The sequence below is a fragment of the Pseudomonas sp. BCA17 genome, from assembly GCF_004519405.1.
GTDB lineage: Bacteria > Pseudomonadota > Gammaproteobacteria > Pseudomonadales > Pseudomonadaceae > Aquipseudomonas.
In genome coordinates, this window is record NZ_SGWI01000002.1 from 688,106 (window position 1) to 743,984 (window position 55,879).

At 59.8% G+C, this 55,879-nt stretch carries 61 protein-coding genes and 2 tRNA genes (2 of these 63 cut by a window edge); 40 read left to right on the forward strand and 23 right to left on the reverse strand.

Annotated elements, in window-relative coordinates; translation table 11 throughout:
• The 11 genes from EXW71_RS12090 to EXW71_RS12140 form a co-directional block, all read left to right on the forward strand.
• Positions 1-19: the end of an NAD(P)/FAD-dependent oxidoreductase gene (locus EXW71_RS12090; protein WP_134658805.1), read on the forward strand. Its footprint begins 968 nt before the window's first position; 19 of the gene's 987 nt are visible here — the last part of the coding sequence; its start codon lies beyond the left edge, outside the window; the stop codon is at positions 17-19.
• Positions 20-131: 112 nt separating this feature from the next.
• The gene (locus tag EXW71_RS12095; RefSeq protein WP_123714482.1) at positions 132-1,091 is read left to right on the forward strand and encodes a DUF523 and DUF1722 domain-containing protein; all 960 of its coding nucleotides are present in this window, start codon (positions 132-134) and stop codon (positions 1,089-1,091) included.
• Between the two features lie 3 nt (positions 1,092-1,094).
• Entirely contained in the window at positions 1,095-2,024 is a 930-nt protein-coding gene (locus EXW71_RS12100) for a MerR family transcriptional regulator (protein WP_123714481.1), read from the forward strand.
• On the forward strand, positions 2,025-3,467 hold the full coding sequence (phrB, locus tag EXW71_RS12105; RefSeq protein WP_134658807.1) for a deoxyribodipyrimidine photo-lyase: 1,443 nt from the start codon (positions 2,025-2,027) through the stop codon (positions 3,465-3,467).
• On the forward strand, positions 3,460-3,882 hold the full coding sequence (locus EXW71_RS12110; RefSeq protein WP_134658809.1) for a nuclear transport factor 2 family protein: 423 nt from the start codon (positions 3,460-3,462) through the stop codon (positions 3,880-3,882). The genes phrB and EXW71_RS12110 overlap by 8 nt, the downstream gene beginning before the upstream one ends.
• On the forward strand, positions 3,879-4,661 hold the full coding sequence (locus EXW71_RS12115; RefSeq protein WP_123714478.1) for an SDR family oxidoreductase: 783 nt from the start codon (positions 3,879-3,881) through the stop codon (positions 4,659-4,661). Before EXW71_RS12110 ends, EXW71_RS12115 begins: the two co-directional genes overlap by 4 nt.
• Positions 4,658-5,905, forward strand: coding sequence for an NAD(P)/FAD-dependent oxidoreductase (locus tag EXW71_RS12120; protein ID WP_134658811.1), 1,248 nt, complete (start codon positions 4,658-4,660; stop codon positions 5,903-5,905). The genes EXW71_RS12115 and EXW71_RS12120 overlap by 4 nt, the downstream gene beginning before the upstream one ends.
• A complete protein-coding gene (locus EXW71_RS12125) occupies positions 5,902-6,711 on the forward strand; it encodes a DUF1365 domain-containing protein (RefSeq protein WP_134658813.1) in 810 nt (269 codons plus the stop codon). Before EXW71_RS12120 ends, EXW71_RS12125 begins: the two co-directional genes overlap by 4 nt.
• Complete coding sequence (locus tag EXW71_RS12130) at positions 6,698-7,969, forward strand: cyclopropane-fatty-acyl-phospholipid synthase family protein (RefSeq protein WP_134658815.1); 1,272 nt, start codon at positions 6,698-6,700, stop codon at positions 7,967-7,969. Before EXW71_RS12125 ends, EXW71_RS12130 begins: the two co-directional genes overlap by 14 nt.
• A complete protein-coding gene (locus EXW71_RS12135; protein ID WP_123714474.1) occupies positions 7,962-8,453 on the forward strand; it encodes a DUF2878 domain-containing protein in 492 nt (163 codons plus the stop codon). Before EXW71_RS12130 ends, EXW71_RS12135 begins: the two co-directional genes overlap by 8 nt.
• Positions 8,454-8,507: 54 nt before the next feature.
• A complete protein-coding gene (locus tag EXW71_RS12140; protein WP_123714473.1) occupies positions 8,508-8,813 on the forward strand; it encodes a YkgJ family cysteine cluster protein in 306 nt (101 codons plus the stop codon).
• A 136-nt stretch (positions 8,814-8,949) separates the two neighbouring features.
• Here EXW71_RS12140 and EXW71_RS12145 read toward each other — a convergent pair whose 3' ends face one another.
• The 6 genes from EXW71_RS12145 to hemA form a co-directional block, all read right to left on the reverse strand.
• Positions 8,950-9,468 carry an acyloxyacyl hydrolase gene (locus EXW71_RS12145; protein ID WP_123714472.1) on the reverse strand — a complete coding sequence of 173 codons (519 nt, stop codon included), beginning with the start codon at positions 9,466-9,468 and terminating at the stop codon, positions 8,950-8,952.
• A gap of 103 nt (positions 9,469-9,571) precedes the next feature.
• Positions 9,572-10,378, reverse strand: a complete 807-nt coding sequence (gene murI, locus EXW71_RS12150; protein ID WP_134658817.1) for a glutamate racemase — start codon at positions 10,376-10,378, stop codon at positions 9,572-9,574.
• Positions 10,371-11,126 (reverse strand): molybdopterin-synthase adenylyltransferase MoeB, encoded by a 756-nt coding sequence (gene moeB, locus EXW71_RS12155; RefSeq protein WP_134658819.1) that lies wholly within the window; start codon positions 11,124-11,126, stop codon positions 10,371-10,373. Before moeB ends, murI begins: the two co-directional genes overlap by 8 nt.
• Positions 11,120-11,950: a peptide chain release factor N(5)-glutamine methyltransferase gene (gene prmC, locus EXW71_RS12160; RefSeq protein ID WP_134658821.1), complete on the reverse strand. Its 831-nt coding sequence runs from the start codon at positions 11,948-11,950 to the stop codon at positions 11,120-11,122. The genes moeB and prmC overlap by 7 nt, the downstream gene beginning before the upstream one ends.
• An 11-nt stretch (positions 11,951-11,961) precedes the next feature.
• Complete coding sequence (prfA, locus tag EXW71_RS12165) at positions 11,962-13,044, reverse strand: peptide chain release factor 1 (RefSeq protein ID WP_134658823.1); 1,083 nt, start codon at positions 13,042-13,044, stop codon at positions 11,962-11,964.
• Positions 13,041-14,330, reverse strand: coding sequence for a glutamyl-tRNA reductase (gene hemA, locus EXW71_RS12170; protein ID WP_134658825.1), 1,290 nt, complete (start codon positions 14,328-14,330; stop codon positions 13,041-13,043). The genes prfA and hemA overlap by 4 nt, the downstream gene beginning before the upstream one ends.
• A 182-nt stretch (positions 14,331-14,512) precedes the next feature.
• On the opposite strand from hemA, the gene EXW71_RS12175 reads away from it, so the two are divergent.
• The 19 genes from EXW71_RS12175 to EXW71_RS12265 all read left to right on the forward strand — a co-directional run bounded on the left by EXW71_RS12175 (position 14,513) and on the right by EXW71_RS12265 (position 28,852).
• Positions 14,513-16,237, forward strand: coding sequence for a tetratricopeptide repeat protein (locus tag EXW71_RS12175; protein WP_134658827.1), 1,725 nt, complete (start codon positions 14,513-14,515; stop codon positions 16,235-16,237).
• A 4-nt stretch (positions 16,238-16,241) separates the two neighbouring features.
• A complete protein-coding gene (lolB, locus tag EXW71_RS12180; protein WP_123714466.1) occupies positions 16,242-16,859 on the forward strand; it encodes a lipoprotein insertase outer membrane protein LolB in 618 nt (205 codons plus the stop codon).
• Between the two features lie 49 nt (positions 16,860-16,908).
• The gene (ispE, locus tag EXW71_RS12185; protein ID WP_248733135.1) at positions 16,909-17,712 is read left to right on the forward strand and encodes a 4-(cytidine 5'-diphospho)-2-C-methyl-D-erythritol kinase; all 804 of its coding nucleotides are present in this window, start codon (positions 16,909-16,911) and stop codon (positions 17,710-17,712) included.
• Between the two features lie 37 nt (positions 17,713-17,749).
• Positions 17,750-17,824, forward strand: a tRNA-Gln gene (locus tag EXW71_RS12190).
• Between the two features lie 46 nt (positions 17,825-17,870).
• Complete coding sequence (locus tag EXW71_RS12195) at positions 17,871-18,812, forward strand: ribose-phosphate pyrophosphokinase (RefSeq protein WP_003171603.1); 942 nt, start codon at positions 17,871-17,873, stop codon at positions 18,810-18,812.
• A 137-nt stretch (positions 18,813-18,949) separates the two neighbouring features.
• Positions 18,950-19,546 (forward strand): 50S ribosomal protein L25/general stress protein Ctc, encoded by a 597-nt coding sequence (locus tag EXW71_RS12200; RefSeq protein WP_134658831.1) that lies wholly within the window; start codon positions 18,950-18,952, stop codon positions 19,544-19,546.
• Positions 19,547-19,713: 167 nt separating this feature from the next.
• Positions 19,714-20,298 (forward strand): aminoacyl-tRNA hydrolase, encoded by a 585-nt coding sequence (pth, locus tag EXW71_RS12205; RefSeq protein ID WP_010213318.1) that lies wholly within the window; start codon positions 19,714-19,716, stop codon positions 20,296-20,298.
• Positions 20,299-20,319: 21 nt separating this feature from the next.
• Positions 20,320-21,420 carry a redox-regulated ATPase YchF gene (ychF, locus tag EXW71_RS12210; RefSeq protein ID WP_134658834.1) on the forward strand — a complete coding sequence of 367 codons (1,101 nt, stop codon included), beginning with the start codon at positions 20,320-20,322 and terminating at the stop codon, positions 21,418-21,420.
• A gap of 337 nt (positions 21,421-21,757) precedes the next feature.
• Positions 21,758-22,672: a sigma 54-interacting transcriptional regulator gene (locus tag EXW71_RS12215; protein WP_134658836.1), complete on the forward strand. Its 915-nt coding sequence runs from the start codon at positions 21,758-21,760 to the stop codon at positions 22,670-22,672.
• 172 nt (positions 22,673-22,844) lie between these two features.
• Positions 22,845-23,030, forward strand: a complete 186-nt coding sequence (locus EXW71_RS12220; protein ID WP_134658838.1) for a hypothetical protein — start codon at positions 22,845-22,847, stop codon at positions 23,028-23,030.
• Between the two features lie 78 nt (positions 23,031-23,108).
• Positions 23,109-23,471, forward strand: a complete 363-nt coding sequence (locus EXW71_RS12225; protein WP_134658840.1) for a hypothetical protein — start codon at positions 23,109-23,111, stop codon at positions 23,469-23,471.
• A 7-nt stretch (positions 23,472-23,478) separates the two neighbouring features.
• Positions 23,479-24,282 (forward strand): type III secretion system inner membrane ring lipoprotein SctJ, encoded by an 804-nt coding sequence (gene sctJ / locus EXW71_RS12230; RefSeq protein WP_134658842.1) that lies wholly within the window; start codon positions 23,479-23,481, stop codon positions 24,280-24,282.
• A complete protein-coding gene (locus EXW71_RS12235) occupies positions 24,275-24,853 on the forward strand; it encodes a type III secretion protein (RefSeq protein ID WP_256657112.1) in 579 nt (192 codons plus the stop codon). Before sctJ ends, EXW71_RS12235 begins: the two co-directional genes overlap by 8 nt.
• Entirely contained in the window at positions 24,831-25,421 is a 591-nt protein-coding gene (gene sctL, locus EXW71_RS12240; protein ID WP_134658844.1) for a type III secretion system stator protein SctL, read from the forward strand. Before EXW71_RS12235 ends, sctL begins: the two co-directional genes overlap by 23 nt.
• A 103-nt stretch (positions 25,422-25,524) precedes the next feature.
• Positions 25,525-25,761 (forward strand): hypothetical protein, encoded by a 237-nt coding sequence (locus tag EXW71_RS12245; RefSeq protein ID WP_134658846.1) that lies wholly within the window; start codon positions 25,525-25,527, stop codon positions 25,759-25,761.
• Positions 25,748-26,155, forward strand: coding sequence for a type III secretion protein (locus EXW71_RS12250; RefSeq protein WP_134658848.1), 408 nt, complete (start codon positions 25,748-25,750; stop codon positions 26,153-26,155). Before EXW71_RS12245 ends, EXW71_RS12250 begins: the two co-directional genes overlap by 14 nt.
• Before the next feature lie 14 nt (positions 26,156-26,169).
• Entirely contained in the window at positions 26,170-28,302 is a 2,133-nt protein-coding gene (gene sctC / locus EXW71_RS12255) for a type III secretion system outer membrane ring subunit SctC (RefSeq protein WP_134658850.1), read from the forward strand.
• Entirely contained in the window at positions 28,299-28,502 is a 204-nt protein-coding gene (gene hrpT, locus EXW71_RS12260) for an HrpT family type III secretion system protein (protein ID WP_123714455.1), read from the forward strand. The genes sctC and hrpT overlap by 4 nt, the downstream gene beginning before the upstream one ends.
• Positions 28,499-28,852, forward strand: coding sequence for a transcriptional regulator (locus tag EXW71_RS12265; RefSeq protein WP_134658852.1), 354 nt, complete (start codon positions 28,499-28,501; stop codon positions 28,850-28,852). Before hrpT ends, EXW71_RS12265 begins: the two co-directional genes overlap by 4 nt.
• A gap of 1 nt (position 28,853) precedes the next feature.
• On the opposite strand, the gene sctU is transcribed toward EXW71_RS12265, so the two are convergent.
• The 11 genes from sctU to sctW are packed head-to-tail and all read right to left on the reverse strand — an operon-like array spanning position 28,854 to position 38,994.
• Positions 28,854-29,951 carry a type III secretion system export apparatus subunit SctU gene (sctU, locus tag EXW71_RS12270; RefSeq protein ID WP_134658854.1) on the reverse strand — a complete coding sequence of 366 codons (1,098 nt, stop codon included), beginning with the start codon at positions 29,949-29,951 and terminating at the stop codon, positions 28,854-28,856.
• Positions 29,948-30,736 (reverse strand): type III secretion system export apparatus subunit SctT, encoded by a 789-nt coding sequence (gene sctT, locus EXW71_RS12275; protein WP_123714453.1) that lies wholly within the window; start codon positions 30,734-30,736, stop codon positions 29,948-29,950. Before sctT ends, sctU begins: the two co-directional genes overlap by 4 nt.
• 10 nt (positions 30,737-30,746) lie before the next feature.
• The gene (gene sctS / locus EXW71_RS12280) at positions 30,747-31,010 is read right to left on the reverse strand and encodes a type III secretion system export apparatus subunit SctS (protein WP_134658856.1); all 264 of its coding nucleotides are present in this window, start codon (positions 31,008-31,010) and stop codon (positions 30,747-30,749) included.
• A 7-nt stretch (positions 31,011-31,017) separates the two neighbouring features.
• Positions 31,018-31,671 (reverse strand): type III secretion system export apparatus subunit SctR, encoded by a 654-nt coding sequence (gene sctR, locus EXW71_RS12285; RefSeq protein WP_123714451.1) that lies wholly within the window; start codon positions 31,669-31,671, stop codon positions 31,018-31,020.
• Positions 31,668-32,681 carry a FliM/FliN family flagellar motor switch protein gene (locus tag EXW71_RS12290; protein WP_134658858.1) on the reverse strand — a complete coding sequence of 338 codons (1,014 nt, stop codon included), beginning with the start codon at positions 32,679-32,681 and terminating at the stop codon, positions 31,668-31,670. The genes sctR and EXW71_RS12290 overlap by 4 nt, the downstream gene beginning before the upstream one ends.
• The gene (locus tag EXW71_RS12295) at positions 32,678-33,139 is read right to left on the reverse strand and encodes a type III secretion system HrpP C-terminal domain-containing protein (RefSeq protein ID WP_134658860.1); all 462 of its coding nucleotides are present in this window, start codon (positions 33,137-33,139) and stop codon (positions 32,678-32,680) included. The genes EXW71_RS12290 and EXW71_RS12295 overlap by 4 nt, the downstream gene beginning before the upstream one ends.
• Complete coding sequence (locus EXW71_RS12300; protein ID WP_134658862.1) at positions 33,136-33,564, reverse strand: YscO family type III secretion system apparatus protein; 429 nt, start codon at positions 33,562-33,564, stop codon at positions 33,136-33,138. Before EXW71_RS12300 ends, EXW71_RS12295 begins: the two co-directional genes overlap by 4 nt.
• On the reverse strand, positions 33,551-34,909 hold the full coding sequence (locus EXW71_RS12305; protein ID WP_134658864.1) for a FliI/YscN family ATPase: 1,359 nt from the start codon (positions 34,907-34,909) through the stop codon (positions 33,551-33,553). Before EXW71_RS12305 ends, EXW71_RS12300 begins: the two co-directional genes overlap by 14 nt.
• The gene (locus EXW71_RS12310) at positions 34,906-35,805 is read right to left on the reverse strand and encodes an FHA domain-containing protein (RefSeq protein WP_177421587.1); all 900 of its coding nucleotides are present in this window, start codon (positions 35,803-35,805) and stop codon (positions 34,906-34,908) included. Before EXW71_RS12310 ends, EXW71_RS12305 begins: the two co-directional genes overlap by 4 nt.
• A 34-nt stretch (positions 35,806-35,839) precedes the next feature.
• Positions 35,840-37,933, reverse strand: a complete 2,094-nt coding sequence (gene sctV, locus EXW71_RS12315; protein WP_134658868.1) for a type III secretion system export apparatus subunit SctV — start codon at positions 37,931-37,933, stop codon at positions 35,840-35,842.
• Positions 37,930-38,994, reverse strand: a complete 1,065-nt coding sequence (gene sctW, locus EXW71_RS12320) for a type III secretion system gatekeeper subunit SctW (RefSeq protein ID WP_134658870.1) — start codon at positions 38,992-38,994, stop codon at positions 37,930-37,932. Before sctW ends, sctV begins: the two co-directional genes overlap by 4 nt.
• Before the next feature lie 264 nt (positions 38,995-39,258).
• On the opposite strand from sctW, the gene EXW71_RS12325 reads away from it, so the two are divergent.
• The 6 genes from EXW71_RS12325 (at position 39,259) to pgeF (ending at position 44,687) form a co-directional block, all read left to right on the forward strand.
• Complete coding sequence (locus EXW71_RS12325) at positions 39,259-39,810, forward strand: RNA polymerase sigma factor (RefSeq protein ID WP_123714444.1); 552 nt, start codon at positions 39,259-39,261, stop codon at positions 39,808-39,810.
• A gap of 356 nt (positions 39,811-40,166) precedes the next feature.
• Positions 40,167-40,243: transfer RNA gene (locus EXW71_RS12330), tRNA-Met, on the forward strand.
• A gap of 122 nt (positions 40,244-40,365) precedes the next feature.
• A complete protein-coding gene (locus tag EXW71_RS12335) occupies positions 40,366-41,199 on the forward strand; it encodes a DMT family transporter (protein WP_134658872.1) in 834 nt (277 codons plus the stop codon).
• A 96-nt stretch (positions 41,200-41,295) separates the two neighbouring features.
• Entirely contained in the window at positions 41,296-42,075 is a 780-nt protein-coding gene (locus EXW71_RS12340) for a PhzF family phenazine biosynthesis protein (RefSeq protein WP_134658874.1), read from the forward strand.
• Between the two features lie 35 nt (positions 42,076-42,110).
• The gene (gene ggt / locus EXW71_RS12345) at positions 42,111-43,940 is read left to right on the forward strand and encodes a gamma-glutamyltransferase (RefSeq protein ID WP_134658876.1); all 1,830 of its coding nucleotides are present in this window, start codon (positions 42,111-42,113) and stop codon (positions 43,938-43,940) included.
• A gap of 21 nt (positions 43,941-43,961) precedes the next feature.
• Positions 43,962-44,687: a peptidoglycan editing factor PgeF gene (pgeF, locus tag EXW71_RS12350; protein WP_134658878.1), complete on the forward strand. Its 726-nt coding sequence runs from the start codon at positions 43,962-43,964 to the stop codon at positions 44,685-44,687.
• A gap of 171 nt (positions 44,688-44,858) precedes the next feature.
• On the opposite strand, the gene ddlA is transcribed toward pgeF, so the two are convergent.
• Both ddlA and EXW71_RS12360 read right to left on the reverse strand, forming a co-directional pair.
• Positions 44,859-45,953, reverse strand: a complete 1,095-nt coding sequence (gene ddlA, locus EXW71_RS12355; RefSeq protein ID WP_134658880.1) for a D-alanine--D-alanine ligase — start codon at positions 45,951-45,953, stop codon at positions 44,859-44,861.
• A 44-nt stretch (positions 45,954-45,997) separates the two neighbouring features.
• Positions 45,998-46,636, reverse strand: a complete 639-nt coding sequence (locus tag EXW71_RS12360) for a LysE family translocator (RefSeq protein ID WP_123714438.1) — start codon at positions 46,634-46,636, stop codon at positions 45,998-46,000.
• Between the two features lie 137 nt (positions 46,637-46,773).
• On the opposite strand from EXW71_RS12360, the gene EXW71_RS12365 reads away from it, so the two are divergent.
• On the forward strand, positions 46,774-47,583 hold the full coding sequence (locus EXW71_RS12365) for an AraC family transcriptional regulator (RefSeq protein ID WP_134658882.1): 810 nt from the start codon (positions 46,774-46,776) through the stop codon (positions 47,581-47,583).
• 58 nt (positions 47,584-47,641) lie between these two features.
• Here EXW71_RS12365 and EXW71_RS12370 read toward each other — a convergent pair whose 3' ends face one another.
• From EXW71_RS12370 to EXW71_RS12380, 3 genes are all read right to left on the reverse strand, one after another.
• Positions 47,642-48,223, reverse strand: a complete 582-nt coding sequence (locus EXW71_RS12370; RefSeq protein ID WP_134658884.1) for a flavin reductase family protein — start codon at positions 48,221-48,223, stop codon at positions 47,642-47,644.
• Positions 48,224-48,274: 51 nt separating this feature from the next.
• Positions 48,275-49,591 carry a PAS domain-containing methyl-accepting chemotaxis protein gene (locus tag EXW71_RS12375; RefSeq protein ID WP_134658886.1) on the reverse strand — a complete coding sequence of 439 codons (1,317 nt, stop codon included), beginning with the start codon at positions 49,589-49,591 and terminating at the stop codon, positions 48,275-48,277.
• A gap of 104 nt (positions 49,592-49,695) precedes the next feature.
• Positions 49,696-50,028, reverse strand: a complete 333-nt coding sequence (locus EXW71_RS12380) for a DUF2790 domain-containing protein (protein ID WP_123714434.1) — start codon at positions 50,026-50,028, stop codon at positions 49,696-49,698.
• 225 nt (positions 50,029-50,253) lie between these two features.
• On the opposite strand from EXW71_RS12380, the gene EXW71_RS12385 reads away from it, so the two are divergent.
• The 3 genes from EXW71_RS12385 to EXW71_RS12395 all read left to right on the forward strand — a co-directional run bounded on the left by EXW71_RS12385 (position 50,254) and on the right by EXW71_RS12395 (position 54,025).
• Positions 50,254-51,573: an OprD family porin gene (locus EXW71_RS12385; RefSeq protein ID WP_134658888.1), complete on the forward strand. Its 1,320-nt coding sequence runs from the start codon at positions 50,254-50,256 to the stop codon at positions 51,571-51,573.
• 335 nt (positions 51,574-51,908) lie between these two features.
• Positions 51,909-52,583, forward strand: coding sequence for a heavy metal response regulator transcription factor (locus EXW71_RS12390; protein WP_123714432.1), 675 nt, complete (start codon positions 51,909-51,911; stop codon positions 52,581-52,583).
• Positions 52,580-54,025: a heavy metal sensor histidine kinase gene (locus tag EXW71_RS12395; protein WP_134658890.1), complete on the forward strand. Its 1,446-nt coding sequence runs from the start codon at positions 52,580-52,582 to the stop codon at positions 54,023-54,025. The genes EXW71_RS12390 and EXW71_RS12395 overlap by 4 nt, the downstream gene beginning before the upstream one ends.
• Here EXW71_RS12395 and EXW71_RS12400 read toward each other — a convergent pair.
• On the reverse strand, positions 53,931-55,879 hold the 3' portion of the coding sequence (locus EXW71_RS12400) for a CusA/CzcA family heavy metal efflux RND transporter (RefSeq protein ID WP_134658892.1). 1,207 nt of this gene lie beyond the right edge of the window; the window shows 1,949 of its 3,156 coding nt (coding positions 1,208-3,156); its start codon lies off the right edge, out of view; its stop codon occupies positions 53,931-53,933. The two genes, EXW71_RS12395 and EXW71_RS12400, sit on opposite strands and share 95 nt — an antisense overlap.

Below are 55,879 nucleotides of genomic sequence, written 5' to 3' on the forward strand. Positions count from 1 at the left end.
GATCGAACACATGTCCTAGGCTGCGCCAAAAAATATTGTACAAAATATTTGATTTGTACAATATTAAACCTATGATGAAGATAGTTGTACAAGCCACGCTGCTTGTACAGGAATTTCACAGAGGTTTGGCCATGTCCCGCACCGCAAAACCGAAGATCGCCATCAGTGCCTGCCTGCTCGGCGAGAACGTGCGCTTCAACGGCGGACACAAACAATCCCTGTTGTGCTGCCAAACCCTCGCCGACCATTTCGATTTTGTGCCGCTATGCCCCGAAGTCGCTATCGGCATGGGCATCCCCCGCGAACCGATTCGCCTGGTGGGCGACCCGGCCCAGCCGCAGGCCGTCGGCACCGTGAATCGCGAACTCAACGTCACGCAGCCGCTGGGCGACTACGGCCGGCAAATGGCCGAGGAACATACCGACCTGTGCGGCTACATCTTTATGCAGAAGTCCCCGTCATGCGGCCTGGAGCGGGTCAAGGTCTACCGCGACAATGGCACGCCCATCGACGGCGGCGGTCGAGGCATTTATGCCCAGGCGTTTTGCGCACGCCATCCCAACCTGCCGGTTGAAGAAGACGGTCGCCTGAATGACCCCGTGCTGCGGGAAAACTTCCTGACCCGTGTGTTCGTCTACGCCAGTTGGCAACAGCTTTTGGCTGACGGCCTCACCCGCCACCGCCTGCTGGCTTTCCACTCGCGTTACAAATACCTGCTGATGGCCCATAGCCCGGCGCATTACAAGAGTGTCGGCCACCTTTTGGGCAGCATGACCAGAGACGTCATCCTCGAAGACTTGGCTGCCAGCTATTTCAGCGAGCTGATGACCGGCCTGAAAAAGTGCGCCACGCGTGGCACCCATACCAACGTGCTGCAACACATCAGCGGCTATCTCAAACAGGCCATCAGCGCCGACGATAAGCAAGAAATGCAAACGGTCATCGGCCAATATCGTCACGGCATCGTGCCGCTGGTGGTACCGCTGACCTTGCTCAAGCATCACTTTCGCCAACACCCGGACCGCTATATCGCGCAGCAGGCTTATCTGCAACCGCACCCGGAAAACCTCAGCCTGCGAAACGCGATCTAACTCATGAAAGCTGCCCTGCTAGACGAACCCGGCGAGGACATCGCCCAAGCCCTGGAAAATGGCTGGCTGCCGATCCGGGAAGTGGCGCGCCAGACCGGCGTCAACCCTGTCACGTTGCGTGCCTGGGAGCGCCGCTATGGCCTGATAGTGCCCCAGCGCACGCCCAAGGGCCATCGGCTGTTCAGCGCCGAGCATGTTCAGCGTATCCACACCATTCTGACCTGGCTCAATCGCGGCGTGCCGGTCAGCCAAGTGAAGAACTTGATTGACTCTGCCCAAGCCCTGCCAGACAGCGTGGAAAACGAATGGCACGCCCTGCGCCAGACCCTGGTGCAGGCCATCGGTGAGCTGGCGGAGCGCCGGGTCGACGATGCTTTCAACCAGGCCATGGCGTTGTACCCGCCACGCACCCTGTGTGAGCAATTGATGCTGCCGCTGCTCAACGAGCTTGAACAAAAGTGGCAAGGCCAGCTCGGCGCGCAAATGGAACGGGTGTTTTTCCTGTCATGGCTGCGTAGCAAGTTCGGCGCACGTATCTATCACAACAATCGCCAACTCCATGGCGCCCCGTTGCTGCTGATCAACCATTCCGATTTGCCCGTGGAGCCGCACCTGTGGCTGTGCGCCTGGTTGGCCAGCAGCGCCGACTGCCCGGTGGAAGTCTTCGACTGGCCACTGCCGGCCGGCGAGCTGGCCCTGGCGGTGGCTCATCTGAAACCTCGCGCCGTGGTGCTGTACTCGAGCAAAGCGCTCCAGTTGCCGGCATTGCCCAAGCACCTGAGCGGCGTCGCTTGCCCCTTGCTGATTGCCGGCCCTGCGGTATGCATCCACCAAGCCGAATTGGCCGCGTTGGCCCGTGATACCGCGCAATTGTTCGTGGCCGAAGATCCACTGTCGGCTCACCAGATACTGATCCAGCGTGGAATTGTTTAAATGCACTTGATCTGGCTGCGCACCGACCTGCGCCTACACGACAACACTGCCCTGGCCGCCGCGTGCCAGCGAGGCCCGACGGCAGCTGTTTACCTGATCACACCTGAACAATGGCTGGCCCATGATGATGCACCGTGCAAAGTCGACTTCTGGCTGCGCAACCTGCAGCACTTGAGTCAGGCACTGGGCACGCTGAATATTCCATTACTGATCCGTACAACCGCGACCTGGGCACAGGTGCCGGGCGTGTTGAGCACACTGTGCCGGGAAATGTCGGTTGAATCGGTGCACGTCAACGAGGAATACGGTATCCACGAAAGCCGCCGCGATGCAGCGGTGGCCAAGGCCCTTGAAGCTGATGGCGTGACCTTCCACAGCCACCTCGACCAGCTGTTTTTCCAGCCTGGCAGCGTGCTGACCAAGACCGGCACTTACTTTCAGGTATTCAGCCAGTTCCGCAAAGTCTGCTACACCCGCCTGCACACCGCCTTGCCGTTCATCGTGGCTACGCCGAAAGCCCAGGCGCCACTCAAGCTCGACAGCGACGCCGTGCCGACCAGCGTTGAAGGATTCGAGCCGCCCAGCGAAACCTTGCGCGCCCTCTGGCCTGCGGGTGAAGAGGAGGCGCGCCGCCGTCTCGATGTTTTCGCCGATCAACAGATCAGCTACTACAAGGACGAACGCGACTACCCGGCCAAGCCCGGCACCAGCCAGCTTTCCGCCTACCTTGCCGCCGGGGTGGTCTCACCGCGCCAATGCCTGCATGCCGCGCTGCAAACCAACCAGGGAGAATTCGAAAGCGGGGACATGGGCGCCATCACCTGGATCAACGAGTTGTTGTGGCGCGAGTTCTACAAACACATCCTCGTCGGCTACCCACGGGTTTCCCGCCACCGCGCGTTCCGCCCCGAAACCGAAGCCGTGGCCTGGCGCCAGGCACCCAAGGAGCTGGCTGCGTGGCAGCAAGCTCGCACCGGCCTGCCGATTATCGACGCCGCCATGCGCCAACTGCTGGAAACCGGCTGGATGCACAACCGCCTGCGCATGGTGGTGGCGATGTTCCTGACCAAGAACCTGCTGATCGACTGGCGTGAAGGCGAGCGCTTCTTCATGCGTCACCTGATCGACGGCGACCTTGCCGCCAACAACGGTGGATGGCAGTGGAGCGCCTCCACCGGCACCGACTCGGCGCCGTACTTCCGGATTTTCAGCCCATTGAGCCAATCGGAAAAATTCGACGCAGAGGGTGTGTTCATCAAGCGCTGGCTGCCGGAACTGGCCACGCTGAATAAAAAACAAGTGCACAACCCCGAGTCGGTAGGCGGCCTGTTCGGCGTGGCCGATTACCCGCGCCCGATGGTCGACCTGAAACACTCCCGCGAACGCGCACTGGCTGCGTTCCGCAGCCTGCCACCACGCCAGGAGGTTGCCGGACATGAGTGACTTCCTGCCACGATTCGCCCAGGCCTTTGCCGCGCTGGACAAGCACAACCTGTACCTGCTCGACAGCCTGTACAGCCCAGACATCGTCTTTGCCGACCCGCTGCACGAAGTTCACGGGCTGCCCGCGATGCATCGTTATTTCACGCAGTTGTACAGCCAAGTCAGCCAATTGCGTTTTGACTTCCAGGGTTTTGACCAGGTAGCCGAAGGCGAGGGATACCTGCGCTGGAACATGAGCTTTCGCCACCCGCGCCTGAACCACGGCGACGAGATCAACGTGCAAGGCTGCTCACACCTGATGTGGCACGACAAGGTCTACCGCCATCGCGATTATTTCGATGCCGGCGCCCTGCTCTATGAACACCTGCCGGTATTCGGCCGATTGATCCGTTGGCTGAAGAGGAGAATAGGATGAGCCCTACACCCCCCCGCCGTTATTGGCTGACCGGCGCCAGCAGCGGCATTGGTGCCGCACTTGCCGTGGAGTTGCTCAACAGCGGTGCCCACGTGGCGCTCAGCTCGCGAACAAAAGGCCCGCTGGAAGCACTCGCCCAACGTTATTCGGGGCAGGTGCTGGTGGTGGCCGGCGACCTGACCAACAGCCAGACCGTGCGCGAGATCGGCGAAAAAATCGACGCGGCCTGGGGCTCGCTGGACACGGTGATTCTCAACGCCGGCACCTGTGAATATGTCGACGCCAAACAGTTCGACTCGTCGATCGTCGAGTACGTGATACGTACCAACCTGCTGGCCAGCAGTTATTGCATCGAGGCCGCGTTGCCCTTATTGCGTAAAGGCCAGCATCCGCACCTGGTGGGGGTTGCCAGCGCGGTGACCTACCTGCCGATGCCGCGTGCCGAAGCCTATGGCGCGTCCAAGGCCGGGTTGCGTTACCTGTTCGAGGCGCTGCGCATCAGCCTGTCACCGGAGAATATCGACGTGACGGTGATCAGCCCGGGCTTTGTCGATACGCCGTTGACCGAACGCAATGATTTCCCTATGCCCTTGAGCTGGCCCGCCGACAAGGCGGCGAAGCATATCTTCACCCAGCTTGCAAAACGGCCGCTGGAAATCGCCTTCCCGGCGCTGTTCATCGCCACTTTGTGGCCGTTGTCGAAACTGCCCAACCGTGCGCAACTGATCATCGGCAAACGCATGCTACGCAGCCCACCGCCGCAGAAGGACGACCTGTGAAAATCGCCATTATCGGCAGCGGCATCGCCGGGCTGACCAGCGCCTATCTGCTCAGCCGCCGCCACGACATTACCCTGTTCGAGGCCGGCGACCGTATTGGCGGGCATACCCACACGGCCGACGTAACGGTCGAGGGCAAACACTATGCGGTGGACACGGGTTTCATCGTGTTCAACGACTGGACTTATCCCAACTTCATTCGTCTGCTGGGGCAGATAGGGGTGACGTTCAAACCCACTGAGATGAGCTTCTCGGTGTGCGATCCGCATGCAGGGTTCGAGTACAACGGCAACAACCTCAACAGTCTCTTCGCCCAGCGCCGCAACATTCTATCGCCAGGATTCTGGGGCATGCTGCGCGACATCCTGCGCTTCAACCGCCAGGCGCCGTTGGACCTGCAACAACAGCGCATCAGTGCCGAGATGACCCTGGGTGACTACCTTGAAGCGGGCGGCTACGGCCAACGCTTTATCCGGCATTACATCGTGCCGATGGGCGCGGCGATCTGGTCGATGTCCCTGGCTGATATGCTCGGGTTTCCCCTGCAGTTCTTTGTGCGCTTCTTCAAGAACCACGGCTTGCTGTCGGTCAACAATCGGCCGCAGTGGTGCGTGATCGAAGGCGGCTCCAGCCGTTATATCGAACCGTTGACCCGCAGCTTTCGCGAGCAGATCCGCCTCAATTGTCCTGTGCATAAGGTCGAACGCACGGCAGAAGGCGTGGTTATCCACAGCCCTGCCGGCAGCGATGCCTTCGACCGGGTGGTGTTTGCCTGTCACAGCGATCAAGCCCTGGCGTTGCTCGCCGACCCAAGCCAGGCCGAACAGGAGATTCTCGGCGCGCTGCCCTACGCCGACAACGATGTGGTGCTGCACACCGACACACGCCTGTTGCCCGACCGCAAGCTGGCCTGGGCCAGTTGGAACTACCGACTGGCCGGCAACGCCCAGGCGCAGGCGGCCGTGACCTATGACATGAACATCCTGCAAGGCATCGACAGCGAGACCACCTTCTGCGTCAGCCTCAATCAGACGCCGATGATCAACCCGCTGAAGATCCTCGCGCGCTACACCTACGCCCATCCGCAATACAGCCTCGCTGCGGTGGCCGCGCAAGATCGCTGGGAAGAGTTGCACGGCGCTCGTCACACTTTCTATTGCGGCGCTTACTGGGCCAACGGCTTTCACGAAGACGGTGTCGTCAGCGCCCTGCGCGTGGCGCAAGCCTTTGGAGAAAGCCTGTGAACAGCGCCTTGTACAGCGGCTGGATCACCCATCGCCGCTTTGCGCCCAAGGGCCACGCCTTTCGTTACCGCATCGGCCTGCTGTACCTGGATTTGAGCGAAGAACATCAAGTACTGGGGCTGTCCCCCTTGGCCGGCACAGGTCGCCTGGCGCCCTTTGGCTTTCGTCAGCAGGATTACCTGCGCGAATTCACCCGCCATGGCATGAGTTTGAGCGATGCCGTGCGCCAGCAGGTCGCTAAGGCCCTGGGGCGAGCGCCACAAGGCAATATCTGCCTGCTGACCCAGGCCCGCAGTTGGGGGTTGGCGTTCAACCCGGTGAGCTTCTTCTATTGCTATGAGGCCGACGGAACACTGGCCGCCATCCTGTGTGAAGTGACCAACACCCCGTGGCGCGAGCGCTACCACTACGTGTTGCCGGCCCAAGCCCTGGGCGCCGATGAGCACCAGCACTTCGCCGTGGCCAAGGCGTTTCATGTGTCGCCGTTTTTGCCGCGGGACCTGGAATATCGCATGAGCTTCAGCCCACCCGGCGCCAGGCTCGGCGTGCATATGGCTGACTGGCACGGTGCGCAAAAAGTCTTCGACGCCACCTTGAGCCTGCAAAAGGAAGCATTGGATCGCGCCAGCCTGCATCGCTACCTGTGGCGCTTTCCGTGGATGACCGCCAAGACCTGCCTGGCGATTTACTGGCAGGCGTTGCGCCTGCTGCTCAAACGCACACCGATTTTTTCCCATCAGGCCGCCGACGGCGCCTCTCGCACTGCAGTCGGGTATACCAAGGATCACCGCCATGAAATCCCCTAGCCTATCGGTCAAGACCCATCGCGTGAACGTCAACGGCATAACCGGCGCCCTGCTGCGCAAAGGGGTGCTGCGCCAACTCAGCCAGTTGCGCCACGGCCAGCTGGTCGTGATCGAGGACGGCGAACGGCAGGTATTCGGCGCACGGGAAGCGCATTTGCTGGGGGAAATCCAGATCCTCGATTCCGCCGTGTGGGGCCTGGTGGCGGCTAACGGATCCATCGGTGCCGGTGAGGCATACATTCATGGTTACTGGAGCAGCCCGGACCTGACCGCCGTGGTACGGGTGATGGTCAGCAACCTGGACGTGCTCGACGCCATGGAAGGCGGACTGGCGCGGCTGACACGGCCATTCACTCAGGCTTTGCACTGGCTGAACCGCAACACCCGCAAGGGCTCGCAGAAAAACATCGCGGCTCACTACGACCTGGGCAATGACCTGTTCGAAGAGTTCCTCGACCCGACCATGATGTATTCCGCAGCGCAATTCCTGACGCCCGATGACAGCCTGGAGCAAGCGCAACTGAACAAGCTCGCGCGCATTTGCCAGAAACTGGCGCTCAAACCCAGCGACCACTTGCTCGAAATCGGCACCGGCTGGGGCAGCATGGCGCTGTACGCGGCGCAGCATTACGGCTGCAAGGTCACCACCACGACACTGTCCAAAGAGCAGTTCGCCTACACCGAAAAACGCATCGAGACCTTAGGCCTGCAGGACCGGGTCACCCTGTTGTTGCAAGATTACCGTGACCTGACCGGCCAATACGACAAACTGGTGTCCATCGAAATGATTGAAGCCGTGGGCCATCGGTTCCTGCCCACCTACTTCAAGCAATGCGCGCACCTGCTCAAGCCGCAGGGCCTGATGCTGCTGCAAGCCATCACCATTCGTGAACAACGGTACGAACAGGCCAAGCGCAGTGTCGACTTTATCCAACGTTACATATTCCCCGGCGGCGCCCTGCCTTGTGTGCAGAATATGTTGCAGATCGTCAGCCGCGACACCGATATGAACCTGCTGCACATGGAAGACTTCGGCCTGCATTACGCACGCACTCTGCGCCTGTGGCATGAGAACTTCCGTCGCGCGCATGGGCGGCTCGCCGAGCTGGGCTACGATGAGTACTTCCTGCGCTTGTGGGAGTTCTACTTGTGCTACTGCGAAGGGGGCTTCATGGAACGAACGATCGGCACCGCGCAGTTGCTGCTGGCCAAACCGGCGGCAATCACCCCGCCCTTGCTCGGACGCTTCAGTGCTTAAACCGTTGGCAAACGCCGCGCTGTTCCAGTGCGGCTGGTTTGCCTGTGTGCTCGGCGGTGACAGTCGGTGGTTACTGGTGGGGGCCGCAGTGCTGGCCATCCACTTGCTGTGGATAAGTTCATGGTCCCAGGAAGGCCAGGCGATCCTTGCCGTAGCCTTGCTGGGCATCGTCATCGATACGTTCTTGCGTACATTTGGGGTGTTTCATTTCGTCTATCCAGGGCCGCTGATTCCCTTTTGGCTGATGCTGTTGTGGGCGTTGCTGGCGACCACACTGCGTCATTGCCTGGCCTGGAGCGCTCAGCCATGGTGGCGGGCGAGCCTGTTGGGTGCGATCGGCGGACCGCTGTCTTATTACGCCGGCAGCCAGTTGGCCGGCGTGCGTTTCGGCTATGGCACGCCGCTCACCCTTATCGGCCTGGCGCTGCTCTGGGCCGCGCTATTGCCCACGCTGCACTGGATCGCACGGCAATTGGAGCACTGACGTCTGTCAGAGCATTCATACGCATATCACGCGCTTGCCTTACACTGCGTGCCTATGACCAACATCCCCCATACCCAGATCACCGAACCCGCCGTCACCTGCTCGACATGCGCAGCCTGCTGTTGCCAGCTGGAAGTCATGCTGATCACCGATACCGGTGTGCCGGAGCGCTATATCGATACCGATGATTGGGGCGGCGAAGTGATGTTGCGCCTTGACGACGGTTGGTGCGCGGCACTGGATCGGGACACGATGATGTGCACGATTTACGAAAAACGACCGCTGATTTGTCGGGAGTTCGAGATGGGAGCGCCGGAGTGTTTGGCCGAGCGTGAAGGGATTGCGACGGCTTACCGCTGATGTTGAGAGAGGTGCAGGTCCCGATACGGAAGAGGTCTTGCTATCGATGGCGGTGTGTCAGTGAAGGATGCATGACTGACCCAATGCCATCGATAGCAAGCCCCCTCCCCCAGGGGGTTTGCAGTATTGCGAAGAATTACAGCGGCATGGTGTAGTGCAACGAGTAGCTTTCTACCCCATCGTTATTGCTGCTGATGCCTGCGTTGGAATAATGCGTGGCACGAATGCCCACTTCATGCCCGCCGGCAAAGCGCAGGCCGAAGCCCAAACGGTCTTCGAACTGAAAGGACTGGCCGATGTTGTTGTCCTCGACCCGCGTGCGCGAGAACAGCGCCACACCAACCCCCGCTTCGATGTAGGGCTTGACCGATTCCCCGGCAAACTCATACACAAACACCGGCGAGAACGACAGGCTGCTCACACTGGCGCGCTTATCACCGTCCCAATAGGTATAGGCGCCGCTCCAGTAGCCGGTCAGTCGACCGGTGTCGCTCTGCCACCAGCTCTTATCCCAGTCAGAAGTCAGGCCCAGGCGATAGGTCATCGTCGAATCACTCGTACCCCCCACCCCAAATTCAAGGCCAGCGGCTTGGGCCGAAACAGAGTGTCCTACCACAGCGGCCACAATCGTGGCCAAAGCGAACAAGCGCTTCATAAGAAACAGTCCTTTTAAGAACGTAGTTGGAGTGTGATATACGGGCTAACTCGGTATAGAAGCTTGCGTGGTGTCAGAAGTTCAGCGTCTAACCGAGGTTTTTTCACGAATTTTTCACGAAGCCAAAACTACTCACAACTCCAGGATATTTCCATAGCATCGGTAGGATATTTCTTAAATGGTCGACATCACCGCTGGTCCAGAACTGCGCCTGTTCAGGACTGCCAGTGCCTATCAGGTCGCGCTCGCTCAGTAACCGCTTGAGCTGACGAGCCACGGCGGCACCGGTGTCGATCAGCGTGATGCTCGGCGGGAGCATCTGCTCCAACAACGGTTTGAGGAACGGGTAGTGGGTGCAGCCGAGAATAATCGTGTCGCAGCCGGCGCTGAGCAGCGGTTCGACATACCCCTGCAACAGGGTGTGCAGCGCAGGGCTGGCGAGGTCACCGGTTTCAATCAACTCCACCAGCCCCGGGCAAGGCTGGGTAATCACACGCACGTCGGTGGCGAAGCGGTCCAGCAAGGCGGCGAACTTGGCACTTTGCAAGGTGCCGGTGGTGGCAAGTACACCGACTACGCCGCTGCGAGTCGCGGCAGCCGCAGGCTTGACCGCCGGCTCCATCCCCACCAAAGGCCAGTCGGGGTAGTCCTGGCGCAAGTCGGCAACGGCGGCGACGGTAGCGGTGTTGCAGGCAATCACAAACGCCTTGGCGCCACGCTCGCGGAAAAACTCGGCGACTAACCGGGAGCGCTCAAGAATGAACGCCGGGCTTTTCTCGCCGTAGGGGATATGCCCGCAGTCCGCGACATACAGCAGCGACTCATGGGGCAACAACCGCTGAATTTCATCCAGCACCGACAAGCCACCGACGCCGGAGTCGAACACACCGATGGGCGCGCCCTTACCCATGCCGAGTCCCGCATACGCTGCAACCCGGGTCGCGCTTGACCCGCAGCTCGCGAAAACGCGTGGTCAAGGCATCGATCAGCAACAACCGACCCACCAACGGTTCACCGAAACCGGCGAGCAACTTCAACGCCTCCAAGGCTTGCAGGCTACCGACCACCCCCACCAAAGGCCCGACGACGCCGGCCTCGCTGCAGGTCAGGTCGGTGTCGCTGCCGTGCCCGTATAAACAGTGATAGCACGGGCTGTCGGCTCGACGCGGATCGAACACCGACAATTGCCCCTCAAGCCGAATCGCCGCGCCGCTGATCAATGGCTTGGCAGCGACCACGCAGGCAGCGTTAACAGCCTCGCGGGTGGAGAAGTTATCGCTGCAATCGAGCACCACGTCCACATTCGCCACCGCCGCCGCCAGTGAATCCGCGTCCAGCGCCGTACGATGGGCAAGCAAGGTAATGTCAGGGTTGATTGCCGTCAGCCGGCGGATGGCCGAATCGACCTTGGTCTGCCCGACGCTGTCGGTGTCATGGATGATCTGACGTTGCAGGTTCGTCAGGTCGACCGTATCGAAATCCGCCAGATGCAGTTGGCCCAGACCTGCCGCCGCCAAATACAACGCGACCGGCGCGCCCAGACCGCCGAGGCCGACGATCAGGGCACGGCTGTTTTTCAGGCGCAACTGGCCTTCGATGTCGACATGCTGCAACAGAATCTGTCGGCTGTAGCGCAACAACTCCTGATCGGTCAGCACGGCCGGCGCCCCAGGGTGATGCGTTCGTGATCGCCAAGGTCGATGCGGCTGTGCACCGCTTCAAAACCTTGGGTCAGCAACAGGTCACGCACGGCGGCGGCCTGATCGTAACCGTGCTCGAGCAACAACCAACCACCGGCATTCAGGTGAGCGGGTGCCTCTGCGCTGATCAGCCGCAAGTCGTCCAGACCATCGTGGCCCGCCACCAGCGCGCTGGCCGGCTCAAAGCGTACATCGCCGGCGACCAGGTGTGGATCGTTATCGGCGATATACGGCGGGTTGCTGATGATCAGGTCGTAGGTCTGGCCTTGCAGGGCGCTGAACCAATGGCTGTTCAACACCGTGGCGTTCTTCAGGTGCAGGCGCTGGCGATTACGCTCGGCCAGGGCCACGGCTTCCACTACCCGGTCGACGGCGGTGACATGCCAGGCCGGACGCTCGCTGGCCAGGGCCAGGGCAATGGCGCCGCTGCCGGTGCCCAGGTCGAGGACCTTGGCGGGCGTTGCGGGCAACAATTCCAGGGCGGCTTCCACCAGCAGTTCAGTTTCCGGACGCGGGATCAGCGTGTGGGGCGCGACCTCCAGGTCCAGCTTCCAGAAGCCCTGCTGGCCGAGGATATACGCCACCGGCTCGCCGCTGCGGCGGCGCTGCAGGTAACCGGCGAAGGTCAGCGCGTCTTCGCTGCTGACGATTTTCTCCGGCCAGGTGTGCAGGTAACTGCGCGACTTGCCCAGGGCAGCCGCCAGCAACAGCTCCACATCCAAGCGCGCAGTGGATGAGTCGGGCAGGTCGGCGGCGCGCAGCAGGCTGGCGATGATAGTCATTTATTCACCTGTTATTCACCGATCGCCGCTAATTGATCGGCCTGGTACTCAGCGAGCAACGGCTCGATCACCGCTTCAACGCCACCGGCGAGAATTTCGTCGAGGGAATAAAGGGTCAGGTTGACGCGATGGTCAGTGACCCGGCCCTGGGCAAAGTTGTAGGTACGGATGCGTTCGGAACGGTCACCCGATCCCACCAGCAATTTACGTTCGCTGGCAATCGCGTTGGCGGCAGCGCTGGTCTGCTGGTCGTTGAGTTTGGCCGACAGCCACGACATGGCCCGCGCACGGTTCTTGTGCTGGGAGCGCTCTTCCTGGCATTCCACCACGATGCCCGACGGCAAGTGGGTGATACGGATCGCCGAGTCGGTCTTGTTCACGTGCTGACCGCCGGCGCCCGACGAGCGGTAGGTGTCGATGCGCAAGTCCGCCGGGTTGATCTCGATGGCTTCCTGCTCATCCGGCTCAGGCAACACCGCCACGGTACACGCCGAGGTGTGGATGCGGCCTTGGGACTCTGTCGCAGGAACCCGCTGTACGCGGTGGGCGCCGGACTCGAACTTGAGTTTGCCGTAGACGTTTTCGCCTTCAACCCGAGCAATGACTTCTTTATAGCCGCCGTGTTCGCCTTCGTTCTCGGACAGGATCTCCACGCGCCAGCCACGGCGCTCGGCATAACGCGAGTACATGCGAAACAGATCGCCGGAGAAGATCGCCGCCTCGTCACCACCGGTGCCGGCGCGGATTTCGAGAAACACGTTTCGGCCATCGTTAGGGTCTTTGGGCAGCAGCATGCGTTGCAGGTCGCCTTCCAGCTCGGCCAGCTTATCCTTGGCCTCGCGGACTTCTTCCACGGCCATTTCACGCATGTCCGGATCGCTGTCCTTGAGCAGCGCCTGGGCGCCCTCGAGGTCGGCCTGCACCTTCAACAAGTTCTTGTAAGTGGCAACGACCGGCTCGACTTCGGCGTACTCCTTGGAATAGGCGCGGAATTTGGTCTGATCGGAGATGACCTCACCATCGCCGAGCAAGGCGGTCAGTTCTTCGAAACGGTCCTGGAGCACATCCAGTTTATTGAGCAGTGACGCTTTCATTGCGGTTTTTTATCCGAAGAGCTATCTGACGCGCCCTCACCGAGGGCAAAGAGTTCCTGGGCCATGGCCAGCGCATCGAGGCGGCCTTCGGCGGTAAGCTTTTTCAACTGCACGCTGGGTGCATGCAGCAATTTGTTGGTCAGGCCACGGGCCAGTTGCATCAGCACCTCTTCGGCGCTGCTGCCGTTGGCCAGCAATCGCTGGGCCTTAGCCAATTCCTCGTCGCGCAGGCGTTCGCTCTGCTGACGATACGCCTTGAGCACATCCACGGCTGCCAATTCACGCAGGCGCACCATGAAATCTTCGGCGCCGGTGCTGACCATCTCCTCCGCAACCTGGGCAGCGCCCTGGCGGCTCTTGAGGTTTTCGGCGACCACTTCATGCAAGTCGTCGACGCTGTAAAGGTAAACGTCGTCCAACTCGCCGACTTCGGGTTCGATATCGCGGGGAACAGCGATATCTACCATGAAGATCGGCTTGTGCTTGCGCAGCTTCAATGCGCTTTCTACCGCGCCCTTGCCCAGGATCGGCAATTGACTGGCGGTTGAACTGATCACGATATCGCTGCGCACCAACTCGGCGGGAATGTCCGACAACAGGACGGCATGTGCGCCGAACTGCTCGGCGAGGATGCTCGCGCGCTCAAGCGTACGGTTGGCCACCACGATACGCTTCACGCCCAGCTCGTGCAGGTGACGGGCGACCAGGGTGATGGTTTCGCCGGCGCCGATCAGCAGCGCCTGGCTGCGCTGCAGGTCACTGAAAATCTGCTTGGCCAGGCTGACGGCGGCAAAAGCCACGGATACCGGGTTTTCGCCGATCGCCGTGTCGGTGCGCACTTGTTTGGCGGAATTGAACGTGGCCTGGAACAGGCGCCCCAGCAGCGGCCCCACGGTTCCCGCCTCGCGAGCCACGGCGTAGGCGGATTTCATCTGGCCGAGAATTTGGGGTTCGCCCAACACCAGCGAGTCGAGCCCTGCGGCGACGCGCATCATGTGACGAACTGCCGCATCCTCTTCGTGCACATAGGCGCTGGCCCGCAGGTCGTCGAGGCTCAAATGGTGGTAATCGGCCAGCCAGCGCAGCACCCCATCCGCTGAAAGATGTTCCTGCTCTATATAAAGCTCGCTGCGATTGCAGGTCGAAAGGATTGCAGCTTCGCGGCTGTCGGTGAGCCGGCAGAGCTGCTGCAAGGCCTCAACCAACTGCTCTGGCGTGAACGCCACGCGCTCACGCACGTCTACGGTAGCAGTCTTGTGGTTAATACCGAGTGCGAGGAAGGCCATTCAATATCGCTGATGATGTCGGGAAGCCGACAATTGTCCTACTTCGTATGATTCAGAACAACCACCGTAGGCTATTGTCCTAATGCCTTGTGTCTATAAAGGCATCAACTGAGACTCGGTTATGTTTGGCCGAAGGCTTGTGTCATGATGATCCGACCGCAGGTTAGTCGTCCTCTTCCTATATGAATAGATCTTCCGCGTTGCTCCTTGCTTTTGTCTTCCTCAGCGGCTGCCAGGCCATGGCACCCGTGTCGCCGGACGGTACGCCGCCGGTCGAAGACAGCGCCCCCGCCCCTGAAAAACCCAAGGTTTACTCCTCGTTCAGTGAAGAGACGGTCTACAGCCTGCTGACGGCAGAGTTGGCCGGCCAGCGTAATCGTTTCGATATTGCGCTGGATAACTACGTGACCCAGGCGATCAACACGCAGGATCCTGGCATTTCCGAGCGTGCGTTTCGCATCGCCGAATACCTGGGGGCTGACCAGGCTGCGCTCGACACCTCGCTGATCTGGGCAAAAAACGCCCCGGACGACCTGGAAGCCCAGCGAGCCGCGGCCGTTCAACTGGCACGTGCGGGGCGCTATGACGACTCCATGGTCTATATGGAGAAAGTCCTCCAGGGCAAGGGCGACACCCATTTCGACTTCCTCGCGCTGTCGGCCGCCGACACCGACCAGGACACGCGTAATGGCCTGATGAAGAGTTTCGACCGCCTGCTGCAAAAACATCCGAAGAACAGTCAGCTGATTTTCGGCAAGGCGTTGCTGTTGCAACAGGATGACGAAGCCGAAGCGGCCTTGAAGCTGCTGGAGCAGAACCCTCCCGAAGATGGCGAGATCGCGCCGATCCTGCTGCGCGCACGCCTGCTGCAGAACCTCAGCCGCGGCAAGGAAGCGATTCCCCTGCTGGAAAAAAGCATCAAGAAGTACCCGGACGACAAGCGCCTGCGCCTGACCTATGCGCGAATGCTGGTCGAGCAGGATCGTATGGAAGACGCCAAGGTGCAATTCGCCAACCTGGTCCAGCAATACCCGGATGACGACGAACTGCGCTATTCCCTGGCGCTGGTGTGCCTGGAAGCCAAGGCCTGGGACGAAGCCAAGGGGTATCTGGAAGAGCTGATCGAGCGGGAAAGCCATGTGGATTCGGCGCACCTGAACCTCGGCCGCATTGCGGAAGAGCGCAATGACCCACAAGCCGCCCTGCTCGAATACGCCCAGGTCGGCCCAGGTAACGACTACCTGCCCGCCCAGCTGCGCCAGGCTGACATCCTGATGAGCAACGGCCGCACCGATGAAGCGGAAAAACGCCTGGCCGCAGCCCGCGACGCCGAACCGGACTACGCGATCCAGCTCTACCTGATCCAGGCCGAAACCTTGTCTGCCAACAATCAGGGCGAGCGTGCCTGGAAAGTGCTGCAGCAAGCGTTGCTGCAATATCCCGACGATTTGAACCTGCTGTATACCCGCGCCATGCAGGCGGAAAAACGCAATGACCTGGCGCAGATGGAAAAAGACCTGCGCCTGATCATCAAGCGCGATCCCGAAAATGCCATGGCGCTCAACGCCCTGGGTTACACCTTGTCTGATCGCACCACGCGTTACGACGAAGCCAAGGTGCTGATCGAGCAAGCGCACAAGATCAACCCGGAAGACCCGGCCGTACTCGACAGCCTGGGCTGGGTGAATTACCGCCTGGGCAACCTGGACGAGGCGGAACGCCTGCTGCGCCAGGCGCTCGAACGCTTCCCCGACCAGGAAGTCGCCGCCCACTTGGGTGAAGTGTTGTGGGCCAACGGCAAGCAGCGCGAAGCGCGACAAATCTGGGAAAAATTCCTCAAGGAACAACCCGAAAGCCCCATCCTGCGCGGCACCATCAAGCGCCTGACCGGATCCGAGACCCTTTAAGCTTATGTTCTTGCGCCACATTGTAGTGTTCAGTCTTATCGCCCTGCTCGCCGGTTGCGCGGGCATAGGCAGCCGCGAATCCGTTGAAGGCCAGGGCAATCCCGGGCAATGGAAGCAACACAAGGACCAGCTCAGCAGCATTGATGGCTGGCAGATCGAGGGCAAGGTCGGAGTGCGCGCCCCGAAAGATTCGGGGAGCGGCACGCTGTTCTGGCTGCAACGCCAGGACTACTACGATATTCGCCTGTCCGGCCCGCTGGGTCGTGGCGCGGCTCGCCTGACCGGTCGTCCCGGCCAAGTGAGCCTCGAAGTGGCCAACCAGGGGCGCTATGAAGCGGCATCGCCGGAAGCACTGCTGGAAGAACAGATCGGTTGGAAACTGCCGGTATCCCATCTCGTCTGGTGGGTGCGTGGCTTACCGGCACCGGACAGCAAGAGTCGCCTGAGCCTCAACGGCGACAGCCGCCTGGCCACCCTCGAGCAGGATGGTTGGCAGGTCGAGTATTTGAGCTACGTCCAACAGAGCGGTTATTGGCTGCCCGAGCGCATCAAGCTGCATGGCACCGACCTTGATGTCACGCTGGTGATCAAGGACTGGCAACCACGCAAGTTGGGGCAATGACGTGATTGTGGAAAAACTGACGCTCCCCTCTCCCGCCAAACTCAATTTGATGCTGCACATTCTCGGGCGCCGTGAAGACGGCTACCACGAGCTGCAGACGCTGTTTCAATTCCTCGACTACGGCGATGAACTGACCTTCGCTGTTCGCGACGATGGCGTGATCAAACTGCACACCGAATTCGACGGTGTACCCCACGACAGCAACCTGATTGTGAGGGCCGCAAAAAAACTTCAGGAACAATCCGGTTGCCCGCTGGGTATCGACATCTGGATCGATAAAATCTTGCCCATGGGCGGTGGAATCGGTGGTGGCAGTTCAAATGCCGCCACTACGCTGCTGGGCCTCAATCACTTGTGGCAGCTGGGTTGGAACCATGATCGCCTGGCTACCCTGGGCCTGACGCTAGGCGCCGACGTCCCGGTTTTCGTGCATGGGCACGCGGCTTTCGCCGAAGGCGTGGGGGAAAAACTTACCCCTGAATACCCCGAGGAGCCTTGGTATGTCGTGCTTGTCCCGCAAGTATCTGTAAGTACAGCAGAAATTTTTTCAGATCCGTTGTTGACACGTAACTCTTCTCCCATTAAAGTGCGCCCCGTTCCCAAGGGAAACAGTCGAAATGACTGCTTACCGGTTGTAGCAAGGCGTTATCCAGAGGTACGTAACGCTTTGAATTTGTTAGGTAAATTTACCGAAGCAAAATTAACCGGAACTGGAAGTTGTGTGTTTGGGGGCTTCCCAAGCAAAGCTGAAGCTGATAAAGTCTCGGCCCTTCTTACAGAGACCCTTACAGGGTTTGTAGCAAAGGGAAGCAACGTTTCGATGTTGCATCGCAAGCTGCAAAGTCTGCTCTAAAAGGAATCGAGTGTTAGGCACTCGTTGCAACAGATACAGGGGCGTCGCCAAGCGGTAAGGCAGCAGGTTTTGATCCTGCCATGCGTTGGTTCGAATCCAGCCGCCCCTGCCATTTTCTAATACTCATCCAGGTTACCCTCAGCCTCTAGGTACTGCGCGTGTCCAAGATGATGGTCTTTACGGGGAACGCTAACCCCGATCTGGCTCGACGTGTCGTACGTCAGCTGCATATCCCTCTCGGTGACATCTCTGTCGGCAAGTTTTCCGACGGCGAAATTACAGCCGAGATCAATGAAAACGTTCGCGGTAAAGACGTCTTCATTATTCAGCCGACTTGCGCTCCGACCAACGATAACCTGATGGAACTCGTCGTGATGGCTGATGCCTTCCGCCGCTCCTCAGCGACTCGAATCACAGCTGTAATCCCTTACTTTGGTTATGCCCGTCAGGATCGCCGTCCGCGCTCCGCACGTGTGGCCATCAGCGCGAAAGTCGTTGCTGACATGCTGACCGTGGTAGGTATCGACCGTGTTCTCACGGTTGACCTGCACGCTGACCAAATCCAGGGGTTCTTCGATATTCCGGTAGATAACATCTACGGCTCCCCAGTATTGGTGGATGACATCGAAGACCAGCGCTTTGAAAACCTGATGATCGTGTCCCCGGACATTGGTGGCGTCGTGCGTGCACGGGCTGTTGCCAAATCCCTGGGCGTGGACCTCGGGATCATCGACAAACGCCGTGAAAAAGCCAATCACTCTGAAGTGATGCATATCATCGGTGATGTCGAAGGGCGTACCTGTATTCTGGTTGATGACATGGTCGACACCGCCGGCACCCTGTGCCATGCGGCGAAAGCCTTGAAAGAGCACGGTGCGGCCAAAGTCTTCGCCTACTGCACACACCCTGTGCTGTCGGGCCGAGCGATCGAGAACATCGAGAATTCCGTACTGGATGAACTGGTGGTGACCAACACCATCCCGTTGTCCGCTGCAGCTCAAGCCTGTGCACGTATCCGTCAATTGGATATTGCACCGGTCGTTGCCGAGGCGGTTCGCCGCATCAGCAATGAAGAATCGATCAGCGCGATGTTCCGTTAAGGGTCAAACCTACGGAGCACCCCACTGACGAAAAGCGCCCCGCCCCAGCATTCTGCTGGGGCGGGGCTTTTTTGCCCATATCGAGTACGGCGCTGGTCGCAAACGCCCCTCGATGATGGCTATTTTGGAGATACAAAATGACTGACTTTACTCTGAACGCCCAAGCGCGTACTGACCTGGGGAAAGGTGCGAGCCGCCGCCTGCGTCACGCCGCCAACATCCCTGCTGTTGTTTACGGTGGCAACAAGCCTGCTGAATCCGTAACCATCCTGGCCAAAGAAATCGCCAAACTGTTCGAAAACGAAGCTGCCTACAGCCACGTTATCGAGCTGAACGTCGATGGCGCCAAGCAGAACGTAATCGTTAAAGCGATGCAGCGTCACCCGTCCAAGCAATTCATCATGCACGCTGACTTCGTTCGCGTTGTTGCTGGCCAGAAACTGACCGCAATCGTTCCTGTACACTTCATCGGTGAAGAAGCACCGATCAAGAAAGGCGGCGAGATTTCTCACGTTGTGAACGAAATCGAAGTAACTTGCCTGCCGAAAGACCTGCCTGAGTTCATCGAAGTCGACCTGTCGGCTGCTGAAATTGGCGCCATCATCCACCTGTCCGACCTCAAAGCGCCTAAAGGCGTTGAGTTTGTCGCACTGGCTCACGGTGATGACAAAGCTGTTGCCAACGTTCACGCCCCACGCGTTGCTCCAGAAGCTGAAGAAGGCGCTGCAGAGTAATTCACTCTGTATTGCCGGAGCTTGAGGAAACATCGCGGACCGAAACGTAGCGAGAAAGCGGGCGATAACGCGGCGTTTACTCTTGAGTAAATGATGTAATGTCGTCCACTTTCGCCGCACTCCGGTCTGGCGATCTTATCCACAACTCCAAAGGAAGGGCCCCTGTCGTGACTGCCATCAAACTGATCGTTGGCCTGGGAAATCCAGGCGCCGAATACGAACAGACCCGGCATAACGCAGGGGCCCTTTTTGTTGAGCGTATCGCCCACGCACAGGGTGTGAACCTTGTGGCCGATCGCAAATATTTTGGCCTGACCGGACGCTTCTCGCATCAAGGTCAGGATGTTCGTCTACTGATTCCCACCACCTACATGAACCGCAGCGGCCAGGCTGTCGCGGCGCTTGCAGGCTTCTTCCGGATCAAACCCGAAGAAATCCTGGTGGCCCATGACGAGCTGGACCTGCCTCCCGGAGTAGCCAAGCTCAAGCTCGGCGGCGGGCATGGTGGGCATAACGGTCTGCGCGACATCATTGCGCAGCTGGGTAATCAGAATAATTTCTACCGCTTGCGGCTCGGCATTGGCCACCCAGGCGTTGCCAGTATGGTTTCAAATTTCGTCCTGGGTCGTGCGCCACGCGCCGAACAGGAAAAACTCGATGCAAGCATCGACTTTGCCCTCGGCGTGCTGCCGGATATCTTCGCCGGTGAATGGAACCGTGCGATGAAAAACCTGCACAGCCAGAAGGCCTGACTCTTACCGAGGGGAAACACCATGGGATTCAATTGCGGCATCGTCGGCCTGCCCAACGTCGGCAAATCCACCCTGTTCAACGCGCTGACCAAGTCCGGTATTGCGGCGGAGAACTTCCCCTTCTGCACCATCGAGCCCAACAGCGGCATCGTGCCGATGCCGGACCCACGGCTGGACGCACTGGCGGCCATCGTCAATCCAAAGCGCATCCTGCCGACCACCATGGAATTCGTCGACATCGCGGGCCTGGTGGCCGGTGCTTCGAAAGGTGAGGGTCTGGGCAACAAGTTCCTGGCCAACATCCGCGAGACCGATGCTATCGCCCACGTGGTCCGCTGCTTTGAAGACGAGAACGTGATTCACGTTTCCAACAGCGTCGACCCGAAACGCGATATCGAGATCATCGATCTGGAACTGATCTTTGCCGACCTCGACAGCTGCGAGAAGCAACTGCAGAAAGTCGCACGCAACGCCAAAGGGGGTGACAAGGATGCCGTCGTCCAGAAGGGCCTGTTGGAGCAACTGATCGCTCACTTCACCGAAGGCAAGCCGGCACGCAGCCTCATGAAGAACATGGGTGCTGATGAGAAGGCCGTGATCAAAGGCTTCCACCTGCTGACCACCAAGCCGGTGATGTACATCGCCAACGTCGCGGAAGATGGCTTCGAGAACAACCCGCTGCTCGATGTGGTCATGGCCATCGCCGAGGAAGAAGGCGCACTGGTTGTTCCTGTGTGCAACAAGATCGAAGCGGAAATCGCCGAGCTCGACGACGGCGAAGAGAAAGACATGTTCCTTGAGGCCCTGGGCCTGGAAGAGCCTGGCCTGAACCGCGTGATTCGCGCCGGATACGAAATGCTCAACCTGCAGACCTACTTCACCGCCGGTGTTGAAGAAGTCCGTGCCTGGACCGTGAAGGTCGGTGCTACCGCGCCACAGGCCGCGGGTGTGATCCACACCGACTTTGAAAAAGGCTTCATCCGCGCCGAGGTTATCGCCTACAACGACTTTATCCAGTACAAGGGTGAAGCCGGTGCCAAGGAAGCAGGCAAGTGGCGTTTGGAAGGCAAGGAATACATCGTCAAGGATGGCGACGTGATGCACTTCCGTTTCAACGTCTAAGCATTAGCTGCTGGACTTCTCGACAAAAAAGCCGATGCCATGCATCGGCTTTTTTATAGGTGTTGTGTTTAACATCTCACTCAAGCCATCACCCTCCCAGCTCACACCCTATAACTTCTCACAACTTTAAGATTATTCTTACTTACCGTGCGGCGTTAAATACAAAAAAACACTTGCACAACTTAAGCGCGCATTTAATTCAACTTTTCCCACCCACTTTCTTGCGATTGCCTATTGAACACCTCATGACATTCTTAGCAATTTAAGCTCTACTGAGTGGCCTTTATAATCCACGCCACCCGCAGTGAAATGAACGTGAGAGTAGAGCATCCACCTTATGTCGGCCGCCTTTCAAAAAAAAAACGAAACAGACCCCGCACTCACTGAAAGTTCCGATATCGAGCATACGATCAACAGCACTGCAACCCTAAACGTTGACATTCTATTACTGGGTGAGACCGGTACAGGCAAAGACACACTGGCCCAACGCGTTCATCGTTTATCCGGGCGTAGGGGAAACTTCGTTCCCGTGAACTGTGCGGCGATCCCGGAAAGTCTGGCGGAAAGCCAATTGTTCGGCGTGAACAGCGGTGCCTATACCGGCGCGGTCCAGTCACGTGCGGGGTTTATCGAAGCGGCGCACTTAGGCACTTTGTATCTGGATGAAATCGACAGCATGCCCCTCTCGCTGCAAGCCAAGCTGTTACGTGCACTGGAGTCTCGCGGGGTGGAGCGCCTGGGGTCGACCCGCTTCATCCCGGTAGATATGCGGGTAATCGCCTCTGCCCAGCAATCACTGAATGACATGGTTGAGCAAGGTACCTTCCGGCGCGATCTGTTTTTCCGCCTCAATGTCGTCAACATCCGCCTGGCACCGCTGCGGACCCGCCAGGAGCAAATCATTCCGTTGTTCCTGAACATGGTCCAACAGGAAGCCGAGCACTTCCAATGCGCCGCGCCAACGCCTTCCAATACGTTGTTCCAACAATTGCTGTGTCACAGCTGGCTCGGCAACATCCGAGAACTGCGCTCAGCGGCAAAGCGCTTTGTGTTGGGCCTGCCACCCCTTTGCGAGCCCATGGTCGAGCATCCCGTGCAACCGTTTAAAGAAAAGCTGCAACAAATCGAGAAGTCGCTGATTGAGGCGGCGCTCAAACGTCACGCCGACTGCGTGGAAAGTGTGGCGTTGGAGCTGGGAATCCCCAAGCGCACGCTTTACTACCGATTGAAACACTTGAATATATTCAACTAGTCGAGCCTCCAGGCAGTACATACGAAACATCTGGAAACCACTAGGCAGCGCCAATCCGGAACCAATAAAAACGTTTCTGCCACCCACTACATGAGCATTAGCTCGCCAGTGCTTGCGTAAGCACATTTTGTGAAACGCTTAGAAACTTCCAATCCTAAAACAGGTACTGCATATGTCCATCAACAACGTATCTCAACTGGCTTCTGGTATCGGCGGAGTCTCAAACGACGAGTTGAAAGAGGCAACAGATTTACTGCAAAAAGAAAAAAACGCACAAAATATCAAGCAAACCATTGATGGCATTCGTATCGATTATGGCAACAAAGTAATGCAGCAGATAGGCATAGCCAGAGCCTGACCTTATTGCCTCCTTTGTTTGGTTTGCAAGGGAGGCAGCTCTCTTTGTTATCAACCTCCTGCAATGGGTGGAGATTAAATGCTATCAAAAACCGAGTGGGCCTCACCGTCGTCCACGCTTGCTCCAAGCGCCGAAATGACGGCCGCCCCTGACGGCACGCTCGACAGCCATTTTTTTGCGTCAGCCCTGGCAAACAATGACAGCGTCAAAACACCGGGCCCTGCCATTGGCACTCACTTTCTGGCCGAGCAGTCGAACTATTTGAAAACACGCGCCAATGACGTGTCCAAAGGCTTGAGCGACCTGGTGAAAAACAAGAACTCCATAAAATCAGCCGAGGTCCCGCAGGCGTTGGTTGAAAGCAAAGAGATCCTGACCGTGTCGGTGAAAATCATTAAGCACTGCGTTTCGATGGTAGAAAAAACCACCAACCTGCAGTAGGCCGCTTATGCGCACGCGTCGAGTCATCTATTTATTACTTACGCTGATGGTGGTGTTGAGCGGCTGTGGCGAACGCCTTGACCTTCACCGCCAACTGTCCGAGCAGGAAGCCAACGATGTGATCGCCGAACTGGCGGACAAGCACATCCGTGCCCAGAAGGTACTGGAGAAAGACGGTGTAGTGGTGCGGGTACAGACAAGCGATATCGCCCGCGCGGTTCGAACGCTGGAAGCGGCAGGGCTGCCAAAAACCGCTCGGTCCACATTGGGTGAGATTTTCCGCAAGGAGGGGGTTATCTCTACCCCGCTGGAAGAGCGTGCGCGCTATATCTATGCCTTGTCCCAAGAGCTGGAGGCGACGTTATCCAACATTGACGGGGTCATCGTTGCCCGCGTCCATGTTGTGCTACCGGAGCGTGTAGCACCGGGCGAACCCGTACAACCGGCCTCAGCCTCGGTCTTTATCAAGCACGACCCCAGGCTGGAGCCGGACAATATCAGGCCACGCGTGCGCAGGATGGTCGCCAGCAGCATCCCTGGCATGAGTACCACGGCGGACAACCCGCAAAAACTCACCGTCACGTTTGTACCGGCTGCGGCCTACGTCGAGCGGGAACGCCTGGTTTACTTCGGCGCGTTCCTTGTGCCCGAGGCTGACTTGGCCTTCTGGCAGATCAGCATGGTGATCTTGCTGATCGTCCTGATACTGTCAGGCGTCGCTGCCGCTCTATGGCTTCGCAAGGCACGGCTCCCACCACCCGGTGCGTTCACACCGGCGTCGGTGCCTTCGAGCCCTCCCCCACATGCATGACATCCGCGAATGGGTTCATTGGTGGGCCTGCCCCTGGGCTCGTTCGCAGCACCAATGGGCCGCCTTCGATCTCAACTTACCGACCAACGAGGCGCTAGGTCGCGGCCGACATGAGCTGATCAGTCGTGCATTAGGCATCACGCCCTGCCTGCCCATCCAGCCCTCTCCAGCGCTGCTGCGAATGGTGCTGGCGCCGCCGGAGCAACAAGCGTTGATGCTGACCCTGGTCGACGGCATTTACCACCCACAGCACGACACCGCCTTGAGTCATGAACAGCGGCAGTGGTGCGCTCGTCTATCCATGGCGCTGCCCTCTTGCTTCCGACAGCCCGGCGAGGACCCTCTGCATCATCTGCGCGCCTGGGTCGAGCGCAGCGTGTGGCAGCGCCTGCGCCTCAGTTTTGCGCAACGTCGGGTACTGGAACTCGAAAGCCAATACCCGCCGCAAGCGGGAAGCAAACTGGACACTGTCTGGCAGGCGGTCATCTGGCGTGCCAGCGCTGCGACAGAGGACGACTTTCACGCGGATCCTTCCGGAGGGCTGCACCATGTTATGCCGACACAAGATTGAACTGTCGATTCCCGCCGCCGGCCTGCCCGATGCCTTGATTCCCCGGGCAGTCCTTGCCGACAGTCAGCAGGCCGAGCGGCTGCTCAAACATGCGCAGGCCCAAGCCGACACGCTTCTGCGCCAGGCTCAGGAAAAAAGCGAGCAATGGCTTGAGCAGGCACAAGCCGAGTTCTGGCAGCGCGCCAATCGCCAACTCCAGCGCTGGGAGCTGGAACGCCAGGCCATTTGCGAGCGGCTTGAGCAGATTGCCACATCAGTTACCAATCAGGCGCTGAGCAACCTGCTGGAGCAGACACCGCCCGCTGAGCGCCTCAGTGCCTTGCTGAAAAAAATGCTGAACACGCAAGTCCCTGCCATCGCGGCCAACCTGGTCTGCCATCCACAGGACCACTTGCAGGTAGAGCACTGGCTGACACTTCACAGCGACGCCCCCTGGAGCCTGCGCCTGGACAACTCCCTGGCGGCCCAGACACTCATTCTGGAAACCAACGAAGGCAGCTTTCACATCGAGTGGCGCTCGACCGTTGATAGCCTGCTGTTGCTTGAGCCAGCGGCCGGCGGCAGGTAAGGAATTTCCGGCCGTACTGATTACATTGCCTTTCAAAAGTCTTCGAGTGGAACCGTTACCAGGCATGAGCCACTTATAACGGCAAAGCCACCGGAGAGCCGCCATGAGTTTTGATTACCGCCTGCATCAAAGGCAATACAGGGAACTGGATGCCGTCAACCGCCGCATCGAACAGATGAGTAAAGCCTCAGAAGAGGCCCTCGATAACGAAACGTTCACGGCATTACTGGATCAGGCACTCGCGTTGAAGATGGATGCCAACCGTCTTGTGACCTCAACCTTCGCGATGACCAATCACATGGCCGAAAAAGGCAAGGTCATCTTTGATGGGATCCCTTGACGGTGATGACTGTCTGGCGCGCTGGTTGAGCAGTTCCGATCCGCAGATCACGTTGACGGAAGGCGATAGCTGCATCGTCCTTCGACGTGACAGAGGCGCGCTGCTACTCGGCGTCCAACTCACTCAGCAGGTGCCCGCCAATGCGCAGTTGGAAAACTGGATGCGCCTGGGCGCAGCCAGCTTGAATCACTTTCCAGGGGCGCTCGCCCAAGACCCCGCCCACGGCGCGCTGTGGTTGCTTGGGTGCCTGCACGACGAGCCGAACCCAACGCGTGCGCAGACGTGTCTAGAAGCGCTGCTCAATCAGCGTGATACCTGGCGGGCAGTCATGGCCCGCCTTGCACGCCCCGCCCGTGCGCAGAGCCCAACCTCGCGACATCCGCTTTCGCATTAATCAGAGAACGCCTCATGAACAACACGTCCGACAAGCCTGATTGCTTGCATGGCCCCTCGCCCCAGTTATCTGCAAAACGTGCCGACTGGCGCTGGCTGCTCGTTCTGCCATGGTTGCTGATCCCTTCGCAAAGCACGCTGGCCGCCATTCCCAGCGAATGGAAAAACACCGCCTATGCCTATGAAGCCGAACACAAGCCCTTGCGCGAGGTGCTGGAAGACTTCGCTCAGACCTTCGGCACGCAGCTGCAGATCGAGGGCCTTCTGGAGGGTACCGTCAATGGAAAAATCCGCGCGAATACGCCCCAGTCTCTCCTCGACAGGCTGGGTGTAGAGCATCGTTTCCAATGGTACCTGTACAACAACACCCTCTATATCAGCACCCTGGATCAGCAGGAGTCCGCACGCCTTGAGGTGTCCTCGGAAACCATCGCGGATTTGAAGCAGGCATTGACTGATATCGGTTTGCTGGAGAGCCGCTTCGGGTGGGGCGAGCTCCCCGAGGACGGTGTGATATTGGTCTCCGGCCCCAGGCGCTACATCGAACAGGTCAAACAGTTCGCCAGCCAGCGCCGGTCACCCGATGAAAAACAGAGCGTGCTGACGTTCCCACTGAAGTTTGCCAACGCCGCAGACCGCCAGATTGACTATCGCGGCGAAAAACACATGATCCCCGGCGTCGCCAATATGTTGCGCGGGCTACTGGAGCCGCGCCCGGCCTCAGTACTGCCACCGCGTGCCACACCACCCTCCGCACCCGCACCGCTGGCGGCGAGCGGCGCTCGCTTGAGCAACCCGTTGCTGGGACAGATGCTCGGCACCACCCCGCCCCCGGAGCCATCAGGCACTGGCCCCACGGTCACGCCACGCGCCTCCGTCAGCAGCGGCAAAATCCGCGTCGAAGCGGACGTGCGCAATAACGCAGTGCTGATCTATGACCTGCCCGAACGCCAGGCCATGTATCGCGACCTGATTGCCCAGCTTGATGTGGCGCGCAAGCTGGTAGAAATTGACGCGATCATCCTGGATATCGAGCGCACTCAACTGCAGGAATTCGGGGTTAACTGGGGTTTTCAGAACAGTCGCTTCCGAGGCGGGGTGAACATGAACCCCGGTACGTCATCGCAACTTTCATTTGAAAACCGCGACAAGTTCTACGCACACATCCGTGCCCTGGAAAGCCGCGGCCTGGCGACCCTGGTGTCTAATCCGTCGGTCCTGACCCTGGAAAACCATCCCGCGGTGATTGATTTCAACCGTACTCAATACCTGGTGGGCGGCACCGAGAACGCAACCATTTTACCCGTCACGGTCGGCACCAGTTTCCAGGTCGTCCCCAGGGTCATCACTTCCAGGGGCAAGCATCAGATCCATCTGCTGGTGGATATCGAAGACGGTAACTTCAATGCGTCCCCCCCCCCGAGCACGACACCGGATGTGAGCCGGGGCAAGGTCAGCACCCAAGCGGTGATGGCGGAGAAACGCTCACTGGTAATCGGCGGCTTCCACGTCAGCGAAAGCACCGACAAGCGCAATAAAGTGCCGCTGCTGGGGGATATTCCCCTGCTGGGCAAGGCATTGTTTTCCTCCACCGAACGCCAGAACAATCGCCGCGAAAGGCTGTTCATCCTGACCCCTCGGGTCATCGGCGATCAGGACGATCCTTCGCGCTACTTGCCCCAAGACGATCAGGCCGAGTTGCAAGCGGCACTCAAACCCTTGGCCAGGCGCTATGCCCCTCACCAACCGGTGGTCAAACGCAGCGATATCACCAGCACCCTGGCGCATCTGGTGAGCGGCCAGGTACCCAAGGCTTTCAAGGCGGCCCCCATGCCCTTGGGGCTCAATACGTTATGCGCCACACGCGAGCTGTTGGCGCTCAATACCAACCGCAGCCAGTGGTACACCGGCCCGGACTTCAACGTGGCCGTCGTAGTGCTGCGCAACCAGTTCAAACGCAATGTACGAATTGATGAAAAGGAGTGCAGTAACTCACACACCCTGGCCGTCAGCGTGTGGCCCCGGGCCTGGCTCAAGCCGGGCGAGGAAGCCGAGGTATTTATCGCCATGCGCCCAGTCGTGAAAGACGCACACATTGGTATATCCCGCCCTTCCCTGCTCACCCCAACCCGGAACGCCCCGCAATGAAGCCTTTACTGTTGTGCTCCACACTCATCGGTGCCGCACTGCTCGTCGCCGGCTGCACGCCAACCTGCAAAGGCGACTCCTGCTCGCGTCCGCAGTCAGGCAAGGACACCCTGGTGGTCTGGTGGCCACCGCAGATGCGGGCCGAACCGGGCCCGTCAGGAGAGCGTTCGGACTACCAGACGATATCACTGGAACGATGACCGACCAGCAGCGTCGCGAAGCGTTCTGCGACGCATGGGTGGGCGGTAACGGCGCCCACCTGTCAGTCGGTCCGGGTATCAATATCTGCGCTCGGGCCACTGCTGCCGGCCCGGGATTGGCCTTGCAGGTGACCTGTGACGTCTTGCAATCCGGGCAATTACAGCGGGTACTTGAACGCCGGTTTGCCCAAGCAGCGGCCTTCAAGGGCTGCTTTATCTACCTCGACACCATGGGCAACCTGGTGATCTGGCATGCACTGCCGACACAACGCCAGGCGCTGGACGAAACCCTCAGTCGGCTGCTCTCACTGGCCAGTCTTGAGGCGTTGGACAGACGCGCCTATCGCTGAATCAACGTCGCTCGAGCTCCGGCAACTCCAGGGTTTCACGCTTGGCTTCATCGTCAAGCTCACGCAAGGTCCGGTAGATCAACGCTACCGCCTGCAATGTTTCGCGAGGAATACCCGCCCCCAGCTTCTTCTCATACAGCGTACGGGCCAACCAGACACACTGGACCACTGGGACATCGGCGGCTTTCGCGCGGTCAATCAACGCACGGGCCTGGGCATCCGTGCCTTTGTCCACCAGTAACGGCAGCGGCGTTTTGCCGGGGCGGTAATACAAGGCGACGGCAAAGTGCGTCGGGTTGACCACCAGCATGTCCGACTCTTCCAGCTTGGGCAGCTTGACCTTGGGTTCTTCCTGGGCCAGTTGATAAGCCAGGGAGCGACGCTGCCCCTTCACATGAGGGTCACCTTCCATGTCCTTGTACTCCTTGAGCACCTCCACTTGGGTCATGCGCATGCGCTTTGCAAAAAAGTGCCTCTGCAACGCCAGGTCAATCAACGCCAATACCAACAGCAAGCCCAGGCAGGCATGCAACAAGTGACGGAACACGGTAATCAGCGCCTGGACATAGGTTTGCAGGTCGCTGCCGGCCAACTTGATCAGCGTTCCCACTGACGGACCGATCACGACATACAGGATCACCCCCAATAGCAGGGCCTTGGCCAGGCCCATCAACAGGTTCATGACCTGCTGGGCAGAGAACATCTGCTTGAGTTGACTGATTGGGTTAAGGCGGCTGAAGTTGAGCTGCAGGCTCTGCGGTGCAAACAGCAACCCGAACTGCATCCAACTGCTGATCAGCTTCACGCCGATCGCCACGCCGGCCATCATCAGGGCAAATGCAAAAAACACGATCAAGCTTTCCAGCAGCACCTCTTCCAAGGCGCGGGCGAAGGGTTGGCCCATTCGCGACATGGGCAGCACCATCAGTTGCTGGAAGCGCTGCATGCTAGGCTCGGCCGTGAACAAGGCGATCTCGCTCAAGGCGGTCAGCGCCAGCAATTTACCGACATCCTGGCTTTGCGCGACCTGACCTTTTTGACGCTGATCACGCAACTTCTTCGGCGTAGCCGCGTGCTTTTTCTCGCCTGAATCACTCATGGCGTCGGGCCTTGAAACAACAGGCCCAGGGAGTGCTTGAGATCACCCAGCAGGCTCATGCGGCCGACGATCAAATCCTGCAGCAAGGGAAAGTACAGAATCAGGATCATCAGCCCGGCCAGGCTTTTGAGCGGGGGCGCGAGGGTCGACACTTGCAGTTGCGGGCTATACAGCCCGAGCAACGCGATACCAAATTCCAGCAACAGCAACACAGCAATAAACGGTGCGGCGTAAAGCATCATGTGCATGAGCGTATCGCCCAACAGTCCCACAAACACGCTAAAGCCATTCACTGCCACCGATGGCAACCAGGCCGTCGGCGGCCACACCAGATAGCTGTCCCAGATCACCTGGGTCAACACGCCAAGCCCGAGGGTGGCGATCAACAGGTAGATCGCCAATTGCTTGAACAGATGCCCCACGGGCGTGGCGTCCGGCCCCAACGACGGGTTGAGCTGACCACCGGCCAGGGCGCCACGCTGGTTGTCCAGTAACGCGCCCACTGACTCAAACATCCAGAACGGCATGGCCAGCAAAATCCCGAGCAGGAACCCCAACGCCATCTCCTTGAACACCAACCCGCCGATCATTAATGCCGAGTAGTCCTGGCCCTTGAGCACGCTGTAGATCCCGGGTGCCGGAATCAGCGCAAGGACCATCACGATGATATGTCGGGGCATCCCCCTAAGGTGCTGGAAGCAAAATGCGGGCACCAGAAAAGCACACGGATAGATGCGCGCCATAGCGATCAACAAACTGGGCAGGTAATCAACCAGAAGCAACAAGCCGGTAACCTCAGTGGAGTGCCGAACGGGCGATCATGTCGAACGTCAGGTTGATCAGTTGGATCAACTCCACCCCAATCCAACGCCCGGTCAGTATCAAGGTGACGCCAACCGCCACCAACTTGATGCCAAAGGGCAAGGTCTGATCCTGTATCTGCATCAGCGCCTGTATCAACGAGGTCAGCACACCGACAACCACCGCCACAATCAACGGCGGCGCCGACAGGACCACCACCAACAACATGCCTTGCTTGAACAGCACGATCGGTTCCATAGGCCACTCAGAGATAAGAAAGGAACAGACTGTCGAGCAGCCGCGACCATCCGGACACCAGCACGAACAGGAGCAGCTTGAGCGGCAGGGAGATGGTCATGGGTGAGACCATCTGCATGCCCAACGCCAGCAGCAGGTTGGAAACGATCAAGTCGATGACAATGAAGGGGATGTAGATCAGGAAGCCGATCTCGAAACCTGCCTGCAACTGCGAAAGGACAAAGGCCGGCATCAACAGGATCAAGTCTTCGCGCTGGACCTGCTGCGCCATTTCCGCCGGCCACATGCGTGCGCTGTTTTCCTTCAGGTGGGTCAGGACATCCGGATCGGTATTGCGCTGCATGAACGTGCGCAACGGCTGGATGGCCACCAGGCCGGTCTCCTGCATGGTCTGCACGCTGCTCAAATCCAGCGGTGACGTCTTGAGCGTCTGCGCTACCTCATAGCCGACGGGCGCCATGATAAACAGCGTCGCCGCCAGGGCGATGCCATTGATCGCCATACTCGGCGGCACCTGCTGCACGCCGATGGCGTTGCGGGTAATCATCAGCACGATGACGATCTTCAAGAACGCCGTGCAGACGATCAACAACATCGGCATCAGCGACAACGACCCCAGAAACAGCGCGAGAACGAGCGGGTCGACCCCCTGGAAGGTCATCGGGAGAACACCACACGGGACAACTGCAGGCCAAGCCGCCCATCAACTTCGACCAGTTGGCCCTGGCCGATGGGCCGATCGCCATAGTAGAGCCCGGCCATGCCGGGAGCGTAACCGGTGATCCCCAACACGGCACCGGGGGCGAGGTTGCGCAACTCGCCCAGGCTCAGGTTCAGTGTGCCACAGCGTACATTGAGCGCCATGCTCAACTCATCAAATGGCTCATGACCGAATACATCCGTCACCGGTCGATCGTCCCCCGCCTCTGGGGCGTGATGAACAGCCAAATCTTCGTCCACAGTTGTTTCCTCAATTGAACTCACGGTCAGGCACAGCGGCCCGTGTGCGTCGTCAATGCGCCCGTGCAGGCGCTGCCTACCGACGGGCAAGTAACCGTTGCCCTGCACTTGAAAATAGGAGTGTTCGAGTAGCACGACGTCGCCTTCACGGACGCTGCACATCTGCGCGATCGACAAACGCAAACGCCCCAGCGTGACCGCGAGCGTCAGTTGAAACCGATCAGGCATCGGCGCGGCTGTCGGCTGCCAAGGCCCCGCCTCGCACAGTGCCAAAAAGCTCTGCGCAGACATCCACAGATAGCCCGCCACCCTGGACGCGCCAAGGCTTACCCACAGCCGGCAACCGAAGTCCAACGCGGGCACCGTGGGTGACAAACGCAGGTAGCCGAATAACGCTCGAACCTGTGGGCTCAGGTGGTGTTCAAACAAGGCCCAGAACCAGGAGTCCGGATCATTTCCAGCCTGGGCCAGTGTCACTGGGCACTGGCCCAGGAGGCTGAGTTGTGACGAAGGCTCACCGAACGCCAGGACCCCACAGGCCGTCTCAAAACACAACGGCGTGACGCCCTCCGGCGCACACGCGGGTTCAAGCTGCAACGCCCCACTCTGGCCGTCGACCTCAAACGGCATGCGTAGCCCGCCGCCCAACCGACGCAGGGCCGCGACCACGTCACCCTCGACCGCGCGCAAGGCCAGAGGTGGCATCATCATGTGCGCTCCAGGTGTACCAAATGCAGGCTGACCGGCTCGCCAACAGCCTGGGCGATCCGATCCTCGCAGCGTTGCCGCACGCCACTGAGCCAACGCGTCGTCGTGTCGTGCTCCGCGTCCAATTCAACATTCCAAGTGTTGTGTTCTCGTCGGATGCGGGCCTGGATCCGCCCCAGCCGAGGCAAGTACAGCGTCGCCTCAAGCGGCCATTGCGAAGCGCCGTGTATCCGAGGTGCCAACTGTTCGGCCAATGTCTGGATCATGCCAATCTCTGCGGCCGCGCTTCGTCCCGCCGCAGCGTGGCTCCCATAACCCTTGGGCTCACCCTCATCCACGAACAACCGGCGGAACAATTGCCCGTGTTCGTCAGGGATAACCACGCCTGCCCCTGCCTCACGCGTATCACGAAGCTCACGCGGGCGTGAACGCTCGACCTTGTCCGCCGGCACCTGCGTCACGTCTCCTCCCGAGTCAATAACCTGGCCAGCTCCTGAAGTTTTTCGACCTCGCGCAAGCAGTGGGTAACCTGCTTCTGCACGCTGCTGATGTGCACCGCCTGCTGCGTCTTTTGCTCATGCAAGGCTTGTAACTGGCCCTCTTCACGCAATGTGCCGGCCGACAGGTTGCGCTCCTGGGCGCTCCAGTCTTTCAGTGCCTTGAAGGTCATCACCTGCCCCTGGTGCTGATTGAACAATTGCGCGCATTGCCTGGCCTCTTCGAGGCGAGTGTGTTCAAGCGTCTGCTGCGCCTGCGCGATCTGTTCGAGCAGGGTTCGCTGGGCTCGTTGGGCGGCGCTCAAGGCTCGCTCGACACGATCAGCGCGATGCCGGCGCAAGCGCCGCAGCGTCTCGACTTCAGCGATGAGTGACTCAGAAGGGGACATACGCTGTCAGCTCCGTCAGTTGCTCCAGGGTCGTCGTGATAGGTGATGGCTCTCGCAGGTCCTGGCGCAAAAAACCATCGACGGACTGACGGCTGTCCACGGCCATATCGGTCAAGGCATCACTGCCGGGCTGATACTCACCCAGCTTGAGCATCAGCTCGATCTGCTGATACGCCGATAACAGACGCCGCAACGCGGTGCCGGCCCGGATATGTCCAGGCTCCGCCACATTGCTCAAAATCCTCGATAAGCTGGCCAGCACATCCACCGCCGGATAATGACCACGCTCGGCCAGCTTGCGGGATAACACGATGTGACCGTCGAGCAGTGAGCGAACCTCATCCGCCACCGGGTCGCTCATCGAGTCCTGCTCGATCAGCACCGTGTAAATGGCGGTGATGACACCGTCCCGGGTCAGCCCGGCACGCTCCACCAACCGCGGCAGCAAGCTATACACCGACGGCGGCAAGCCACCACGCCCCAGGGGTTCGCCGGCCGCCAGGCCGATCTCGCGCTGGGCTCTGGCGAACCGGGTCAGGGAGTCGATCAGTAACAACACCCGCTGGCCTTTACGTCGAAACCCTTCGGCCAGTGCGGTTGCAGTGAAGGCGGCGCGGGCGCGCTCCATGCTGGAACGGTCGGAGGTGGCACAGACCAATACGGCCTTGGCGCGCAGTGCGTCGTCCAGCTCATGATCGAGAAACTCACGCAGTTCGCGACCTCGCTCGCCAATCAGGCCGAACACAATCACATCGCAGTCCACGTTACGGGCGATCTCCGCCAACAAGGTGGTCTTGCCACAACCGGCACCCGCAAACAGTCCTACGCGCTGGCCCTCCCCCAGGGTCAACAGGCCATCGATCGAACGCACCCCCGTGGCAAGCGCCCGATTGATCCTCGGCCGCTCAGTCGGCAACGGTGCTTCGCACAACACCGTGCTGGCATCGAGCATGTCGCTTGCGACAAAGGCACTGGGACCGTCACCCGCAATAGGTCGACCAAATCCATCCAGCACCTGCCCCAGCAGCGCCTCGCTGACTTGCACCCGGTGCGGCACACCCAGGCGCTCGACACTGGCACCTACACGCACACCCTCCAGGTTGCCCAGGGCGCTGAGCACAGCGTCCTGCTGATCGAACCCGATGATTTCGGCCAGCATGCAATCACCCGGTTTTTTCTCCACCTGGCACAAGTCGCCAATACGTGCGTCGGGCAACCGGCATTGCAGCAGCATGCCGTTTACACGCTGTATCCGACCGCGCATCGAAACGGGCGCAAAGCGGGTCAATGCTTGTGACTGGCTCAACCGCCATGATTCCAGGCGCGCCTGTATCGAGTCGTTCACCAGCGCACCTCATAACGTTGCGTACCGTCAAAAATCACTTTGTGGTTATCGATCAACACCAGCCGCAAGCCATCCAATTCGTCGCCCACGAACAACCGGAGTCCGTCCTCCAGCACGACGTGGCCGCTGGCGCCCCCCACGATCTGGAGGATCTTGAATGGGAGCGTGTTGTCGCGTACCTGCACGCGGCTGATCACTGGCACGGCGGTGTCGAACTGCTCGGCGAAACGGCTGAGCATGCGTGCGACCAGCTCGACGTCTTCCTGGGAAACATCACCGTTGAGGACAATCTGGCCATTGATCACTTGCAAGCTGACCCGCTGGGCCAACTCGCGCTCGCTGAGCATCTTCAACAACTGCTGTCGCGCCTCGAAGGGTGAACCCAACTCCTGTTTTTGCTCAACGGGCGGCATCAGCGACGCTTGTGCCCCGCGCCCCGCTGTCGAGACGATACCGATTGCAACGATGACCACGGCGCACAGCAACACCAGGCTGATCAAACGCTTCTGTTGCGACGTAGAGATCGAAGACAGCAACAGCCGCCTGGCGGGCTCGGGTATCGGCGCCACCTGCGCTGGCCTGTCAACCGGCGCCTGCGGCCAAGGCTGATCGGCAGGCGCCACACACAAGCGAACGGCACCGATCACAAAAGGCGTGTTGAGGGCCAGGTTGCCGATCTGCGCCAGCACTTGCCCATCGCTGTCTTGCAATAGCCCCGCTTCGGCCTGGACCGACCAATGCCCGTCGATCAACTGCAAGCGTGCGTGGTGCTCGGTGATACCCGGGTCCCTTAACAACAGGTCGGCGTCCGCGTGGGCGCCAAGGCTCCATTGCTCGCCAAACAACGGCAGAGCGGCGCCTTTTTGCAGACCCTCCAGCACCCGCAGCTCGAACATCATCGCACCTGTCGCGTCAGCATTAACGGCGGGGTCATGCCAACGCCCCGCGCATCAATTCGTCCTGGCCCAGATCAAAACGCCCCAGCACCTTGACCTTGGAGGTACTCCCCAACTCGGCAAAAGACAGCACCGGCACATGGCTGAATTCGTCCAGCAGCAAGGTGCGCAAGGGGCTGCGTAGATCCTGTGCCACCAGCATCACGCTCTTGCTCTTAGGACGCGCCACAAATGCCTGGTTGAGCAGGTTGATCAGGGCCGCACTGCTCTCGTTGTCGAGGGCAAAGAACACTCCGCTCTGGGTTTGGCGCAGCGCTTCGCGCAGGATGTTTTCAGTGTGGGGCGACAGCAGCCAGGCATGCAGGCCATCGGGCTCGCTGTACTGATGGTAGATCTGCGCCTTGAGCGCAATGCGTGCGTAATCGGCCAAGGCATCCGGCTCGCGTTCGTGCTGGCCGTACTCGATCAATGACTCGACGATCAAACGCACCGCACGCAACGGCACGCCTTCGCCGGCCAAGCGCTGCAACACCGACGAAAACCGCGAAAGCGGCATGATACGTTGCAGTTCCTGCACCAGTTCCGGCTGGTTGTGCTCCAGCCAACTGAGGATCGCCTTGCTTTCCTGGATACCCAGGAACCGTGGCCCGCTCAGCATCATCGCTCGCGTCATACGCTCGATGATCAGGCTCTGGGCACTGAAACGCTCGACCAGGGGATCGTCCAGCAAGGGATCATCGGGAGCGAGCCACAACCAGTCCTGTTCATCGCGCTCGGGAAGCCCTCTTTCGCCTCGCTCCAACGGAGGTGTCAGCGACGCGTATTCGACTGCTATCCGATCGCTCAGGGTCGCCGCCATCACCGGCACCTCATGCACGCAAAAGCGCATCTCGTCGGGCGCCAGCAAGTCATCGAATTCGGCTTCAAACGGCGGCAGCGTCAAACCGATACTCGTGACCAGTGCATTTCGGGCCTGGCGGATTTTATGAACGATATCGATGACCTGCGGCGTTGCGTACAACGTCGGGTGGAACTGCAACAGATACGGGCGCGACGGATCAAAGCCGCGCAGGTCTTCGTCGCCGTTCTCCTCGGGGCGCACCACCTTTTCAGCCTGAGCCGGCGGGGCAGCCTCGCGCTGTCGCTGACGCGCCAGGTAGTAGCCCAGGCTGCCGGTCATCAGCGAGATCAGAATAAACACCACCGTGGGCATGCCAGGGAGCGCGGCGAAAGCAAGCATGCCCACCGAGGCGATCATCCAGCTCTTGGGCTCACTGGTCATCTGCCGGGCAATTTCGGCGCCCATGTTATTCGCGCCCTTGCGTCCATCCGGTGCCACACGGGTAATGATCATGCCGGCGGTCAGGGAGATCAGCAGCGCGGGAATCTGTGCGATCAGGCCATCGCCAATGGTCAGCACCGAATACAACGCCATCGACTCACCCGCACTCATCCCATGCTGGAATATCCCGGTGGAGAAACCACCCAGCAGGTTGATGAGCACGATGATCAACCCGGCAATAGCGTCGCCTTTGACGAATTTCATGGCGCCGTCCATGGCCCCGAACAGCTGGCTTTCACGGGACAACTGCTCGCGTTTATCCCGCGCCTGCCCTCCGTCGATCAGCCCCGCGCGCAAATCACTGTCGATCGACATCTGCTTGCCCGGCATCGCATCCAGGCTGAAGCGGGCAGCGACTTCAGCGACCCGTTCGGAGCCCTTGGTAATCACCAGGAAGTTGACGAGAGTGAGGATCAGGAAAATCACCAGGCCAACCGCCAGGTTACCGCCCACCACAAAATTCCCGAAGGCTTCGACAATGTCACCCGCATCCTGCTCCAGCAGGATCAAACGCGTGGTGGCGATCGACAGTGCCAGGCGAAACATAGTGGTCAGCAGCAAAATCGATGGGAACGATGAGAACGCCAACGGCCCAGGCAGGTACAGCGCCAGCACGATCAGCAGACAGGAAATACAGATATTGAGTGCAATCAGGATATCCACCAACCAGGTGGGCAACGGCACGATAAAGATAAACACGATGGCCATGACCACCACCGCGCCTAACACCTCAGCACGCTGCGCCACCTTGAGCAGCACAGCGTTGATGGAGGCCAGCACCGTCACTGCTGGCTCCTCGACTCGCTCTCGAAGTGCGAATGACCGCGCTCGGCACGGGTGAATTCGTCCATCACCAGCAAGATGTTGTGCAGAGCCTCTTGACGCCCGCGGCCGTCACGCCACAAGGCCAGGGGCAAACGCTGCATCACCGGGTACAAGCCATTGAGAGACACCAACTGGGCAGCCGGTAGCGCGCCACCAAAATCGCAGGCCAGCCGCTGGACTTCTGCCGATTCGATACCAGTGCCGGCGTAGCCCAACAGCCGTTGCAGCAGGCTCACCGCATCCAGCCCGGTATCCAGGCGCCGGATCAACGCCTGGCAATTGGATAACGCCCCGCCCAGCTGGCTACAGCTCTGCAGACCCAGTAGCAAGGTGCGCAGTTGCGCCGTGGGGACCGAGGGCGTGTGTGCGGCGATATCGTCGGCCAAGGCCCGGCGCATCAGGTTGAGCCCGGCGCCAAACTGCTCGCCACCGTACACCCCGAGCAGCGATTGCATCATCAACACCAAGGATTGGCGCATGACCACACTGGCGTAATACAACGCACGCACCGCCTGGCGTTCCTGCGGGTCATCGCTGGCGTGCTGCAGGGTCAGTGCGATATTCAGCCCGGCCTGGATTTCCCGCTTGAAGCGGATTTCCAGCTTCGCGATTGCATCTCGCGCCAGGGCGGCCTCGACCTTGCGCGCTTCGGCTTGCGCCTCGGCCGCCACGCGCTGGAGAACCACAAACGTGCGTGCCGGATCACGACCGGTCAGCTCAAGCAATGTGTCGATACCCGACTGCTGCAACAGTTGCATCCGCACGTGACGAGCGACGGTTGCCAATGTCGCCTGGCCAGGATGACCCAGCTGTTCATAGAGCTGAGTGATCTGCTCGATCGGTGCGACCTGCCGTCCAATCGACCGACGGCCCAGGGCGATGCCATTGAGCGCCACTTCCTCGCTGAATATCTGGGCAATGTCGTCGATACCCGCTGCACCGGCCTGCGTTTGAGCGGCGCTGATGCGGGGTTGATCCGTGGTCGGGATCGCTTGCACATCGTTGAAGGGTTCGACTTTCATGGGCGGGCCAGGACAGGAAGTTTGTGTCCCTATGTGGCAAGCGCTCGCCATACAGTTCCATCGAAATCACCCCTGCGGCATTTTTGAAAAGACCCGCACAACGGCGTCCGGTCTTTTTGCAAGCAACTGCACAAGACCCGGTGGGAATAAATATATTTTTATTTAAAAATCAATGAATTAAGTAATTTTTTCCTTTGGCACAGCCAGTGCAAAAGGGGTTCACGTCGAAACCACTTCGACCGTGTCCACCCTGAGGAAAAAATCATGGATATCCCTATTGGTGCCCTCGCTCACCTTGTTGGCAGCTCGCCGCAATTCATGCTCCACCTGACGGACGACCAGCAAAAAAAACTTCGGCGCTTCATTCATAAACGCGTGCTCAACCCGGAAGATGCGGACGATCTTCTGCAACTCACCTACCTGGAAGCCTGGCGCAATCGGGAGCGCTACAGCGGCCAGGCGACACTCAGCACCTGGATGTGTGGAATCGCGCAAAACCTGATTCGCAACCACTTCAGGCGCCTGTATGCCAAACCGGTACATTGCGAATTCGACGAGGCGCTGTGGCATGGCCAGGAAGACAGCCGCAACCTGGACTGGGAGTTCGAGATCAATCGCCGACTGGAGAAAACCCTCATAGCCATAAAGGGCCTGCCGCAGGAAATGCGCAAAACCCTATATGCCTCACTGGAGACCGATGGCAGCTATCAGGACACCGCCGACGCGCTGGACATCCCCATCGGCACTGTTCGCTCGCGCTTGTCGCGGGCACGTGAACAACTCAAGCGCGTTACCCATACGCCATTGCGACCTTAAGCCAGGCTAGCTGGCAATTGTTGGGCGACAGGGATATCAGCCCAACTCGATCAAGCCTTTTCATGTGCGACGGCAAGAACGCCCGCCCCCCAGGCAATGACGAGAACGCGGGCAGCCTGTACACGCATCCCCTGTTGCGAGATTTCCCAGGCGCCCGGCCCTGGTCGTGCTCATCCCGCCAAAACCGCGCATCAGCCTGCCCTCTCATATTCGGTCTTCACCGATATAAGCCCGCCGGCCAACCCACCACTCGTCGCCGTTTAGCCTATTTTTCGTTAAACAGTTGAAAGCGTAGAAAAAATCTCAATAAAAATGCTTGACGCATTCCCGTTCTGCGCGAATAATGCGCGCCACTTGGCTACATAGCTCAGTTGGTTAGAGCATAGCATTCATAATGCTGGGGTCCGGGGTTCAAGTCCCTGTGTAGCCACCAAGTACTAAAAACGGCTTACCGAAAGGTAGGCCGTTTTTTTATGCCTGTCGAAAAGTACTGAGGCATACTCGCTGCGGTCCAGAGCCCACACCCTAGCCTTGAGCGCAGCCGGTAGCCCATTCATGAGCCTCAACGTATTCGTCATCATCCTCCTGGGTGCGGCACTTCACGCCACCTGGAATGCCGTCGTCAAAGGTGGCGCCGACAAGCTCTTGACCACCTGCATGATCGCCTCAGTCGCCTCGCTGATCGCGTTGACGGCCGTCCCGTTCCTGGAGCCTCCGGCGAGAGACAGCTGGCTGTTCATAGGCGCATCAGTGATTTTCCAAGTGCTGTATTTCGCCCTGGTCGCCTCGACCTACCGCCTGGCCGACATGAGCCAGACCTACCCGATCATGCGCGGTACCGCGCCACTGCTGGTGGCGACGGTGAGCGTGCTGGTGTTGTCCGAGTCGTTGTCGGCATTTGCCTGGCTCGGAATCGCCGTCATCTCCCTCGGCATCCTGAGCATGGCCACCGTCCCTTCGGCAGGTCAGAGAAAGGGCATGGTCCTGGCCTTGATCAATGCCGGCGTGATCGCGGGCTACACCCTGATCGATGGGGTTGGCGTGCGCAAATCCGGCGCGCCGGCGGCGTACACCCTGTGGATATTCCTGCTGACCGGCATTCCGCTTTTCGCATGGGCCCTGGCCACACGACGCGGCGTATTTCGTGACTACGTCAAGCGCCACTGGCACCTTGGCGTGGTGGGCGGCTTCGGCACGGTCGCATCCTATGGCCTGGCCCTGTGGGCGATGACTGCCGCACCGATCGCGACAGTGTCGGCACTCCGGGAAACCTCCATCCTGTTCGGCGTGGTGATCTGCGCATGGGTACTCAAAGAGCATGTGACGCGGGCGCGCATCCTCGCCGCCTGCATCATTGCCGCCGGGGCGATGGTATTGCGCTTGGGCTGAGCGTAGCTCATGCGCTCAAAAAAACTCCGTATCTGTATTTTGACGCTCTCCGGGCCCACTGTTAGTGTCCTGCCTCCCCTGCACGGAGTGGTCACGATGAAATTGGATATCTACCAGGTCGACGCTTTCAGCCAACAACCCTTCGGCGGCAACGCGGCGGCGGTCTGCCCGCTGACGGAATGGCTGACCGATGAGCAATTGCACAATATCGCCGCCGAGAACAACCTCTCGGAAACCGCATTCTTCGTGCCCCGCGACGGGTTTTATGAATTGCGCTGGCTTACTCCGGAAGTCGAAGTGGACCTGTGCGGACACGCCACGCTGGCGGCGGCGTGGGTGTTGATTCACCAGTTGGCGGGTGCACCTGATGTGTTGCGCTTTGCCACCCGCAGCGGCGAGTTGCGCGTGACGCGCAATGGCGACGAACTGGCGATGGACTTCCCTGCCAAGCAACCCGAGCGCTGTGAGCCGCCGGCCGGAATGTTGGACGCATTGGGGATTGAGCACGCCGAGGTGTATGGCACTGATGACTACATCGTGCTGGTGGACGACGAAACCCAGGTCGCCGCGCTGACGCCAGACTTCGCCCGCCTCAAGGGCCTGCCCAGACGCGGCATTGCAGTAACGGCCAAAAGCACGCGGTTTGATTTCATTTCCCGCTGGTTCGGCCCGAACGTCGGTATCAATGAAGACCCTGTCACCGGCTCTGCGCACTCCTCGCTGACGCCGTTTTGGGCCGAGCGCCTGGGCAAGTCGCAATTGACCGCCGAACAGGGAGGCAAGCGCCGTGGGCAACTGCGTTGCGAACTCAAGGGCGACCGCGTGATTATCGCCGGGTACGCGGCGCTCTATCTGAAAGGTACGATTTTCCTGTAAAAGCATTCACCCAAGGACAACAGATCATTCTCACAATGAACGGAGTTCAGCGCGTGCTTTCGATTTCCCGCCGTCAACTGTCAATGGTTGCCGCAGCCCTCGCCCTGGCCGGCTGTCACACCCCCGTCAATGAACAGCCTCCGGCACCGGAGCTGGGGTCGGGCTACCGCACCGATCTTGCGACGCAACACGCCCAGCGCCACATGGCCGCCGCCGCCAACCCGTTGGCGGCCGAAGCCGGGCGCGAGATGTTGCGCCAAGGGGGCTCGGCCATCGATGCGGCGATCGCAATGCAGGCGGTGCTGACCCTGGTGGAGCCGCAGTCGTCCGGCATCGGCGGCGGCGCGTTCATCATGCTCTGGGATGGGAAAACCGTGCACGCGTATGACGGCCGCGAAACGGCGCCGTCGGGTGCAACCGAGCGGTTGTTCTTGAAGGCCGACGGCACGCCCATGGCATTTCCCGAGGCGCAGATCGGTGGGCGCTCGGTCGGCACGCCGGGCGTCTTGCGCGCACTGGAGATGGCACACAAGAAAACCGGCCACCTGCAATGGGCCAAGTTATTCGAGCCGGCCATTCGGTTGTCGGAGCAAGGCTTCGCGATTTCTCCACGCTTGCACGCGCTGATTGCCGCCGACCGCTACATCCCGCAGTCGCCTGACATGGCGGCCTACTTCCTGAATGCCGATGGCACACCTAAAGCCACCGGTACGCTGTTGAAAAACCCGGCACTGGCGAACGTATTCAAACGCATTGCCAAGGAAGGACCGGACGCGCTGTACCACGGCCCGATCGCCGACGAGATCGCACGCAAGGTCCAGGGCAATCGCAATGCGGGCAGCCTGTCGCAGGCTGACCTCAAGAGCTACGCCGCCAAGGAACGCACGCCACTGTGCACCGACTACAAGCAGTACCAGGTGTGCGGCATGCCGCCGCCATCCTCGGGCGGAATCGCGGTTGCGCAAATCCTCGGCACATTGCAGGCCGTGGAAGCCCGCGATCCTCGCCTGGCCATCGCACCGATGACACCCGTGAAAAGCGCATCGCCCGCCGGTCTTGAGCCCACCCCGGAAGCCGTGCATCTGCTCGCGGAAGCCGGTCGCCTGGCTTTTGCCGACCGCGCACTGTATGTAGCGGATTCAGACTTCACCCCCGTCCCGGTCGCGGGCCTCGTCGCGCCGAGTTATCTGGCACAACGCGCGACGCTGATCGGCGAACGCAGCATGGGCATCGCCAAACCGGGCCAACCCGCGGGTATCCAGGTGGCGTACGCGCCGGACCGCTCGCCACTGCGCATCTCCACCTCGCAAGTGGTGGCAGTGGACGACCTCGGCGGTGCCGTATCGATGACCACCACGGTGGAAGCGGCGTTCGGTTCGCACGTGATGGTCCAGGGCTTTTTGTTGAACAACCAGATGACTGACTTCTCGTTCATCCCCGAAGAAAACGGCCAGCCGGTGGCCAACCGGGTCGAGCCGGGAAAACGCCCGCGCTCGGCCATGGCGCCGACCTTGGTGTTCGACCGCAAGAGCGGTGAGTTGCTGGCCGCGGTGGGTTCACCGGGCGGCTCACAGATCATCGAATACGTGAGCAAATCCCTGGTGGCAATGCTCGACTGGAAGCTCGACCCGCAAGCCGCCATCAACCTGCCCAACTTCGGCAGCCGCAATGGCGCGACCGAACTGGAGGCCGGCCTGTTCAGCCAGGGATTGAAACAGGCGTTAAAGGACAAAGGCCACACGTTGAGCGAGATTGATATGACCAGCGGCATCCAGGCCATCGTGCGCACGCGGGATGCCCAGGGCAAGACGACGCTGAGCGGCGGCGCGGACCCTCGACGCGAAGGCGAAGCGCTCGGCGACTAACTTTTTCAACGGAGAGATGCTGTGCAGCAGGCAGACAATCTCGGCGCCATACCCGGCGTCGACCATGGTTTTTGCTCGATCAACGATCCGCTACGGCCAGAAGGCGTTTTCATCTGCAAGCAGGTGCACAGCGCCTCGGTGGTTGAATGGCAGGCCGATCAGGTGACCAACACCATTGAGGCGGATGGCGTGTTCACCCGCGCACATCAGCCGATTGCGGTGATTACAGCCGATTGCCTGCCGGTGCTTATCGCCTCCAAAAACGGCGCAATGGTTGCCGCTGTGCATGGCGGCTGGAAGGGCTTGCAGGGCGGGATCATCGAAAACGCGGTGCAACGCTTTGCCGCCGAAGGCATCGCCGTGGACCAGTTGCGGGTAGCCATCGGGCCGTCGATCAAGCCCTGCTGTTATGAGGTGAGTGAGGGGTTTATCGGGCAGTTCCAGATGGATCAAGGCCACCTGTGGCGTGATGGCTTGGCACCATGGCGCTTTACGCAACCGTCGCCATTGCTGCCATCCGAGATTGCACCGCCGTATGCCAGGCAAGCGGGAAGCGCCTGGTTTGATTTGAGCGGGTATGGGGTGATGCTTCTGCTGGCGGCGGGGCTTAAGCGTGAGCAGATCGAAGTCAGTGAGGTGTGCACTTATTGCACATCGCCCACGTTCGCCAGCTATCGCCGAAGGACTCATAACCCGCAGGAGGCGAAGACGTTGATCTATTCGTGGATAGCTCGCTCAGGTCGGTGAGAGAGCACTTACAAACGATATTCTCAAGTCTCTCTCAGGCTCGTAAGCATAGAACCACGTGATGTCTTGCGCTGAAACGCGTCATTCACAGCTGCCTTGTAGATACGGCTAGACGTTTGCCGGGAAGCACTCAGTAACGCCTGATGACGCTACTGAGCTGCCGGTCGATGACTACCGGCTGATCTTGAGCCCCTCGCGCCCCGCATGCCGCTCCAGCGCCAGCTCGATCAAACGGCTCACCAGCTCGCTGTAACTCATCCCCGCCGCCTGCCACAGCTTGGGGTACATGCTGATGCGGGTGAAGCCAGGCAGTGAGTTGACTTCATTGATCAGCACCTCACCGTCGTCGGTGAGGAACACATCGACCCGAGCCAGCCCAGCGCAGCCCAACACCTCGAACGCTTCGATGGCCAACTGGCGAATACGCTCGCTGGCGTCATGGCTGATCGCGGCCGGCACCACCACCTGGGCGGCCTGGTCGTCGATGTATTTGCTGTCGTAGGAGTAGAAACCGTTGCTCACCACGATCTCGCCACAACCGCTGGCGACGGGGTTGCCATTGCCCAAGACGGCGCATTCGATTTCGCGGCCTTGAACGGCAGACTCCACCAGCACTTTTTCATCAAAACCCAAGGCCAACTCAACGGCTGCGTGGTACTCGGGTTCGCTGGCAACCTTGCTCACGCCCACCGAAGAACCCTGGTTCGCGGGTTTGACGAACATCGGCAAGCCGAGTGTGTTGACTGCCGTTTCAAACGACGTGCGCGCCGCATTGCCACGGGTCAGGGTGATGAACGGGGTGACGCCGATACCGGCATCGCGCAGCAAGCGCTTGCTGATGTCCTTGTCCATGCACACCGCCGAACCGAGCACATCGGAGCCGACGAAAGGCAGGTCGGCCATGCGCAGCAAACCTTGCAGGCAACCGTCTTCGCCGAGGGTGCCGTGGACAATGGGGAAGATCACGTCGATGTGTTCCAGCAAGCCCTGCCCGGAGGTTTCCACCACTTGCCGGCTGGCCTTGCCCGGCACCACCGCGAGTTCGCGGTTGGACTGATTGAGCGCGATCAGCGCCGGGTTTTCCTGGTTGATCAGGAAGTTCGAAGTGTCATTGAGGTGCCAGTGGCCGGCCTTGTCGATGCCGATCAGCACAGGCTCGAAGCGCGAGCGGTCCAAGGCATCGACGATATTGCGTGCCGATTGCAGAGAGACCTCGTGCTCAGCCGAACGGCCACCAAAAATAATACCTACCCGCACCTTGCTCATGACCCAGCCTCACCGTTGAAAGTAAGGCTTCTTAACACGGGCAGTCAGCGATTCGCCACCAGATGTGCACCGAACAGCACGTAGCAACCACCGGCAAAACGGTCGAGCCACTTGCGCGAGCGGCTGTAGAGGTTGGCCATGCGTTCGCTGGAAAACACCAGAGCGACGGCGCTGTACCAGCTGAACGACAAGGTCGCCATGATGATCACCGCCAGCGTCAGCAGCAGCGGTGATGGCGAAGGTGGCATGGTCGAGGCAAAGATAGTCGCGACAAACAATGCGGATTTGGGATTGGACAGATTACCAAGCAAACCCAGCCGCCAAGCCGACAACAGCGAACGCCGATGCCCATCCGCCAACGGGTTCCGGCCCGCGACCGGCACCGAACGCTTGAACAGTTTGAGCCCCAGGTAAATCAGGTAGCAGCCACCGACAAGCTTGAACGCCAGGTACAACATGGGCGCCGCCGTAAACAACGACTTGATGCCCAGGCCGCCGGCCAGCCCCCACAGAACCGTACCCGAGGCCACGCCTGCCGAAGCCGCCACGCCATGACGACGCGAAGCGTTGGCGGCTAACTGGGCGATGTTGAAAAAGTTAGGCCCCGGAGTGACGACGGCAACCACCCACAGCAAGCCCAGCGAAACCAGGGGTGCCAAGTAAGCAAGGTCAAAAGGCTGCATGGTGCGGCTCCATCAGCGCGGTGTATGAACGCCGATCATAGGCCTCGCCGTCTGCCTGCACAATCGTACAAGACCTTGGCAGACAAGGGCTTCAGACTGGGTTAACGTGTTTCCACCTCTATTTGTGACAAGTCACCATGGGCCAACCCACTTCCACCCTCGACTGGCTGCACCGCGCCCCGCACGCCAGCGGCCTGGACCGTATCGAGGCGTACTTCGCGGGCTTTGCGTTCGACCCTCATCGCCATGACACCTACGCGATTGGGCGCACGTTGTTTGGTGTACAGAGCTATCACTATCGCGGCAGCATGACCCACAGCCTGCCGGGTACGACCATGGTGATTCATCCGGACGAAACCCATGATGGCCGTGCCAGCAGTGTGGAAGGCTTCAAGTACCGGATGATTTATGTGGAGCCTGCGTTGGTCCAGCAGATTCTCGGTGGCCGGCCGTTGCCCTTTATCCACAACGGCCTGTCGACCGACCCTCGGTTGTTTCGCGCCAGCGAAGTGTTGCTGCAAAGCCTGGATTGCCCGATCGATCCGATGCAGGAACAGGACGCGCTATACGATCTGGCGCAGGCGTTGAGCGCCGCCTCGGGGGTGATTGTCAGCCGCAAGTCCTTCGACTACGTCGCCGCCGAGCGCGCCCGGGAGTTTATCCACAGCGCTCTGGGCCGCAGCATTACCCTGGATGAAATGGCCGACCACTGTGGCCGTGATCGCTGGGCCTTGTCGCGGGACTTTCGCTTGTTGTTCGGCACCAGCCCTTATCGCTACCTGACCATGCGGCGGCTGGATCTGGTGCGTAGCCTGCTGGCTCAGGGGCAATCGTTGGTGGACGCGGCGCTGACCGCCGGCTTCACTGACCAGAGCCATATGACCCGGCAATTTCGCAGCACCTACGGCATGCCGCCGTCGCGCTGGGTCAGGATGCTCGGGCGCTGAAAAAACCGACTCGACCTATGTGTAGGAGCGAGCTTGCTCGCGCCTACAGACGGTGGGTTCAGGGCAACAGTTGACGCCCTACAATCGGTGCACCAATGGTCAGGAAATTCCCGCCAGCAATATGGTGCAAGGTACGTAGCTCATCATGCCCTTCGAAGTGCCAATGCCCCTCGCTGAACACACGCACATCGGCATAGGCCGCGACCACTTCGCCAAGAAACAGATCGTAGGTCTGCTGGTTATGGGGTTCGGGTAACAAGCGGCACTCCAACCACGCCACGCAACCCTCAAGCAGCGGCGCTTCGGTGTGCTCACCGCTGAAGGTTTGCAGACCATAGGTGGAAAACTTGTCTGTTTCAGCGCCGGTGGTATTGCCGACGGTCTGCACCAGGTCAGCCTGGGCTGCACACGGCACCTGGAGCACGAAGGTGCCGGCGCCTTCCAGCAGTTGACGGGTCCAGGTGGATTTATCCAGTACCACTGCGACTTTCGGCGGTTCGAAATCCAGGGGCATGGCCCAGGCGGCAGCCATGATGTTGCGCCGGCCCTCGTGGGCTGCGCTCACCAGCACGGTCGGCCCGTGGTTGAGCAAGCGGTAGGCCTTGGACAAGGGAACGGGGCGACGGTGGGTGAGGCTCATGGCAGATCGGCTCTTCATGCAGGAAAGAACCTACGATACCTGAGCCTATGCTCAGTTCGATAACTGATTGGCGAATTGCCCGACCGCGCTGACCACCTTCTGTGCGCCGTCCTGGATTTCCACAATCACCGTGCCCGCCTCGGCCGCCAGAGCCAGGCCCTGTTCGGCTTGCATGCGGCCATCGCTCATCAGGGCGACCGCATCGCGGGCCATGTCCTGGTTCTGACGCACCACCCCGACAATCTCCTCAGTCGCTTTGCTGGTACGTGAGGCCAACTGGCGAACTTCATCCGCCACCACCGCAAAACCACGGCCTTGCTCACCGGCGCGGGCCGCCTCGATGGCCGCGTTGAGCGCCAGCAGGTTGGTCTGCTCGGCAATGCCGCTGATGGTCTTGACGATGGTACCAATCACCTGGGACTGCTCGTTCAGCGCTTCAATGCCTTCGCCGGCCTGCTGCATGTGCTTGGCCAGGTCACGCATCACACCGACCGCCTGGGTCACTACGGTAGTACCGCGCTGAGCACTGTTATCGGTTTGCTGCGAGGTGCTGTAAGCAATGTTGGCGGCCTCGGCCACGGCCTGTTCCCGGTTGACCTGGTCGGTGACCACCGTAGCGAACTTGACCACTTTGTACACTCGATCATTGGCGTCCAGCACCGGGTTGTAGGTCGCTTCCAGCCATACCACGCGGCCATGGCTGTCCACACGCTTGAAACGGGCCGCGATAAACTCTCCGGCGTTCAACCGCTTCCAGAAGTGCTGGTATTCGGCGCTGTTGTATTCCTCCGGTTCGCAGAATATCCGGTGATGCTTGCCCTGAATCTGCGCCAGGCTGTAGCCCATGCCACTGAGGAACCGGTCGTTGGCCGTAAGCACATGGCCGCCGAGGTCGAACTCGATCACGGCAGTGGAGCGCACCAGCGCAGTGATCAGGTTTTCATGCTCACGCGAGGCCTCGATGGTTCGGGTCAGGTCGCTGGAGACGATCGAGAAATATTTGATGTGCCCGTCCGAACTGCGCACCGGCTGCACGATAGAACGCAACCACGCTTCCTTGCCATTGCCGCGCATCAGACGCACGGTGCCGGCATAGTGTTCGCCACGTACCAACGCGTTCTTGAAACGCTGCTGGAATTCGTTCTGGCGCACATGCGGCGCAAACAACTCGTCAATCAAGCGCCCCAGCAATTGAGTGCCTTGATAAGCCATCTCCTGAAGAAAGAGGGTGTTGACCGACGCGATACGCCCCTGCGGGTCCAGGGTCATCGCGATCATTTCGCTCTCCAGGCTCTCTTTAACCTGTTGCAAGCTGGACAACTCTTCGCGAAGAGCCGATAGCTCCTGCTTCAAACGGGTCTTGAACATGGGTGCACCAATGATCAGATGATGACAAGGTATTATCTGCATCGGCGCTACCGGCGGTTTCTGAAGAGGGTTTCAACGCCAGATACATCTATATTTGTGATCAGTCAGCCTCCATTGTTTCGGCACACCCCCATCACTTGATATTCCAGCGTATTGAGCTTGCCGGTGGAGTCCTCATAGGTCATCCGTGACGGCACTGTGGAGCACGAGCGGATCGGCGGCGTCACGTTGACCACATTGGCAATGTCCAGCTTCATGCCATAGCGATACGCCCGTACCTCGGGTACCGGCTTGCCGACCTTAGCCGCGTAATCGGCCATCGCCTTTTCATTGCGCTCCATCATCAGGGCAAAAGTACGATCCCCGCCGCCTTCGGCCAATGCGCCAAAAGACAAGATGGCAGTTAATACACCCAGGCCAATTTTATAAAAGTTCATCACAGGTTCCTCGTCTGAAAGTTCAGTGCCGAGGTTAACCAGTGAACCCTGACGTCATGTTCACTACAACATTACTTATTTGTCAGGTGATCGTGACTTTCCAGAATTGTAATGTTCGAGCCACTTTCTTGTTATCTGGCATTTGCAACTATCAGCCCGGGCCAAATCAATAAAAACGCCCACTTCCATAAGAAGCCGATAACTGCCAATACCAAGGAGCGAACCATGAATATCCGCCACTGCACCCTTCCCTTTTCGTTTATCGCCGCACTGCCCCTGACCGCCGTGGCTGCTCAGGACAAGCCCGAAGGGTTTATCGAAGGCAGCAGCATCAACGTGCTGGCGCGCAATTTTTACTTCAACCGCGATGATCGCAAGGGCCAATCCAGCCCTACCGGCAACGGTTATTCCGAGGCCTGGGCACAGGGGCTGATCGGCAAATTCGAATCCGGTTTTACTCAAGGCACGGTGGGGTTCGGCCTGGATGCGTTCGCTATGTACGGCCTGCAGCTCGACTCGGGCACCGGCCGCAGCGGCGGCAAGGGCTCGTTCGGCGTGCTCCCGGTGGACAGCGACAACCACCCCGAAAGTCGCTACAGCAAAGTCGGCGGCGCGTTGAAATTGCGTGTGCTGGACACCGTGATCAAGGCCGGCGATGTGTTCCCGCTTACCCCGGTGGTGGCGTACGGCGACTCGCGTTTACTGCCGGAGAGCTTTCGTGGCGTGACCGCGCAAAACACCCGTATCGAGGGCCTGAGCCTGCAAGGCGGGTACCTGAGCGGCATGAGCCAACCCAACGAAAGCGGCATGAACAAGGGTTTCTCGACTTTCTATGCGGGTAAGGTGGATTCGCCCTCGATCAGCTATTTCGGCGGTGATTACCAGCTCGACAAACACCTCAGTGTGAGCCTGTACAGCAGCCGTTTGAAGGACGCCTGGGACCAGTATTACGTCGGCAGCGCCGCCAGTTACCCGCTGGGCGATGACCTCTCGTTGTTCGGCGACTTCAATTATTACAAGGCCGTGGATGAAGGCAAAAAGCGCCTGGGTGAATTCGATAACAACATCTGGAGCGCCAGGCTGGGGGTCAAGGTCGGCGCCCACAGCGTGGCCGTCTCACACCAGCGCAACAACGGCGATGACGACTTCGATTACCTGCGCCAGTCAGACTCGATCTTCCTTAACAACTCGATCCAGTACAGCGACTTCAACGCCCCCAAGGAGCGCTCGTGGATGGTTCGCTATGACTTGGACATGCAGCCGTTCGGCATCCCCGGACTGTCGTTCATGACCCGCTACGGTAAAGGCACCGGTGCCGACTACAGCAACGCCAACGCCGTATACATGCGCCGCGATGCAGCGGGCAACCCGCTGACCGACCAGCGTCGCTGGGAGCGGGATATCGAGGCCAAATACGTGGTGCAAAGTGGCACCTTGAAAGATTTATCCCTGCGCCTGCGCCAGGCCACGGTGCGCTCCACTGCGTTCGAGTCGGACTTGGAAGAAGTTCGCTTGATTGCCGAATATCCATTGGTAGCGCTGTAAGTGATTACATTCGTTCGCCGTTAACCAACATCTGTTCACAAATTGCCGGTTATCAAAACTGTAATATTGGCCTCACCTTCTCGTTAAGTTGATCTTTCTATACTGGCCTCAACTTATTCACCGAGCACATTCATCTCTGAAGCTTTTGTGTAGCTCCTTTGGAAAGAGATGGATTTTTAACGCCCCGCCTGGGGCGTTTTTTTTGATGCCGGATTTATGCGGCCGATGGTCGCAGTTGACCCTGAAGCTACTTCACGGTTCAGAATTTTCCTACTCCCCAACATTAACCTCCATAAGGAAATGGCCCCTCTTCTCTTCGTGACAGGTAAACCCCCATGCGTATCCTTGTAGTTGAGGACGAACAGAAAACCGCCGACTACCTGCAGCAAGGCTTGAACGAAAGCGGCTACGTGGTCGATTGCGCCAGCAATGGCATCGACGGTTTGCACCTGGCCGGGCAACACGCCTATGAACTGGTGATACTCGACGTCAACCTGCCCGGCAAAGATGGCTGGGAAGTGTTGGAGCAATTACGCCGCAACGGCACCCAGCGCGTGATGATGCTGACCGCCCGTGGCCGACTGGCAGACAAGATCAAGGGCCTGGACATGGGCGCCGATGATTACCTGGTCAAGCCCTTCGAATTTCCCGAGTTACTGGCGCGGGTGCGCACGCTGTTGCGCCGCAGCGAACATATCCCCCAGCCGGAAGTGTTTCGCGTGTCGGACCTCGAGCTGGACCCTCGCCGCCATCGTGCCTATCGCGGCACCCGGCGCATTGACCTGACCACCAAGGAGTTCGCCCTGCTGCAGGTGCTGATGCGTCAGGCCGGCGAAGTGCTGACCCGCACACAGATCATTTCCCTGGTGTGGGACATGAACTTCGACTGCGACACCAACGTGGTGGAAGTCTCCATCAGCCGCCTGCGTGCCAAGGTCGATGACCAGAGCGAGGTCAAACTGATCCATACCATTCGCGGCGTGGGCTACGTGCTGGAGGCACGCCCATGAAAACCGGTAGTTTGTCGATGCGCCTGGGCCTGACCGTCAGCCTGATGGGCGCGGGCCTGGTCTTGCTGCTGGCGACCCTGGCCTACCTGGCCCTGACCCATGAGCTGGAGAAACTGGCGCGCAAGGGCCTGGAAAGCAAGATGGAACAGATCCAGCACAGTCTCGCCCTGGGCCTGGACGCCCACGCCATTCGCGCCCGCCCACATTCGCTGATGGACCTGGTGATGGGCCACGACAACTTCTACCTGACCATCGTCGGCACCGCGCCCAACAACGGCGTGCTGCTGAGCGTCGGTGCAAAGCCGCAAGAACCGTTGCTGACCGACTTCAAGCCACGGGAAACCCTCGGTTACCTGAACTGGACAGACAGTTACGGCAACCAGGTGCTCAGTGCCTCCAGCCTGATGCGCCTGGCCAACGGTGAACGCGTGCGGGTCCTGCTGTCCCTGGACCGTATGGACGATCAGGCACTGCTCAGCGCCTACCTGCGGGCCACCGTGATCGCGCTGCCCATGCTGTTGATCCTGATCGGCATGGGTGCCTGGTGGCTGGTACAGCGCGGGCTCGCGCCACTGAAGCAGTTCAGCCAGGTGGCCGCCAAAGTCACCACTCAGGATCTCACGCACCGGTTGTCCATCGACAACCTCCCCAAGGAGCTGGGCGAACTGGCCCAAGGCTTCAACGTGATGCTCAACCGTCTGGACGCCGGGGTGCAGCAACTCTCGCAGTTCTCCGATGACCTCGCCCACGAACTGCGCGCGCCCCTGACCAACTTGATGGGCAAGGCCCAGTTGACCCTGTCACGCCAACGGCCACCGGAGGAATACAAGGCTGTTTTGGAATCCAATACTGAAGAACTGGAGCGCCTGGGACGCATCGTCAGTGACATGCTGTTTCTAGCCCAGGTCAGCCACCCGGCAGCGCGCGCTTCGTTCACAGCGGTGCCCCTGGCGGCCGAAGCCCATCGGGTCATGGCGTTGTTTGCGCTGAGCGCCGAAGACAAACAACTGACCCTGACCTTGAGCGGCGATGCCCAGGTGTTGGGTGACCGCCTGATGATCCAGCGTGCGCTTTCCAACCTGCTGTCCAATGCCATCCGCCACAGCCCGGCGGGTTCGCACATTTCGCTGCTGGTGGAAGCCTATGGCAACAACGTATCCGTATCGGTGAGCAACCCCGGCCCGGGCATCGAGGCCCGGCACCTGCCGCACCTGTTCGAACGTTTCTACCGTGTCGACAGCAGCCGCGCCCGCGCCGAAGGCGGCACCGGCCTCGGGCTGGCCATCGTGCGGTCGATCATGACCCTGCATCAGGGGCAGGCCGACGTGCGCAGCCTGCCCGGTGGTTTCACGCTGTTTCGCCTGGTGTTTCCTCTTCCTTGCGATGCGCCCACTGATACAACGCCGGCAGCACCAGCAAGGTCAGCAACGTCGATGAAATAATCCCGCCGATCACCACCGTCGCCAACGGCCGCTGTACCTCGGCACCGGTGCCGGTGGCGAGCGCCATGGGGATAAACCCGAGGGACGCCACCAACGCGGTCATCAGCACCGGGCGCAAGCGGGTCAATGCACCTTCGTTGACCGCCCGTGATAACGAGCGCCCTTCCTCCCGCAGGTTGCGGATGAAGGCGATCATCACCAGCCCGTTAAGCACCGCCACCCCGGACAACGCGATAAAGCCCACGCCCGCCGAAATCGACAACGGAATGCCGCGTAACCACAGCGCCATGATCCCACCGGTCAGCGCGAACGGGATCCCGGTAAATACCAGCAAGCCGTCCTTGAGGTTGTTGAACATCATGAACAACAGCCCGAACACCAGCAGCAACGCCACCGGCACCACGATGCGCAACCGTTCGGAGGCTTCCTTCAACTGCTCGAACTGACCGCCCCAGGTGGTCCAGTAACCTGCGGGTACCTTCACCTGGCGGCTGATAGCCACTTCGGCCTCCTCGACAAACGAGCCGATATCCCGCCCGCGCACGTTGGCACTGACAATCACCAGGCGCTTGCCGTTCTCGCGACTGATCTGGTTCGGGCCGAGCACCAGGTCCAGGCTGGCAACCTGGGACAAGGCAATAAAGCCCAGTTGCCCCGCCCCGGTGCCGGCCATTGCCGGTACGGGGATCAACAGTCGCGACAACCCCTCGATATCGGTGCGCAACGCGTCGGACAAGCGCACAACCATGTCGAAACGACGGTCACCTTCGTACAAGGTACCGGCCTGGCGCCCTCCCACGGCGACGGCAATGGTGTCCTGCACATCGCCCACATTCAGGCCAAACCGCGCGGCCTTGTCGCGATCGATATTGATGGTCAGCACCGGCAGACCGGAGGTTTGCTCCACCTTCACCTCCGAGGCACCCGCCAGCGTTTTCAATGTCTCGGCAATGCTCTCGGCGGTCTTGTTCAGCACCGCCATGTCGTCACCAAATACTTTCACCGCCACATCGCTGCGCACACCGGAAATCAGTTCGTTGAAACGCAGTTGGATCGGTTGCGACAGTTCATACGCACTGCCCGGCACAATCGCACTGGCGCGCTGGATATCGGCAATCAGCGCTTCACGGGATTTCTTCGGATCGGGCCATTGGTCCTTCGGTTTGAGCATCACATAGCTGTCGGAAATATTCGGCGGCATTGGGTCGGAGGCGATTTCCGCGGTGCCGGTGCGGGCAAACACCCGCTCGATCTCCGGCACCTGGGCCAGCAAGGCTTTTTCCAGTTGCTGCTGCATCTGCACCGATTGCGTCAGGCTGGTGCCCGGTACGCGCAGGGCCTGCTGGGCGAAGTCTCCTTCGCTGAGGCTGGGGATAAATTCGCTGCCCATGCGGCTGGCGACCGCCGCGGAGGCAATGATGGTCAACACCGCCAGGCCAAATACCAGCGAGCGGCGCGCCATCACCCAATCCAGCACCGGGGCATAGGCCCGACGCGCGGTCCGCATCACCAGGTTTTCTTCCTCCTTGACCTTGCCGGTGACGAACAGGGCAATTGCCGCCGGCACGAAGGTCACCGACAGAATCATCGCGCCAAGCAAGGCGATCACCACGGTGAACGCCATGGGATGGAACATATTCCCGGCCACCCCGGTGAGCGCGAAGATCGGCAGGTAGACCACCATGATGATCAGTTGCCCGAAGATCAGCGCACGCCGCGCTTCCTTGGCCGCGGCGAACACTTCATGCAGGCGTTCACTGCGCGTCAACAGGCGCCCATGTCGGTGCTGCGCATGGGCCAGACGACGAATGGCGTTCTCGACGATCACCACCGCACCATCGACGATAATGCCGA

What these genes read in the sequence shown, in the direction of transcription:
- EXW71_RS12365 (WP_134658882.1), top strand. Translation starts at nt 46,774, where the DNA reads ATGGGCCAACCCACTTCCACCCTCGACTGGCTGCACCGCGCCCCGCAC.
- prmC (WP_134658821.1), bottom strand. Translation starts at nt 11,950, where the DNA reads ATGACTATCATCGCCAGCCTGCTGCGCGCCGCCGACCTGCCCGACTCA.
- hrpT (WP_123714455.1), top strand. Translation starts at nt 28,299, where the DNA reads ATGAAGCCTTTACTGTTGTGCTCCACACTCATCGGTGCCGCACTGCTC.
- sctC (WP_134658850.1), top strand. Translation starts at nt 26,170, where the DNA reads ATGAACAACACGTCCGACAAGCCTGATTGCTTGCATGGCCCCTCGCCC.
- lolB (WP_123714466.1), top strand. Translation starts at nt 16,242, where the DNA reads ATGTTCTTGCGCCACATTGTAGTGTTCAGTCTTATCGCCCTGCTCGCC.
- EXW71_RS12235 (WP_256657112.1), top strand. Translation starts at nt 24,275, where the DNA reads ATGCATGACATCCGCGAATGGGTTCATTGGTGGGCCTGCCCCTGGGCT.
- EXW71_RS12225 (WP_134658840.1), top strand. Translation starts at nt 23,109, where the DNA reads ATGCTATCAAAAACCGAGTGGGCCTCACCGTCGTCCACGCTTGCTCCA.
- EXW71_RS12115 (WP_123714478.1), top strand. Translation starts at nt 3,879, where the DNA reads ATGAGCCCTACACCCCCCCGCCGTTATTGGCTGACCGGCGCCAGCAGC.
- sctU (WP_134658854.1), bottom strand. Translation starts at nt 29,951, where the DNA reads ATGAGTGATTCAGGCGAGAAAAAGCACGCGGCTACGCCGAAGAAGTTG.
- sctS (WP_134658856.1), bottom strand. Translation starts at nt 31,010, where the DNA reads ATGGAACCGATCGTGCTGTTCAAGCAAGGCATGTTGTTGGTGGTGGTC.
- EXW71_RS12290 (WP_134658858.1), bottom strand. Translation starts at nt 32,681, where the DNA reads ATGATGATGCCACCTCTGGCCTTGCGCGCGGTCGAGGGTGACGTGGTC.
- sctR (WP_123714451.1), bottom strand. Translation starts at nt 31,671, where the DNA reads ATGACCTTCCAGGGGGTCGACCCGCTCGTTCTCGCGCTGTTTCTGGGG.
- sctL (WP_134658844.1), top strand. Translation starts at nt 24,831, where the DNA reads ATGTTATGCCGACACAAGATTGAACTGTCGATTCCCGCCGCCGGCCTG.
- EXW71_RS12300 (WP_134658862.1), bottom strand. Translation starts at nt 33,564, where the DNA reads ATGTCCCCTTCTGAGTCACTCATCGCTGAAGTCGAGACGCTGCGGCGC.
- EXW71_RS12340 (WP_134658874.1), top strand. Translation starts at nt 41,296, where the DNA reads ATGAAATTGGATATCTACCAGGTCGACGCTTTCAGCCAACAACCCTTC.
- EXW71_RS12140 (WP_123714473.1), top strand. Translation starts at nt 8,508, where the DNA reads ATGACCAACATCCCCCATACCCAGATCACCGAACCCGCCGTCACCTGC.
- murI (WP_134658817.1), bottom strand. Translation starts at nt 10,378, where the DNA reads ATGGGTAAGGGCGCGCCCATCGGTGTGTTCGACTCCGGCGTCGGTGGC.
- hemA (WP_134658825.1), bottom strand. Translation starts at nt 14,330, where the DNA reads ATGGCCTTCCTCGCACTCGGTATTAACCACAAGACTGCTACCGTAGAC.
- prfA (WP_134658823.1), bottom strand. Translation starts at nt 13,044, where the DNA reads ATGAAAGCGTCACTGCTCAATAAACTGGATGTGCTCCAGGACCGTTTC.
- EXW71_RS12380 (WP_123714434.1), bottom strand. Translation starts at nt 50,028, where the DNA reads ATGAACTTTTATAAAATTGGCCTGGGTGTATTAACTGCCATCTTGTCT.
- EXW71_RS12325 (WP_123714444.1), top strand. Translation starts at nt 39,259, where the DNA reads ATGGATATCCCTATTGGTGCCCTCGCTCACCTTGTTGGCAGCTCGCCG.
- EXW71_RS12385 (WP_134658888.1), top strand. Translation starts at nt 50,254, where the DNA reads ATGAATATCCGCCACTGCACCCTTCCCTTTTCGTTTATCGCCGCACTG.
- phrB (WP_134658807.1), top strand. Translation starts at nt 2,025, where the DNA reads ATGCACTTGATCTGGCTGCGCACCGACCTGCGCCTACACGACAACACT.
- EXW71_RS12095 (WP_123714482.1), top strand. Translation starts at nt 132, where the DNA reads ATGTCCCGCACCGCAAAACCGAAGATCGCCATCAGTGCCTGCCTGCTC.
- EXW71_RS12175 (WP_134658827.1), top strand. Translation starts at nt 14,513, where the DNA reads ATGAATAGATCTTCCGCGTTGCTCCTTGCTTTTGTCTTCCTCAGCGGC.
- EXW71_RS12145 (WP_123714472.1), bottom strand. Translation starts at nt 9,468, where the DNA reads ATGAAGCGCTTGTTCGCTTTGGCCACGATTGTGGCCGCTGTGGTAGGA.
- EXW71_RS12110 (WP_134658809.1), top strand. Translation starts at nt 3,460, where the DNA reads ATGAGTGACTTCCTGCCACGATTCGCCCAGGCCTTTGCCGCGCTGGAC.
- EXW71_RS12250 (WP_134658848.1), top strand. Translation starts at nt 25,748, where the DNA reads ATGGGATCCCTTGACGGTGATGACTGTCTGGCGCGCTGGTTGAGCAGT.
- EXW71_RS12130 (WP_134658815.1), top strand. Translation starts at nt 6,698, where the DNA reads ATGAAATCCCCTAGCCTATCGGTCAAGACCCATCGCGTGAACGTCAAC.
- ddlA (WP_134658880.1), bottom strand. Translation starts at nt 45,953, where the DNA reads ATGAGCAAGGTGCGGGTAGGTATTATTTTTGGTGGCCGTTCGGCTGAG.
- EXW71_RS12390 (WP_123714432.1), top strand. Translation starts at nt 51,909, where the DNA reads ATGCGTATCCTTGTAGTTGAGGACGAACAGAAAACCGCCGACTACCTG.
- EXW71_RS12215 (WP_134658836.1), top strand. Translation starts at nt 21,758, where the DNA reads ATGTCGGCCGCCTTTCAAAAAAAAAACGAAACAGACCCCGCACTCACT.
- EXW71_RS12220 (WP_134658838.1), top strand. Translation starts at nt 22,845, where the DNA reads ATGTCCATCAACAACGTATCTCAACTGGCTTCTGGTATCGGCGGAGTC.
- EXW71_RS12370 (WP_134658884.1), bottom strand. Translation starts at nt 48,223, where the DNA reads ATGAGCCTCACCCACCGTCGCCCCGTTCCCTTGTCCAAGGCCTACCGC.
- ggt (WP_134658876.1), top strand. Translation starts at nt 42,111, where the DNA reads ATGAACGGAGTTCAGCGCGTGCTTTCGATTTCCCGCCGTCAACTGTCA.
- EXW71_RS12395 (WP_134658890.1), top strand. Translation starts at nt 52,580, where the DNA reads ATGAAAACCGGTAGTTTGTCGATGCGCCTGGGCCTGACCGTCAGCCTG.
- ychF (WP_134658834.1), top strand. Translation starts at nt 20,320, where the DNA reads ATGGGATTCAATTGCGGCATCGTCGGCCTGCCCAACGTCGGCAAATCC.
- EXW71_RS12375 (WP_134658886.1), bottom strand. Translation starts at nt 49,591, where the DNA reads ATGTTCAAGACCCGTTTGAAGCAGGAGCTATCGGCTCTTCGCGAAGAG.
- EXW71_RS12310 (WP_177421587.1), bottom strand. Translation starts at nt 35,805, where the DNA reads ATGTTCGAGCTGCGGGTGCTGGAGGGTCTGCAAAAAGGCGCCGCTCTG.
- EXW71_RS12265 (WP_134658852.1), top strand. Translation starts at nt 28,499, where the DNA reads ATGACCGACCAGCAGCGTCGCGAAGCGTTCTGCGACGCATGGGTGGGC.
- EXW71_RS12245 (WP_134658846.1), top strand. Translation starts at nt 25,525, where the DNA reads ATGAGTTTTGATTACCGCCTGCATCAAAGGCAATACAGGGAACTGGAT.
- EXW71_RS12335 (WP_134658872.1), top strand. Translation starts at nt 40,366, where the DNA reads ATGAGCCTCAACGTATTCGTCATCATCCTCCTGGGTGCGGCACTTCAC.
- EXW71_RS12200 (WP_134658831.1), top strand. Translation starts at nt 18,950, where the DNA reads ATGACTGACTTTACTCTGAACGCCCAAGCGCGTACTGACCTGGGGAAA.
- sctW (WP_134658870.1), bottom strand. Translation starts at nt 38,994, where the DNA reads ATGAAAGTCGAACCCTTCAACGATGTGCAAGCGATCCCGACCACGGAT.
- EXW71_RS12100 (WP_123714481.1), top strand. Translation starts at nt 1,095, where the DNA reads ATGAAAGCTGCCCTGCTAGACGAACCCGGCGAGGACATCGCCCAAGCC.
- ispE (WP_248733135.1), top strand. Translation starts at nt 16,909, where the DNA reads ATGCTGCACATTCTCGGGCGCCGTGAAGACGGCTACCACGAGCTGCAG.
- EXW71_RS12360 (WP_123714438.1), bottom strand. Translation starts at nt 46,636, where the DNA reads ATGCAGCCTTTTGACCTTGCTTACTTGGCACCCCTGGTTTCGCTGGGC.
- sctJ (WP_134658842.1), top strand. Translation starts at nt 23,479, where the DNA reads ATGCGCACGCGTCGAGTCATCTATTTATTACTTACGCTGATGGTGGTG.